Consider the following 57,277-nt stretch of genomic DNA (forward strand, 5'->3'; position numbering starts at 1 on the left):
GTCGCAGGTTCAAATCCTGCTCCCGCAACCAACAAAAACAGCCGCCCCTCTTGGGCGGCTTTTTTGTTGGTAATGGATACAGATTTTAACATGACCGGGGTCCCCGGAAGGAGGACAAAGTCCGACGCAACGGGGCAGAAAACACCAAATCCTGAGCACAAAACCAGTGAAACTTGTAAGCGCACAGAAGAACCTGCACCGTTGTGCTTCCTTCCATGCCCGGGAGAAAACTGCGCCATCAAAACTCGGGATCGAAGGTGTGTTTCACGTAGAAAAGCAGATGTTCTCCATTCAGTGTGTAAGCACCTGCTCGAGAAACAGTTTGGTCCTGGGGTTGGTCGGATTATCGAAGAAGGATTCCGGATCCGCTTCCTCAACAATCTGGCCTGCATCCATGAAAATGACCCTGTCGGCAACGCGTCTTGCAAAACCCATTTCGTGCGTGACGCAGATCATCGTCATGCCTTCCTTTGCAAGCGTTTCCATCACGTCCAGAACCTCGCCGATCATCTCCGGATCGAGCGCGGAGGTCGGCTCATCAAACAAAAGAATATCAGGCTTCATGCAAAGCGCGCGTGCGATTGCAACACGCTGCTGCTGTCCGCCGGACAATTGACCGGGATATTTCAGCGCCTGATCGGCGATCCGGACCTTTTCCAGATATCCCATTGCGCGCTCTTCCGCTTCGCTCTGGCTTTCCTTGCGCGCCAGCATCGGAGCAAGCGTGCAGTTTTCCAAAATGGTCATGTGCGGGAACAAGTTGAAGTGCTGAAACACCATACCGACGTCACGCCGGAGCGTTTCGATATTCGGCGCGTCGGCGTAGATTTCGTCTCCATGGATCAGGATTTCACCCGACTGATGCTCCTCGAGCTGGTTTATGGTTCGGATCATGGTCGACTTACCTGATCCTGAAGGGCCGCAGACGACGATCTTTTCACCCTTGGTAACGGCAAAGTCGATATCCTTGAGCGCGTGGAAGCTTCCGTAATACTTGTTTACCTTGCGGAGTTCGACAGCGGGCATGTCCATCTCAGGTGTCCTCCTTGACGGCAGCGGTCACGATGATTTCCACTTTCAATATGTCGCGGGCGAGGCGTGCTTCGCCGCAGGCGCGCGCCGGGGCATGTCCTTCCGGAACCCAGTGATCCCAGACGGCGTTCATTTCTGCAAAATCGGCCATGTCCGCCAACCAGACGATTGCCTGCAGGATGTGCTCCCGGTCGGACCCCGCTTCGGTGAGAAGGGCGTCGACGCGTGCGAGGCAGTCTCGGGTCTGTTCGGCGACGCTGTCGCCTGCACCAACCTGGCCGCAGAGATAAGCGACCCCGTTGTGCTTGACGATCTTGCTCATGCGCTGACCAGTGTGAATCCGTTCGATCATCCCTGCACCTTTCTGTAACCGTGGTCGACAAGCACGTCTGCAATTTCATCGAGGATCGCGGGGTCGTCGATTGCCGCCGGGATCTTGAATTCCCGGTTGTCGGCGAGTTTTTGCATCGTCCCACGCAGAACCTTGCCGGATCGTGTCTTGGGAAGCCGCTTCACCTCCATGGCTGTCTTGAAGGCTGCGACGGCGCCGATTTTTTCCCGCACCAGGGCAACAAGTTCTTTTTCAAGCTCAACCTCGTCCCGGCCGGCACCATCGTTTTGAACGAAGAAACCGATCGGCATCTGTCCCTTCAGGGCGTCTGCGGCTCCGATGACCGCGCATTCGGCAATGTCCTTGTGCGCCGCGATCACCTCTTCCATGGCGCCTGTCGAGAGACGATGCCCCGCAACATTGATGATGTCGTCCGTGCGCGCCATAATGAAGACATACCCGTCCTCGTCAATGATGCCGGCGTCAGACGTCGTGTAATAGCCGGGGAAGTCTTTCAGATACGCGTTGAAAAAACGCTCCTCGGCGTTCCAGAGCGTGGGCGTTCCGGACGGCGGCAGGGGCAGTTTGCAGACAATGTTGCCCAGTGTTCCGGGCGGAACCGGATTGCCGGCGTCATCCAGGACGTCGATCTTGTATCCCGGCATCGGGACCCCGGGGGATCCCGGTTTGACGGGCAGCACCCCAAGCCCCACGGGATTGCCGGACATCGGCCAACCGGTCTCGGTCTGCCACCAGTGGTCAATCACAGGGCGTTGCAGCTTCTGCTGCGCCCACTCGATGGTTGCCGGATCGGACCTTTCGCCTGCCAGAAACAGGGTCCGGAAGCGGCTCAGATCGTAGTTGTCGATCAGCTTGCCCGACGGATCTTCCTTGCGAATGGCGCGAAAGGCGGTCGGTGCGGTGAAGAGCGCAACAACCTTGTGTTCCGCGATGACGCGCCAGAATGCGCCCGCATCCGGTGTTCCAACCGGCTTGCCCTCGTAAACAATCGTCGCACAGCCGTGGAGAAGAGGGGCATAACAGATGTAGGAATGACCGACCACCCAGCCGACGTCGGACGCCGCCCAGAAGACGTCCCCCGGTTTCACGCCGTAATGATGTTCCATCGACCATTTCATCGCGACCATGTGACCGCCAGTGTCGCGCACGACGCCCTTCGGCTGACCGGTCGTTCCGGATGTGTAGAGAATATAGGCCGGATCGGTGGCCTTGACGGGAACGCAGTCCGGAATGGCTCCACGCGCTGCGCCGACAGTCTCCGCGTAGTCCAGGTCGCGGCCGGAAATCATGTCCGCTGCCAGCGCGTCCCGCTGAAGAACGACGCACTTTTCAGGCTTGTCCTCCGACATCTCGATGGCTGCATCGAGAAGCGGCTTGTAGGCGACGACGCGATTGGGCTCGATGCCGCAGGATGCCGAAATGATGATCTTCGGTTTGGCGTCTTCAATCCGGGTCGCGAGCTCCGCCGCGGCGAAGCCTCCAAAAACGACGGAATGAATGGCCCCAAGGCGAGCACACGCAAGCATTGCGAATATGGCTTCAGGAACCATCGGCATATAGATGATGACGCGGTCACCCTTCTCGACACCACTGTCAAGAAGGACCTGGGCGAGCGCGCCGACCTCTGTTTGCAGTTCTGCGTAGGTGAAGCTTTGTCTGGACGCGGTGACCGGGCTGTCGTGCACGAGTGCGAGACGCTCTCCATGTCCGGCGGCGACGTGGCGGTCTACCGCGTTCCAGCACGTGTTGCAGACCCCATCCGGAAACCAGCGCCCGTAGGCTCCGGCATCCGGGTCGAACGCGATGTCCGGAGCCTTGATCCAGTCGATATCCTTCGCAGCATTCATCCAGAACGCTTCAGGATCGTCCAGCCAGGCTCGATAGGTTTCCGTGTAGCCGCTCATAAGTTCATACCGTGTAGTTCAGACCAAGGCGGCCACCGTCGACATAAATCGTCTCGCCGGTGATGTAGCTGGCCTTTTCCGATGCAAGGAAAGCCACCGTGTTACCGATCTCGCGGGCGGTTCCGACCCGGCCCATCGGGGTCCGCGACATGACCTTTGCAAGGGCTTCCGGATTTGCGTTCACACCGGCCATCATTTCCGTATCGATGGAGCCGGGCCCGACAGCATTTACCCGAATGCCGTGAGGCGCCAGCGACAGGGCCGCGGCCTTGGTCAGCTGCATGACACCGCCCTTTGACGCGCAATAGGCAGGAATTGCGGGAATGGCGACCTGTGCGTTGATCGAGGACATGTTCACGATCGCACCCTTGATGCCGCGGTCGACCATCGTGTTTGCAGCCCGCTGGGTTGCGTGGAAGACGCCGATCAGATTGACGTCGAGCACCCTCTTGAAGTCTTCGAGCGAATATTTGAGAAAGTCTCCCGGCATCGCAATGCCCGCATTGTTGACGAGAGCTGCGACCGGCCCCGCCTCGGCTTCGATCCGGTCGAACGTGGCGTTAATCTGCTCGACATTGCCCATGTCGCAAACATAGCCCGTGCCGCCGAGACGCGTGGCAGCCTGATGAACGCTTTCCTGAATGTCGGACAGGACAACTTTGAAACCGTCTTCGGCCAGTGCTTCGGCGCAGGCATATCCGATGCCCTGAGCAGCGCCCGTCACGAGTGCGACTTTCTCGCTCATTTATCTTCTCCAGAATATCCGTAGTCTTTTGCGGCCTGATCAGCTGTGATCATTCCGGCTTCAATATCTGCAATAAGCCGCGACCGGTCCCGTTGTTTGGGATCGCCATATCCGCCGCCGCCGGGCAGGCTCAGCTTCAGACGCTGTCCGTTGCGCACGCGTTGCCGCCCTTTGGACTTGAGGCGCGTTCCGTCAGTCAGTTCAACACGGCCTGCGGCCCCCGGATGGCCGCCCTCGCGTCCCCGCGCGGGATTTTCGACCCGGTCGAACATTGCATTGAACCAGAAGTCATAGCCGTCGCGCGCTTCGATCTCGATGACCTGGCCAAGGCCACCGCGCAGGGCCCCCGCGCCTCCGGACCCCTCGCGCAGATCCTTGCGCCAGACGGTAATTGGCCCGACATGCTCGGTTGCTTCGACGCTCATGGTCGAAACGCCTGAGGGAAAGGCCGTCGCCGAAAGTCCGTCTACAGAAGGGCGTGCACCCGTTCCACCGGAGTTGAACATCAGAATTTCTGCGTTTTCCAGGCCGGTCTCCGGATCGCTCGGACGGGCGGAAATCTGAATATTCCAGAGCGCGGATGCGCCTTCGGCGGGAACCGTTCCGGGCATGGCCTTGTGCAGTGCGCCGAGAACGACATCTGGCACCAGATGCCCGAGAACGTGGCGCACAGAGACAGGCGCCGGCCGCTTCGCGGCAAGGATGCAGCCTTCGGGCGCGGAAATTTCAAAAGGATCCAGCGACCCGGTGTTGTTCGGGACACTTGCCGCAATCGCGCATTTCAGGCCGTAGCAGGCATAGGCTCTGGTATAGACTTCCGGCACATTCACACCGAAGGCACTCATGCCGCTCGTTCCGCTGAAATCCGCCGACAAGCGGTCACCGTCGATCTTCAGCGTCACCACGATCTCCACCGGACGATCATAGCCATCGACCGTCATGTCATGCCGGTAAGTGCCATCGGGTACTTTTGCAATCGCTTCGCGGGTCGCCTTTCGGCTGGCATCCATGATGAAGTCGGAAAGGCCGTCCAGATCGTCGATCCGGAATTCGTCGAGCATTGCCTGCAGACGGCGATTGCCCGCTTCGTTGCAGGCTGCGAGTGAGTACATGTCCCCGACAGTCTGATCCGGCGTTCTGACATTTGCGCGAATGACGGAGACCAGAAGCTCGTTGACCTCGCCGCGCTCGGCAAACTTGCAGATCGGGATCAGGAGGCCTTCTTCGAAGACCTCACCTGCATCCGGTCCGAAGCCGCGCCCGCCGATGTCGACGACATGCGCCGTGCAGGCGAAAAATCCGATATGCAGGCCGCGGCGGAACACCGGTGTAACAACGGTGATGTCATGCAGGTGCCCCGTCCCGAGCCACGGATCATTGGTGATGAAGACGTCGCCGTCGAAAATATTCTGCGAGCCGATTTCACGCGCGAAATGCGTAACGCTTTCAGCCATGGCATTGACGTGGCCCGGCGTGCCGGTCACTGCCTGCGCCATCATCCGGCCGCTGCGGTCGAAGAGGCCCGCAGAGAGGTCTCCCGCTTCGCGGACGGAGGTTGAAAACGCTGTCCGGATCAGGGTCGTTGCCTGCTCCTCGACGACAGCGACGAGGCGGTTCCACATGATCTGGTAGTCAATGGCGGTCGGCGTCATTTGGCATCCTTCCGGACCAGCAACAGGCAGCCGTCGGATTGACCAACGGCGCGATAAGCGGACGTGACGATGGTGGTGGTTTCCGCCTCGATGATTACGGCCGGACCCGCGATGACACTGTCTGGCGTCATCGCTGAGCGTTCGACTTCCTGCGCTTCGACGATGCTGCGCAGTGCGGCGTCAAATATCGGGCGCGTGCGCAGGACGGCGGCCCTCTTCGAACCTGCCTGCGACTTCGTTGTCTCCGGTTGAGGTCTTTCGGAGGCCACGATGAGAGACCAGTTTGTGATTTCCGGTGCGAGCCCGTCGATCGTCCTGCCGAACAGCATCCTGTAAGCACTTTCGAATTCGGCCAGAACAGCGTCCGTATCCCCGGTGGTGAAAGTCTTGTGCGGCAGCGGGACGGGGATTTCCCAGCCCTGCCCGGCATACCGCATGAACGCCGTGAGGCGGGTTGTTGTGCGGCCGTCTCCGATACCGGCACGAACAAAGGCGCGCGCTTCCGCTTCCATGGCTTCGAGTGCCGCGTTGACCGCATCGGCGTCGAACGACGCGAGGGTCTGAAAAAGGCCTCTGGTTGCTTCATAACTGAACGGCGCGCGCAAAAAGCCGATCGCAGAGCCGACACCGGCACCGGGAGGGATCAGCAGCGCTTTGATGCCGAGCTTCTCGCAGAGCCTGCAGGCGTGCAGCGGTGCGCCACCGCCAAAGCCGATCATCGTGAAATGTTCGATATCCCGGCCGTTTTCTACCGTGTGAACGCGAGCCGCATTGGCCATGTTTTCGTCGACCATTTCGGTGACGCCAAAAGCGGCTTCGGTGACCGGGATCGATTGGGCTTCGGCAATCCGTTCTGAAAGCGCCTGCTGCGCGAGATCAACCGACAACGGGATTTCGCCGCCTGCGAAATTGTCCGGATCGAGCCGCCCGAGCACGAGATTGCTATCGGTGACAGTTGGTTCCGCGCCGCCGCGCTGATAACAGGCAGGCCCCGGTTCGGACGACGCCGAACGTGGGCCGACCTGGATACGCCCCATGGTGTCTATTGACGCGATGGAGCCGCCGCCAGCGCCGATCTCGACCATCTCGACAACTGGCGTGGACACGGTCATACCCGACCCTTTTTTGAAACGGTAGGTCCTGGCGACTTCGAACGTGTTTGCCGTTTTGGGAGCGCCATCCTCAATCAGACAGATTTTTGCGGTGGTTCCGCCCATGTCAAACGACATGACCTTGTCGATCTGGTGGGATCTGGCAAATTCCGCGGCAAAGATTGCGCCTCCCGCAGGTCCGGATTCCAGAAGCCGGACCGGTTGCTCGGACGCTGTTTCCACCGAGATGAGACCACCGCCGGAGTGGAGCATGAACACCGGAGCGGAAATGTCCGCGTTCCGGAGTTTCGCCACAAGCCGGTTGAGATAGGCGGAGACCTGCGGCTGCACATATGCGTTTGCGATCACCGTGTTGAAGCGTGGCAGTTCGCGCATCTGTGGAGAGATCACCGAAGACAGCGAAATCGACAGGTCAGGTGCCAGCTTTCGCAGCGCGTCCGCCATCATGCGCTCATGCGCATCGTTGGCATAGGCGTGCATCAGCCCGATTGCGACGGCCTGATATTCAGCGTCAACGATCCGTTGCGCCAGACGCCGCGTTTCGCCGGCATCAAGATCGAGAAGCACCTGGCCTTGCGGTCCGACGCGTTCGTTGAGCGTGAAACGGTCCTTGCGCGGAACAAGCGGCTTCGGCAATTCGAGGTTGAGGTCATACTGCTCGAAGCGGTTCTCGGACCGCATCTCGATGACATCCCGAAAACCTTCGGTGGTGACAAACGCTGTCCGCGCACCACGCCGTTCGATCAGTGCGTTGGTGACCAGTGTTGTGCCATGGATGACCTGATCGATTGCGTGAAGTTGAATGCCTGCCTTATGTGCGGCTGTCTCAATCCCTTTCAGGATCGCACGTTCGGGTTCGCTATAGTCCGTCAGCACCTTGCACGTGGCCATGCCACCCGGGTAATCCAGTGCCACATCCGTAAACGTGCCGCCGATATCCACGCCAACACGAATGTCCGACATATCCATTCTGTTTAAAAACCCTTGATGAACTGGTTGGCAGTGAAGGCAAGATTGTAGAAGCGGGACATCAGCGGCGCGGACGCAACGGCAGTTACATCTGTGATCGGCAAGGGAAGGTCTTTGGGATCCATGCCTGTCAGAAGTCCCGCCATGCCCTGTCCGAAAATCGTCCCTGTGGTAATGCCGCGGCCGTTGTAGCCGATGGGTGTGTAGAGCCCTTCGTCCAACGTGTGTATGCGCGGCAGATGGTCGGGCGTCATGGCAATCTGGCCATGCCAGGCTTCTTCAAACCGGACCCTGCCAAGATCGGGAAACATCTTCGAAATTCGCTTTTGCGCCCAACGTTGGGAAAGTCCGCTGGACTTCGTGCCTATGACCTTGCCCATCGACCCGATGATCAGCCGGTCGTTGTTGTCCTTGCGGAGTGAGAACATGACCGGTGCCGTATCCCAGAGCCCCTGTCTTTCCGGCAGGATGTGAGCAGCTTTTTCCCCCAGTGGCTCGGTGGCCAGCTGGAAATAGTGGATCATTGTGTAGGTCTTGTTGAGCCCGGGCCACAATGCATCTGTATAGGCGTTTGTGCCGAGAACCACAGCTTTCGACTGCACGTGCCCTCTGTCGGTTTCAACGGCCCAGCCATCGGTCTGCTTCAGGAGATTGGTAACCTTTACGCCCGTGCAGATCTTGGCACCGGCCGCCGTTGCCGCACGCGCAAGGCCGCGGCAATATCCCATCGGATTGACGGTTCCGGCGCGGCGATCAATCAGGCCGCCGTGGAACGTATCCGTGCCGATTTTGTCTGCGATTTCCTCCCGCCCGAGCAGGTCGACCGGCTCGCCCATGGAGTTCCATTCTTTCCATCGTGCCTCCAGGTCGCGAAATCCGGAAGGAGCATGCGCGGCATGGATCGTCCCCTGGCGGGTTGCCTCGCATCTGATCTGGTGCTTTTCGATGAGATCGAAAACCATCTCGGGCCCCTGACCGAACCGCTGCAGGAAGCGCGGGCCATAGGTGGTTCCCAGTTTTTCGCGGACCTGTGTCGGTGGCAGCCAGATCCCCGCATTCACCAAACCGACATTTCGACCGGACCCGCCGAACCCGACATGATTGGCCTCGATGACACAGGTGGAAAGTCCGGCTTCGGAGCAATGCAGCGCAGTGGACAGACCGGTGAAGCCACCGCCGACAATGGCAACGTCAAACGTTTCGCCTTCCGGCAACCGTCCTTCGAAGTCGCGTTCTTCGGCTGAAGCATCCCAAAGGGAAATCGGCATTGTTCGGGTCACCGCAACAGCCTCCTGTCTACCGTTGTTACACAAACGTGCCCATACTGGATTAGTTGCAAAAATAATGGGTGTGTGTCAACATAAGAAATATTCGTTTTATATATCGAAACAGAGAGCGATATGAAAAAACTCAGGAAGAACTCCGCAGGCATGGTCGCCGAAGCACGGGAACGTATTGAAGAAATCGAGATCCAGGACCTGATCCAGCTTCTGGATGATGACAATGTCGTGGTTGTCGACATTCGCGATGTGCGCGAGCGGCAAAGGTCCGGCTTCATACCCGGGAGCGTACATGCACCAAGGGGCATGGTTGAATTCTGGGTCGACCCGGAAAGCCCCTATTTCAAGGAGATATTCGGCGAAGACAAAAAATTCATCTTCCACTGCGCGTCCGGTTGGCGCTCGGCGCTGACGGTTGCGACGCTTCAGGACATGGGCTTTGAGGCCGCGCATTTGAGAGAAGGTTTTTCCAAATGGGCGGAAAAGGGCGGTCCGGTGGACATGCCGGAACCCAAGTCATAATCAGGAAAGACCAGGAGCGGCGAGGCGCGTTCCGCCTGGCGAAAGCGCGTCTCGTGGTGCGTGGGGGTTACACTCTGGAGAGTTTGCGGGAAACCGCTTCGGCCGCATGCGCTGAAAGAGAACCGAAGCGTTCTTCCGCATTGTCGGGCAGGTTGACGTTCGGGACCGAGATGCCGATTGCCGCGACGGCTTCACCATCCGGCAATTTGATCGCAGCTCCAAAGCTCAAAATGCGGTCGCGGAATTCGCCCGTGTCAAATGCATAGCCGCGCATTTGCGTGGCTTCGATGTCCGCATCGAGCTGGCTCAGCGAGGTCAAGGTGCGGTTCGTGAACGACTGCAGAGGTTCAGACAACTTTTCCCGCAAGCTGTTATAATTCGCGGCCAGGATTGCCTTGCCGGTCCCGACACAGTGGATCGGGGCCGATCCTCCGATCGGGTTCCAGGACCGGATCGGCTTCTTGCTTTCGATCTTGTCGATGTAAACGACATTGAATTGTTCGGGGACCGCCAGATAGATCGTCTCGCCCGTCTCGTCGGCGAGATAGGCCATTTCGGGAGCCGCGAGTTCTCTCAGGTTGAGACTGTCGACCGTTGAGCGTCCGACTTGCCACATCTTGAGTGTAACCGCGTAGCTGCCGTCTTCCCGCTGTGCGACATAGCCGAGTCTGGAGAGCGTCTGTAGCAGGCGGAACGTATTCGACTTGGTCAGGTCCAGTGCGCGGGAGATCTCTGTGACACCAAGTGACCGGCGCGCTTCGGCGAGCTTTTCGAGGATTGCCAGGCCTTTGGAGAGTGTGGAGTCTACTTTTGCTTCGGTCGGTTTTTTTTCGGACATAGTCAGTCTTTGCTGGCGGTTTTCGGCAATGTAGCGGACGTATCCGCAAAGGTAAATCGAGGCGGTACATGTGCCTGGACCGGAGGAACGGACCCTTGCGGTAGCCGGATTTCGATGTTTGTCGAATGCGCAGCCGTGCTTTGTGTGAGTGACGACGTCCTGTTGTCATGAGTCAGAACGTTCGGGTTCCCATGTCGGTCGCGCTGATCCGGGCGTGAGAAATCCGGGTCATACCAGGCCCCGGTCCATAGAAACACGCATCCTTCGCGAATATCTTCCGTCACCCTGGCGCCGGCAAGACAGCGGCCGCGGGCGTTGTAAAGCTCGACGACGTCGCCGTCGCAGATGTGCCGTTTCGCTGCATCTCTCGGGTGTATCAGGACAGGCTCGCGCTCCTGGATCTTCGATGCGAGGCTTGTTGCGCCGTTGTCGAGCTGGCTGTGGAGGCGGGTTCCCGGCTGGCCCGAAACAAGCGCGAGCGGATAGGTTTGGTCATTCGCGGCCGCCCTGTCTCTCGGCTCGAACCAGCTCGCATGCCCCGGGCAATCCAGCAGGTTCATATCGGCTATCGCCTGGGAATACAGTTCGATACGTCCGCTGGGTGTCGGCAACGCGAATTTTTCCGGTTCCGCGCGGTAGTCTGCAAGGAAGACCTGGTTCGGCGACGGGTCGGGCAAGGTAATCACGTCACCTGAAATGAATGTGTCCCAGTCCGGCAACTCGATCCCGTGTTCGCTGGCGGCCGTTCTCGTTTCTTCCCAGAGCCTGGTGAGCCAGCCGTGCTCATCGAGGCCTTCTGAGAAATCGTCCACCTTCCCGAGGCGCCTTGAGAGGTCGCAGTAGATGTCGAACTCGGTTCGCGCGTCACCGGGAGGAGCAACAGAGGCAGGCATCGGGATCAACGCGTTGTCGGATTTTCCGGCACCAAAATCGGTTCGTTCCTGCGGTGCTGCGACGGGCAGGACGATGTCAGCGTGACGAGCCGTCGCGGTCCAGTTGATCTCATTGACAACAATCGTGTCCGGTGTTGCAAACGCGCGCCTCAGCCGGTTCAGGTCCTGATGGTGGTGAAACGGATTGCCACCCGCCCACCAGACCATTTTCGTATTCGGTAGTGTCAGATTTTGACCCAGATACGTATAGTCTTGCCCGGGGTGCAGCAGCATTTCGGAAATCATGCTCACCGGAATGAAGTCCGGTATCTGGCGTTGTCCCTGTGGCAGCGCTCCGGGGCGGAACAATCGCTCGATATTGCCGATATTGCCATTGACGCCGTAACCGATCGTGAAGCCGCCTCCCGGAAGTCCGACCTGGCCGAGCATGGCCGCAAGCGAAACGGTCATCCAGAGGGGCTGCTCCCCGTAGTCGGCGCGCTGCAGGCTGGCAGCGCATGAGATCATTGTGCGCTTCGCGGCCATTTCCCGAGCAAGCAGTCTCAGCCTCGCAGCTGGAATGCCGGAACGGTCTGCGGCCCATTCCGGTGTTTTGGCTATGCCGTCCGTTTCTCCGCGAAGACAGGCAGCCAGTTGGCCGAAGCCGACGGTGTAGCGGTCTAGGAAGGTCTGGTCGTGCAGATTTTCTTCCAAAAGCGTATGGGCAATGCCCATCATGACGGCGACGTCGGTGCCTGGTAACGGCGCAATCCATTCAGCGTCTACGCACTCCAGAACATCGCTTCGTAGCGGGCTGAAATTGACGAAACGGACACCCTCGCGGGCACATCTGGCAAGGTTATCGCCGAGCCGGTGTTGCGTGATGCCGCCGTCGCTGACCTGGGCGTTGCGCATGGCGAGGCCGCCAAACAGAACAACAAGCTCGCTATGATCCGCAATGACTGACCAGCGTGTGGCCTGCGCAACGTGCTTCCGGAACGGGCCCACTATGAACGGCATCAGGCCCAAAGCCGCGTTGTAGCTGTAGTTTCCTTCCGAGCGAACGAACCCGCCCTGGGTGTTGAGGAACCGCTTGAGCTGGCTCTGGGCATGATGAAATCGGCCTGCACTCGACCAACCATAGGAACCGGCAAAAATCGCACTGTTGCCGTGCGTCTCCCTCACCCTCTTCAGCTCATCGGCAAGGAGGTCGATCACCGTGTCCCAACTGACTTCGACAAAGGGCTCGTCTCCGCGTGTTGAAGGACCGGGACCATTTTCGAGCCAGCCTTTGCGTACAGCTGGCCGTAGAACGCGGGCCTGGCCATTCAGGCTTGAGGCAATATTGCCGTTGATAGGGGAGGGGTCGGGGTCTGCGGGATACGGGTCGACTGAGACAATCCGGCCGTTTTCGACTTGCACGCAGCCGATACCCCAGTGATTTGAAGTGAGTGGCATTTTGTTTCGCTAATCAGAACAAATTTTCTATATATTGACACACATAAGGACCGGTGTCATCAATTCAACACTACTCGAATTCGGGAGCCCACCAGAATGAAAACGACGACACTGGCCGATGCCCTGGTACACGGCGGCAGGCCTGATGGTCCCGACGGAAGACAGGTGAACTGGCCTGTGGAGCTGGGATCCACCGTCGTCTTCGACACGCTCGAAGCCTTCGAAGCGGCAAGAGAAGCGCGTTACGAAAACGGAACGCCTTACTACGGCCGCTATGGAAATGCGGCGACGTTTTCGCTTGAGGATCTGCTGGCCGCGCTCGATGGTGCGGACGGAGTAACGCTGACGTCTTCAGGCGTGTCGGCCATTACTTCAACGCTGCTGGCCCTGGCGACACCTGGCGCGCATCTGCTCGTTGCCGAAAATCTTTACGGCAACACCAGAAGTTTCTGCGACGGCATTCTCGCAGCAATGAATGTTGCGATCGAACCTTTCGATCCGATGAGCGGCATCGACGGCAGGATACGCGAAAACACATGTGCGGTGATGGCGGAAGCGCCCGGATCCGGCACGTTTGAGGTCTGCGATCTGCCGCAAATCGCGCGCGCGGCAAAAGAAAGGGGCGTACCCGTCGTTTTCGACAACACATGGGCCTCGCCGGTCTTTTGCAAACCCCTGGCGCTCGGTGCGGACGTGGTCGTCTACTCCGGATCAAAGCATCTTTGCGGTCACTCCGACGCGATGATGGGCGTCATCGCTGCAAGCGGGCCATTTCACGCACGCATCCGAAAGACCGTCATGCTGCTCGGTGACAAGCCCGGCGCTCAGGAAGTCCTTTTGACGCTGCGGGGCGTACGCACACTGAAAATGCGGATGGAACATCAGGATCGTGCCGGCAAGGAAATGGCGCTCTGGCTTTCGCAGCAGTCGTGCGTTGACAGGGTGCTTCATCCGGCGCTTGAGAGTTGTCCGGGCCACCAAAACTGGAAACGCGATTTTTCCGGGGCCGCAGGGCTCTTTTCCGTGATTTTCAAACCGACGACCGAACGGAATTTCCGATCCTTCGTCAATGCGTTGCAGTGTTTCGGGATCGGGGTGAGCTGGGGCGGCTACGAAAGCCTGGTCCTGCCCATGACGTCAGACCGTAGCCGACAACTCGGCGAGGGACCCTTGCTGCGCTTCAGCATCGGGTTCGACGATCCGGAAACGCTCAGGACCGATCTGCGCCAAGCCTTCAATCTCCTTCAGGACTAAGTCTGTCATGCAAAACAAGATCGACCATTTCGCCATCGGGTGTTCAGACCTCGAAACAGGTGTTGCCTATCTCCAGGATAAGCTGGGGGTCCATGTTCCTAAAGGCGGCAAACATGCAGCAATGAGCACGCATAACTGCGTCATGCAGGCAGGAAACGAGAGCTTTTTCGAACTCATCGCGATCGATCCGGACGCGCCGGATCCTGGCCGGGCGCGATGGTTTACTCTCGATGATGCGGCGACCCAAAAGAGATTGAGCGAGCGGCCGCGTGCGTTGACATGGGTCGTGAATACAACGGACCTTGACCGAATCATCGCTGACAGCCCTGTCGATCTGGGAGAGGTAGTGGACTTCGCTCGCGGCGACAGGACCTGGAGGCTCACCGTCCCGCGCGACGGAAGCCTTCCTGAAAACGGTCTCTTGCCTGCTTTTATTGAATGGTCACCGGGTCCCCATCCATCGACCGGCCAACAGGATCTTGAGGTGAGACTGCAATCCGTGAAGCTCACGCATCCCGACCCTTCGCGGATCGAGGCAATGCTCACTACGCTGAACGTGAGGCATCTGGCAGAAGTCTCGCAGGGTGAGGCAGGACTGGCCTTTGCTCTGAATTCTCCGTCAGGATCCGTCCTTCTGGACTGATCGAGAACGCCTTTTGGAGAAGGATATAACGGAGCGGAATAGGCTTCTTTTTCGCGAGCCGGCGTCTCAAAGCGCGTTCACAGGCACTTTCAGGAAGGTCTTTCCGCTGTCATCGGCAGGCGGCAGCTTGCCGGCACGCATGTTGACCTGGATGGACGGAATGATGAGCTTGGGCATGGAGAGCTGGGCATCGCGTTCGGTGCGGAACTTCACGAACTCTTCCCGGGTCTTGCCGCCGCCGACATGGATGTTGTGTTCCTTTTCGTCGCCGACTGTGGTCTCCCACTGGATGTCCCGCCCGTTCGGGCCGTAGTCGTGGCACATGAACAGGCGCATGTCCTCCGGCAGGGCGAGCACCTTCTGGATCGAATCGTAAAGCATCGCCGCGTCGCCGCCGGGGAAATCCGCACGCGCCGACCCGCCGTCGGGCATGAACAGCGTGTCGCCGGCAAAGGCGGCGTTGCCCATCACGTGCACCATGCAGGCCGGCGTGTGGCCGGGTGTGGCCATGGCAAAGGCGGTCATCTCTCCGATCCGGTAGGTGTCGCCATCCTGAAACAGCCGGTCGAACTGGCTGCCGTCGCGCTGGAATTCCGTGCCCTCGTTGAAAACCTTGCCGAAGGTTTCCTGGATGACGGTGATCTGGTCGCCGATACCCAGTTTGCCGCCGAGTTTCTGCTGGATGTAGGGCGCTCCGGAGAGATGGTCGGCATGGACATGTGTTTCGATCAGCCATTCGAGCTCAAGCCCGTTTTCCTCGATATAGGCGATGATCTCGTTTGCGTTGTCATAGGTGATGCGGCCGGCTGCGATATCGATATCCATGACGCTGTCGACGACGGCGCAGGCCTTTGAGGACGGATCCCTGACCACGTAGCTGATCGTGTTTGTCGCCGGATCGAAGAACGCCTTCACCTCCGGTACGACCGCCATGTCGACAGGATAATTGGAACGGATAATCATCTTTACTCCTGCTGAAGGCCCTTGGCACTGGAAACCGGGTTTCAGGTGACTCCCAGGGCGTTGCAATCAAACTCCAGGCTTTGGCCCATCGCTCAACGTGCGACTGATTGCATTGCTCGGATCTCGAGCGGACCCGGCATGCCCAAGGAATATGCGCCAGCGCGATAACCTGCCCAATGACCGGTCACACAGGTGAAAATTTGGCTTGTTTGAACCGGGGCACCAGAATTCACTTGACTCATTTTCGAGTGACCGTAACCTATTAAATGGAACACGTGTTCTGATATATAAAACAGGGAACAGCTAAAATGGCAACCAATTTTGCAAAAATCGCCTGCGCGGTTGCATTTGCCGCGGGTGTTGCGGCTCCCGTAACAGCCGCCGCGAAAAGTTCGACGGTCACGGCTATCGAGGAACGGGGAACTCTTTTGTGCAGCGGCCACAACGGCAGCTATTTCGGATTTGTTGAGGTCAACGACAAAAACGAATGGAAAGGCCTGGACATCGACATGTGCCGAGCTCTGACCACCGCGATCCTTGGCGATCCGGACAAGGCGCAGATCGTGCCGCTCAGCTGGGCGCAACGCTTTCCGGCGCTTCAGTCGGGTGATGTCGATGTGATCATCAAGGCAACCGGTTGGACGATGGGGCGCGATACCGAGGTCGGGTTGCAGTTCAGCCTCCCCTACTTCTTTGGCGGGACCCAGTTCATGGCCCATGGCGATCTGGGGATCACCGAAGCCAAGGAACTCGACGGCGGCACCATCTGTGTTGAAGCCGGAACCACAATCGAGCGCCTTGCAGGCAATTATCTCAAGACGATTGGTATCGAACACACCATGGTGTCCTATGAGAAGGCGTCTGAACTGCGCGCCGCCTACCTCGCGAACCGCTGCGATGCCTTCGCGGCGTGGGGACCGTTCCTGGCTGTCCTGCGTGCGACAGAACTTGAAAAGCCCGATGCCCATATCATCCTGTCGGACCAGCTCTCCAACGAACCGATTGCCGCAGCCATGCGCCAGGGGGACGAAGAGTTCGTCGATATGGTGAACTGGATGATTGCAGCTCTCCTGATCGCAGAAGAAGAAGGTGTGACGTCTGCGAACGTGGAAGAAATGGCGTCCAATCCGCCCAATCCGAAAATCGCCCGCCTTCTTGGTGTTGACCCCGGCATGGGCGAGCGGCTCGGCATCCGCGACACATGGGCAAAGGAGATGATCGCGGCTGTTGGCAACTTCGGCGAGATTTATGATCGCAATCTCGGTGAAGGATCTCCTTACAAGCTCGAGCGCGGGTTGAACAATCTGTGGAGCCACGGCGGCGTTCTCTACGCACCGATCCTCGACTAAGACAAGTTCGCAGGGCGGCGGCAGTGTGACCTGCTGCCGCCTTTTGATTGTGTTGCGGCAAGGAGGATCCGGAAATGGATGCTGCGGCTCTCAAGCTAAGGCGCAGTCGTCGGGACATGCTGGTCCAGACGCTTCTCGTCGTCTTTGTGGTTCTCGTAATCTGGGTTGCGATATCGACAGCCCACACGAATCTGACCGAACTCAACATGACGAGCGGCTTCGGATTTCTCGAGCGTGCGACCGGTTGGTCCTATTCTTTCTCGCTGATCGACCGGAGCATTGACGACAGCTACGCCAAAACCCTGCTGATCGGCTTCCTGAACACGTTGTTTTTGGGGCTGATCTGTATTGTTTTGTCGACCATACTCGGTTTCGCCATCGGAACCGCCAGAGATGCGCGGCAGCTTGGCTTAAACTCCCTTGCCACGGTCTACATCCAGCTTTTCCGTAACCTCCCGCTCATTCTTCAGCTTGTTTTCTGGTATGCGGTCCTGATCCACATGCCGGGGCCGCGTCAGGCCTATACGATGGGCGAAGTTGCGTTTCTGTCGAACCGGGGTCTGATGTTGCCCGGATTCAACGTTTCTCCGACTGTCGTGTTGGCAATGATTGCGGCTGTTGCGCTGCTGGCGGTGGTGATTTTCCGCCAGAAGAGCTTGCAACCGGTGCAGAAGCTGCTCCTCTGGCTGGTGTCGGGCATTGGCGCGATGCTCCTGCTTGCCTGGATTTTCGCACCTGCGGACAGCTCAATCTTTTCGATACCTGCCCAGCAGGGTCTGCGGTTTCGAGGCGGGATCGGCGTGCCGATAGAACTTGTCGCGATGATCCTTGCGATCACGCTCTATGGTTCTGCCTATATTGCCGAAGTCGTTCGGGGCGGCCTCAACGAGGTTCCAAGCGGTCTCACCGAGGCCGGCAAGGCTCTTGGTCTTTCCTCGCGCGCCATCTGGTTCTACATCAAGATGCCGATGGCGCTGCGCACCATCATGCCTCCGCTCGGCAACCAGTGGATCTTCATCATGAAGGCAACAACACTTGGTGTCGCGATCGGGTTCAGCGACTTGTTCTACATCGTATCGACGTCGATTACCCAATCCGGCCAGACGCTGGAACTCATGGGTCTGTTGATGCTGTCGTTCCTGCTGATCAACTACTCGTTGGCCCAGTTCGTCAATTTCATGAACGCGCGCCTCGCGCTGAAAGGGCACTGACATGGCTTTGGCGAGTGAACTCCCGGCTCAATCGGATAGGTGGGCAACCTTTGCAAACACGCTCAGGAAGCGGGCGTTCAGGAGCCCGAGCGACAGTTTCACGAGCGTCTTCATCTTCGGGTTGATGCTCTATATGGCCTGGACGATGATCGACTGGGCAATCCTCAGTGCCGTCTGGCGGGCTGAAGACGTCGAGAATTGTGCCAACACCGGCGGCGCGTGCTGGTCTGTCATTGCCGCGCGCCATCGTCTGATCCTGTTCGGACTCTATCCTTTTGAAGAGCATTGGCGCTCGACACTGGCTTGCCTCGCCATCGTTGCGACGGTGGTCCTGTCATGTCTGCCGCGCTTCTGGAGCACCAGCCGCCTGATAACCCTCTGGATCGTCGGGTTTGGCGCCTATGTAGTGCTCATGGATGGTCGCCTGATCGGACAGCCTGTCGTAACGACCGACCAGTGGGGCGGATTGGCGTTGACGCTGTTCATGTTTTCCGCCGTGGTTTTGCTCGGAATGCCTTTGGGGCTGCTTCTGGCCCTGGCACGGAGGTCCAAACTGCCTGTGGTCCGAGGCGCGGCGTCATTGTTGATCGACTTCATCCGATCGCTCCCGCTGCTGACAACGCTGTTTGCGGCTGCTGTGGTTATTCCGCTTCTGCTGCCCGACTGGTTGAACGGCGACAAGATCTGGCGCGTGATCGTGGGCTTTGCGCTCTTCTTCGCCTGTTATCAGGCAGAGGTGTTTCGCGGTGGATTTCAGGCAATACCCAAAGGCCAGTTCGAGGCGGGAAAGGCGTTGGGCCTGACGCCGTTCCAGACGCTGTCGCGCATCGTCATGCCGCAGGTATTCCGTCATGCATTGCCGTCAACGATCAACATGGTCGTCGTGACCTTCAAGGAAACGGCGATCGTGATCATCATCGGCTTCTTTGACGTTCTCGCCTCGGCAAACGCTGCATTCGGCACGGTTGAATGGGCACCCTATTACATCGAGGTATACGCATTTGTCGGCGCGATCTACTGGATCTTCATCTTCTCGCTGAGCCAGTACGGTGAGTACCTGAAGGCACGCATGGCTGTCGCCAAGCGGTAGCTAAACCGGCACTCCGGCATTCTATGTTGGACAAATCCAAAAGCCTTTTTTTCACAAAGGCTCTCACCCGAACATGAGTGGCTTCAGCCGCTCTGACGCTGTGTGTTCCGCTTTGTGCGCATCACGGCTGATTGTCCTATTTGCAGCGAACGACTGCTATGGCGACCTGGGATGAACTGGTGGACGACCGCTGGGGACAGGAAGCGGACTGACCGCACATTCCAACACCAGTCCGGAAGTTATGGAGACGGAAGGAGACTGGCGAGTTTTGAACGCACCTGCTGTAAAATGGGCACTCAAGTGCCGTTGGTATGACCTTCCTCTCGAGCGAATTCGGTCGCTGAAAGGATAGTTTATCGAGATATGCCGTTCTCAGGCACCAGACGTCGTACCGATCAACGCTCGCGTTTGAGCGGATTATTGCCCCGGTCTTCGCAGCTCGAACAATTAAGACAGGAATGACGAATGCCTGAAGCGCTCGGGCAATGCTCTCTAACAGCCGTTACATGCGGGTAGCATCAGCACTTTCGGACGAATTTCCAGCCCGAGCGTCTGCCACTTGAAGCTGACTTTTCCGCCTACGCAGCTGCGACGCTTTGCAAGAACTGCTCAACCTCGGCCCGTAGACTGTCTGTTTTCTGGGTTAGCTCGCCCGAGGCGCCGAGGACGAAGTTGGCGGAGCGGCTGGTCTGGGAAACCGCGTCGGAAAGCCCGGACATGTTCTCCCTGACGGAACTGGTCCCCTGTGCAGCGCGTTGGACGTTGTCGGAGATCTCCGTTGTCGCTGCGCCTTGTTGCGCGACGGCGGTGGCAATCGTTCCGGTGTACTCGTTGACCTCAGCCATGATCGCTGTGATCTCCTCGATCGCGTGAACCGCTTCTTTCGTCGCGTCCTGGATCGCCGTGATCTGGCCGCCAATTTCGTCTGTTGCCTTCGACGTCTGAGTTGCGAGATCCTTGACTTCGGCGGCGACGACCGCAAAGCCCTTTCCGGCCTCACCTGCGCGCGCCGCCTCGATAGTGGCATTGAGGGCCAGCAGATTGGTCTGTTCGGCAATCGCCTGGATGAGACTAACCACCTCGCCGATCTTGCCCGCGGCTTCAGAGAGCCCGTGGACCTTTTCGCTGGTAACCTGGGTGCCTTTTGTAGCGCGGCTCACGACTTCGGCTGTCTGGCCGACCTGGCGGGTGATCTCATCAATCGAGGTGGCGAGTTCCTCCGCAGCGCTCGCAACGGTTTGGACGTTCTGCGACGCCTCGTTTGTCGCGCCAAAGGTGCTGTCTGCAAGCTCTGAACTTTGCTCAGCAACGGCCGTCAATTCTTCCGCCGTCCTGTCAAGCGTACCAGCGGTTTCACCGACGGAGCCAAGCACATTTGTCGCCGTCTCGCGGAAGGCGGCGATCAGGCCCTCGACCCGCTCGCGGCGCTCGTCGCGTTCCAGCGTTTCGGTCTCCTTGTCAGCCTCGAGCTGCTGACGGGCGATCATGCCCGCCTTGAAGCGGTCGATGGTGCGCGCCAGCTGGCCGAGTTCGTCGACCCGTTCCTGGCCGGTCGGTTGAACGGAGAGGTCGCCCTCGGACAGCTCATCCATGATGACAGTCATGGAGCGCAACGGCTTCAGGTAGTGGAAGAAGATGACACCGATCGCGATTGCGACAAAAAAGAAGCCGGCAACAAGTGCGGCGGCGATCTGCAGGACCGCCGTCCCAGCGGTCGAGACACCGGCTGTCTGGGTTGCCTGCACGCTTGATTGGATCGCCGTCGAGATTGAGTTCAACGTTTGACTGACGTTGGTACGTTGGTTGCCGAGGGCCGCCGAGGCTTCCAAAAGGGCGGCGATGTCTGCTGGCACTAGGGCCTCGATCTGTTTCAGCGTTTCGACAACTTTGCCAAGGTCTTCCTGCAAGGTTGGCAAGATCGCCGTTTCGCCGTGCGCCTGCTCCATGCGGATGACCACCTGGTGCAGCGCGCCGGTGACGCTAGCCGCTGTCTCTTCATCGGCGCTTTGGATGAGGCCGCGCAGCGCCAGCTGGGCATCACTTGCCCCGGTCAACGCCTTGCCGACATGGGTGGCGGCAACACCGATGCCGAGAACGACCTTCTGGTGTTTGGCCATCTTCTCGCTGGTTTCCGTAACAGCGTCGAGCGATACGGCCTTCAGCATGTTCATAGCGTTCCGGAGCCGTCTCGTTGCCTCGATTGCCTTTACGGATGCCTTTGGCGCGGCAGTGTCTGCGGAAATCGTGCCGAGATCACCGAAAGCCGTGATGGCCTCAGCGTAGACGGGCTTGGCAGCGGGAGACTTTGCCTTGAAGCGCATACTTTTCAGCTGCTTGTCGATCACTTTCAGCTCCGCTTCGCCGGGGAAGACCGTCGGGGATGCGACTAAGCCTGCCTCGACCACTGAGAGGCCGTCCAGGAAGCCTGTGATGGAAGTGCCAAGCAGCGCTGCCTTGGTGACGGGACCCTCGATCGTGAGCCGCCGATCCTTCAGCTCCTGTTCCATTTGGTCGAAAGAGGTGTTCGCCTCCACAGCCATCCTGGATACATCCGTAACTTCAGCTGTCAGTTTCTCAATCGCGTCGTTTCTCGCCTTGCGCGTTGAGTCATAGGCGCGCATTTCGTCGCCAAGAGCTACCAGCTTGTCGCTTACAGCCGTCAGCTCCTGGCGCACCTTGTCGAGATCGGCAAGGGCGGCGATCTCCTCTACGAAGACCTTCTTTTCATCAATCATCCTGGTCAGGTCTGAAAGTCCCGTACCGTCCGGGGCAGCCATAAAGCTCTCCGAGCGGACAGTGATAATCCGCAGCGCCTCGGAAAGTGCTGTCGAACTGCCCGTGGTGTTGATGTGTCCCTTGAGGGTGGTCGTCGAATAGATGCCCGCACCGCCGACAAGAATGGTGGCAAGCAGGATCAAACCGAAGGAAACTCCAACGAGGACTGAAGAATTCAAACGGGAGAGGAAGAGGCGCATTGAGGGTAGTTCCAGTTTTTTGGCCACTCATGCTTACGTGCACCTCATAAATTAAGAGTTAAATCAAAATGTTCGATAGTTTTTGGTTTTCTCGCAGGAGTTGCGAAATTTACTTGTAGATGAATTGCTCTTTTGATTGAGCCAATCCGCGTGAGGAATAGCCCTTCAGTGTGATTGAGCGCAGTGCGCACAAGGCCTGCCTGGGATATTGCTAAATGTGAATGCGACCGGTCACGATGGCAGTCGCCAGTGCCTGCTCGCGCGTGCGTGCACCAGGTTTTGCCCGCGCGTTGCGCAAATGCAGGTCAACCGTGACTGCCTGGATCGACATATGTTCATCGATCCGGGCAGTTCTGAAACCCTTGGCCAGCAACGAAAGGCATTCGCGTTTCCGGCTGGTCAGGCTGGCTTGCGACAGGTTCTCAAGACGGCCGATCTTGTGATGCGCTATCGCCGCACAGATATGCAGCAACATGCCGAACTCTTTGTTGACCGCTTCAATGTCCGTCCGTGACAAGGCGCTGACAAGGTTCCAACTTTTGACGACCGGATCGTCCTCTCGCGCCAGAAAAACCATCCCTGTCACTGCGCTCCTTCGGAGGCCGGGCGAGTGGGATGCACTGTTCCGTCACCCACTGGAAAGAGACCCATGAGCGCTTATGTGGTTATGACTACGCTCTAAGATCCCGCAAGAAAGTACCCAACTCATTCCGCAGAATATCCGACTGTGATGTAAGTTCATCGACAACCTTGACGACATGTCCGGCTGCATCGCTAGATTGTTGGGCTGCCGAATTCACATCAATAATGTTCTCTGAGACATCGCGCGTTCCAGAGGCGGTCTGCTGGATGTTTTGAGCAATATGCTGTGTTGCCGTGTTCTGTTCGGCGACCGAAGCGGAAACAGCCGTAGTCATGTCGCTGATCCTCGACATGGCCGCGACCACGGTTTCGATTTCGCCAACGGTCTGTCGGGTTGAGTCCTGCATTGAGCTGATTTGCAGCCTGATTTCCTCGGTTGCCTTCGCGGTCTGCGATGCCAGCTCCTTCACCTCGGAAGCCACGACCGCAAAGCCGCGGCCGGATTCCCCGGCGCGGGCCGCTTCGATCGTTGCGTTGAGGGCGAGCAGATTGGTTTGTTCTGCGATGTCGTTGATCAGATCGACGACGTCGCCGATTTTCTGAGCGCCGGCGGCAAGTCCCTGGACCGTGGAGTTGGTGGAAATCGCCTGCTGTTCACCATTCGATGCGACCGATTTGGCGTCCTCCACCTGCCGGGAGATTTCCTGGATCGACTGGGACAACTGCTCAGCCGCCGAAGCAACGGTCTGGGCGGTTACGGTTGCCTCCTCAGATGCACTGGCAACCGTTGTTGCCTTCGAGCGGGTGCGCGCGGACGACTCGGACATGGTTTTCGCCGTCGCGGTCATTTCGTGGGTCGCGTTGGAAACGTGCTCGACTACACCCATCACACTCGATTCCAGGTCGTCGGCCATGCGAAGGGTCGCTGCGCGTTTTTCCTCTTCGATACGCCGTTCGCTTTCCGCCTGTTCCTGCCGCAACGCTTCTGTTTCGGCTGCATTGTCGCGGAACACCTCGACGGCTGACGCCATCGCGCCGACCTCGTCCTTCTTGCCAAGGGCTGGAATATGTATGTCCAGTTTGCCGCTTGCCAGCGATTGCATGGCTTGTGTCATGTTCACGATCGGATGGACGACCGTGTTGCGAACAATCAACATGAGAACGGCGGATACAACGATGAGCAGGACAACCGCCGTTGAAATGGCTATCTGCGCATTTGCGACCGTGATGGCACTTGCCTCATCCGCGCCATCGCTGATCGCGTCCGCCGCGGAGGCAACCTTTTCCAGGGCGCTTGCGACGGCATCGGCATCGGTTTCCAGTTCCTCCGTCGCAAGATCGGCATCGGCTTCCATTTTCAGCATGTCCCGGTGCGTGTCGAAAAGCTGCTCGTCCATTGCGGCGGTGGAGAACCAGGTTTCGAAGGCTGCCTGCAACCTGGCGGCATCGTCTGTATCTTCCTGGGATTCGGCAAGATTGGCGAGGATGGCCAGGAAAGGCCTTGCCTTTTGCGAAAGCTCCTGGAATTCCCCAAAGGGAATGCCGAGCTTTGCAGGATCCTCCACCGCCAGATATTCGCCGGCCGTGTCCTGCATCTCGATGACGATACGTTGCAGCTTCAACGCAGCCTCGACAACAGGATAGTCCTTTTCGAAAAGCTCTTTCAGGATGGCGTTCACTTCAGCGCCAGTCGCGGTTCCTGAGGTCGCCAGCCTGTTTCCGTCCGCCTGGGCCTTGGCCATTTCGGCTTCGTTTTCCTGAGCGAATTCATCCAGCATCTGAATCAGAAGCGCACCGCTGTCGTCAAAGGCTGTCAGTAGGCGAGCGGCGGCTGTTTCCTCGTTCAGCTCCTCGGTATGCGCGAAGATCATTTCGTTGGTATGTTTGATAAATTCTTGGTGTTCACGACGTGCTTCTTCAATATGTGCAAGCAGTGTCTCGTCATGAACCAGTGCTTCCAGTTCACTCATGTAGGTGTAGAACATCTGCGACTTTTCAGCGAACTCTGCTGCGAGTTGCTCAACGTCGGAGAGTTCCTCGTCGGCAATGATCTCTTCGGCGATCTTGTTGGTTTCCCAGATATTGGCAATCATATCGTCCGCGGTCTCAACCGAAGGCGCGGTGATATCGGTTATCTGGTTCAGTGTGCGCTCGACGGATGCGAGGTAGGACAGTCCAGTGGCACCAATGCCGACGCCGAGGACAACAATCAGGCCAAGGCCAATGAGAAGACGCCCGGAAATGCCCCGGAACACCGGCCTGTGCTGCGCTCCTGACTGGGTCGGCCTTTGCCCTTTGCTTGGATTGCGGTGGTCTTGCGAGCTTGTGCCAACGTGCATCCTGCTGTCCTTGGGTGCTGATTCCGGGTAAGGACAAGAATGGCGGAGGCTTGCAAACAAGCACTGAATGCGGGGTGCCTGACAACTATGGGTCAAATTCCGCGAGGTGGTTGTTAACCCTGTCTTTACGCGTGTTGGAACGCTCAAGGGTTGCGTGCTACTACCTACGGTATATTTTTTGGTTGCTCTAGCGACGATAAACGTCATCATCTGAAAAGGTGCTGATTCCTGGGCAGAGGAGCGAGCGCTGCACTTGTTGGAATACTATCAACTGTTTCGGGGGTACTCGTGTCTCTCCGGAGCAGATGTTGTTCTCTGATTGATTGCATCTATGGGACGTGGGGGCGGGCCACTGTTGAGTGGGCTGAATGGGTAAAACACTATTTGTCGGAGAGTGCTATCGGGAACTCTCGAACGTTCGAACAAACTACGATGTCTTCAAGTTTCTAAAAAAGCTCAGCGACGAGTTCGGCTTTGAAAGGTTTGCGGTTCTATTTCTGCCGGACCGGAATTCGACGCAAATATCGTCACACATGATTGTCAGCAATTGGCCGCCGGAGCTCATTCGCGCGTATGACGACATGAAGCTTGTGGTAAACAGCCCGATCATTGAGCAGTTGCGCTGTTCGATCGGTCCGTTGGAATGGGAGCTAGAGGCGGTCAACAAGAAGCGCTCACACGAAGAAACGCAGAATTCAGTCAACCTGTTCAGAGAATTCGACATGGTGGGTGGCGTTTACTTTCCAACCTATGATGCGACAGGCCGCCGTGGTGCGGTTTCCTTTGCCGGCAACCGGCAAAAGCTCGATCCAGACGAGTTGGCAACGCTCCATCTGCTGGCACTTTTTACCTATAACCAGATCTCGGAAGTCGCCGATCGGCTGGCGGACAAGTCTGATAACCTGTCTCCTCGCGAGCGCGAATGCGTCTACTGGTCTTCGGAAGGCAAGACAAACAGTGAAATTGGTGTCATTTTGTCTATCTCAGAAAACACCGTTTCAAGTTACATGATATCTGCGTCAAGAAAACTGGGTGCGGTCAATCGATCACAGACCATCGCAATTGCGATACGCGCCGGCATTATTTCTTAAGCGCAAAATCAACCTCGAGACTTTGCAAAAAAAACGTCCCGAACGCTTGGCTCGTCCCGCGTGTTACACGTGTGTCACATAGCTGTTACATTTGCGCGCTAATCGAAACGCGTACAAAAGAGAAAACATAGGAGGCTCCGATGACCTCTCTGAATACTCAGCTATGGGAGCTGATTAAGACGCACAAGATGCCTGATGATGCTGCAGGCACGCCATTCATTAAACAACTGATGGCCGAAAACCGCATCTCTCCCGATACCGCAACCGTTGCGATCGCCGAATATCAAAAGTTCATGTATCTTTGCGCCACACGATCAGAGCGCAACGTCCCCTCGAAAGCAGTCGATTTGGTTTGGCATTTGCACATGCAGCACAGCCGCGACTATTGGGACATTTTCTGCAAGAAACTGGGCAAACCGGTGCACCACAGCCCCGGCGCCAAAGGCCCGGATCATTTGGACGACTACAAAGCCACCATCGATGCGTACAAAGATCTGTTTGGAACTCCCCCAAAAGGAATTTGGAAGCTCAACGATAGAGTTGGAGTTTTCGTGGCTCTGATCTTCTCGGCGGTGTTCATTTGCATCGGCGTCGTTTCGATCGCTCATGGTGGCAATCTCTTGTTCTGGGTGTTTTGGCTTGGCGTCTCGCTCTTGATTTTTGGGACCACGCTCAACTACCTGACCACCAAAGGCGAGTTCACGTTGATTTTTGAATCAAATGACCCTTTCTCCGACAAGGATGCAGGCGACTGTGGCTCGGGAGATGGTGGTGGCTGCGGAGATTGAAACGTCACACGCCCTAACGGATCACAGTTGTTCTGGAACATACCGCAGCCGAGCAACGCACGCTTTGTCGGCAACTCGGTCACAGGGATCTGAATCGCATCAATCGTCATCATCTGGATCAATCAGCGTGTCCTGACCCTGGATATTCGAATTCTTTCAAATGTAGACATTGCGGTGCTGGAACTCAGCAGGTCACGATCATTTGCAACAAAAATTCCGTGCGAACATTTCCAGGCGATCCGATTCGGCAGCAGCGAGGCACTAGCCAATCGCATTTGCGCACTGAACCAGTCAGAACCTTGTCATTGCCGTTGCCGTCTCAGAAGCGCGGAAAGTGCGCCCACAACGCACGAAAGTCATGCAGGTACGCACCTTAATTGCTAAATGTGAATGCGACCGGTCACGATGGCAGTCGCCAGTGCCTGCTCGCGCGTGCGTGCACCAAGTTTTGCCCGCGCGTTGCGCAAATGCAGGTCAACCGTGACTGCCTGGATCGACATATGTTCAGCGATCCGGGCAGTTCTGAAACCCTTGGCCAGCAACAAAAGGCATTCGCGTTCCCGGCTGGTCAGGCTGGCTTGCGACAGGTTCTCAAGACGGCCGATCTTGTGATGCGCTATCGCCGCACAGATATGCAGCAACATGCCGAACTCTTTGTTGACCGATTCAATGTCCGCCCGTGACAAGGCGCTGACAAGGTTCCAACCTTTGACGACCGGATCGTCCTCTCGCGACATTCTGAGCGCGATACCGGACGTCAGCCCATGTTCCTCGGCCCGGCGAATGACGGCAATGTCTTCCTCGGTCAGATACGCGTGATCCGGCAGGAAGTGTATTCCGGTCATGAACTGGCTGGGCAGATTGGGCGCGTAAATGAACAGCGGGTCGCGCTCGTAGTCTTTTTGCTTGAAGTAGGCAGCCTTCCATTCGGTCAACTGATCGGAAAACCAGATATCGTTGACGGTCGGCACGACGTTTCGTCTGCGCTGGCCATAGACGGCCCCCTTAAAACCGAAGCTTTCGAAAAAACCGATCGTTTTTTCCCAAGCGTCCTGCGGGCTATTGGCCGACAGGACTTTGTCAGCAAACTGCTCCAGTTTCTTCATTTCGCGTCTCTTTGCTCCCGGACCCACAAAGTGTTTTAGGCGCTCAGCTAATGAAATCCATAGCTTGAGGGTTTTTTGCGCAGCGTTAGTGTCGATGCAGAGAGAAGGATTTTCTGTTATCGCACAAGTCAAGAACCGTCCAAAAGTCGAGCGTCATTTAAACACCCAAGTGTTTTCCCCGATCCAAAGAAGCCTCATGCCGCGCCTGTTTTCTGGCATTTTCGGGGCTTTTGCCTTGGCGTTTCTGCCCGCGTCCTCCACTGCACAGGCGACTGAATGCGAAATCATTTCCGACGCCGGTCTTTACTATGAGCGTCTGGAACAGGCGCATGTGCTGATGGAATACAAAGACATCGTGGTGCGTGCGACGGACGGCAAGATTCGTTGCGAAGAAGACGCCGGCAACGCGCGGCAAGTGTGTTCTGTCGATGGCCCCGGCGAAATGCTGGTCGATTCTGAACGAGGCACTTTCGTTGTGCGCCTGCCCGCAGACACCGCGAGTGAGGTTCAGATCTATCAGACGGGTGATCTTTCCTGCGGCTCGAAATCGAATTGACGTCTTGCAAGCTTCCATTTCATTCAAGGAAACTCGATCATGAAGATGGTGTGCCTCGCAGTGCTGGCCCTGTCACTGTCTGCAGCGGCCGCAAAATCGAACGGAACGGACACCAAACCAAACTGCGAAAAGCTGGTCGCGCTCTACATCGAATTGGGAAAGAGCTCAGGTCAGGCCGTCAGCAAAGCAGCTGCGCGCGCAGCAGTGATGTCCGAAACCCCAAGCGACGCAGACTGTGCGGCAATGCTGGCTCTCTTTTCCAAACAGAACTGATGGAAACACACGTGTTCGAAAGCATCTGCGATGCGGCAAAGTCGGCAAATACGATCAAGGCCGCCGTCACCGTCGAGCCGTTTAGTGGTTCCATGTGAGTCACGGTTTAAGTTCAGACAGCGGCGGCGGGAAGGACGAACAACCGCTTCGAGCTCAATCCCAGAAATGCCGCGCAGTCGATGTTTGTCGGTCTTGGCGAGTCGTGGAGACTGCTATCGCGATTTCCTGAACAGCGCGAGACCGTTTCCGTCAGTGGTTTACCCGTTCGGCCAAATCAGAAACAGATACAGCCTTGAGCTCTTGTTCAAATAGACGCCTTGCTGAGTCCATCGCTTCTCTTGTTGCGTCGGCCGCCGCGTGTTCGAGCAAGCAAGGCGAGGATGGTTCGGGTGCGCCAATTGCAAAGACGTTCGGTGAACCAAGGGCGACATAAACGTCCATCAGGCTGATCTCGGATGTCGGACGTTGCAAGCGCCAGCCGCCCCCGTGCCCTTTGATGGATTCAACCAGCCCATGTTTGCGAAGTCCGCCCATCATTCGCCTTACAAGAGAAGCGTCCATACCAAACATTTCGCCCATGCGTTCCGATGTGACCGGGTCCTCGATCTCATCGAGGTGAAGCAGGATATGCAATACCCTTGGTAGCCGTGTGTCGGTTCTCATGGGCGCATACTACAGCAGGAATATTCACGTGACAATTGTAAGCACGAGAGATTGACGGATGTTTATTGTGACTTTATATGTCACGTAAGTTTTCAATTTAGGAGCTTCAGCAATGGCTGACCAAGCTGTTGACCTTTCTTCCGACCCGGCACGGCCTTGGTCGGCCGTATCGGCCCTTTTGTTAGGCGCCTTTGTTTCTCTCCTGGATGTGACGGTTGTGAACCTCGCTATCCCTGAGATTGCCCGCGACCTCAAGACGACGGGGACGCAAGCCCAATGGGTATTGCTGGCGTATGTTCTGCCACTCGCAGCCTTGTTGTTGCCAATGGGCCGGTTTGGTGATGCACTTGGACGCCGCCGTTTGTTTTTGACAGGCATCGTTGTCTTCACGCTTGGGGCTTGTTTCGCTGGCTTTGCGCAAAGTATCTCAACCCTGATCATCGCTAGAACCATACAAGGTATCGGCGCGGCTACGATGATGCCGCAGGTCCTTGCCCTGATCCAAGTTATCCTGCCATCTGATCAGCGCCGACGCGCAATGGGGTATTTTGCCATGGTCAGCGCATTGGGAGCGATTGCTGGCCCCATAATTGGCGGTGTCGTGCTGGAGGTGAACTTCTACGATCTTGGATGGCGCATTGTCTTTCTAATGGTCTTGCCGCCGTGCGCCGTGTCTGTGCTCATTGCAGCATGGTGCCTGGACAAAGACGTATCGCTTTCACGCAGGTCGATCGACCTCTGGCATGGCTTGATGATTGCTATGGCGATTGCGTTCCTTGTGTTCGCCGCCACACAGGGACGCGTTCTCGGATGGCCGTTCTGGCTGATGGCTTTGTTCACGACAAGCCTGCTTCTGCTGCGCCATGTGTTTCGGGCTCAATTGAAGGGTCGGCCTCAAACCCTTGAACCGCTTTTGCCGCAAGACCTGCTGCATTCGCGGGAATTTGTTCGAGGAACGTCGATTATCCTCATCCTCTTTTGCGGCATCGCGGGCATTCCCTTCCTTTTGGCGCTGGCATTGCAGGCTGGACCTCAGATGTCGCCCGGCACGGTCGCTCTCACAGTTGTCGTCCATCCAGTGTTAGCAACCCTCGGCGCCTTCCTGGCCGGACGTGTTGCGCCAGGTAATCATTGGGTACTTCCCATGCTGGGCTCGATGACGACTTTCGGCGGCACTGCACTGCTCGCCTTGATCTTTTGGTGGTTGGGCAACGAAGTCAGCGCAACGCATCTGCTGGTCCCCCTCGCGATGGTCGGATTTGGCATGGGATTGAGCAATGTCGCCTTGATGTCATTCACGCTCGCGGCAGCGCCGAAAGAGTGTTCCGGTGCAGCCTCAGGTGTCCTCCAGACTGCGCAGCAGATCGGTATCGCGCTCAGTATCGCAATCGTTGGCGGGCTGTACTTCGGACACACTCACGGCGACAGCATGCAGGCAGCAACGGTCGCTCTCCTGTTTTCTGCGGGCGTGTTCGCTGTGGTCTGCATACTCTGCATTGCGGCCGTTCAATCTCATAGGAGAGGAATTCCCTCATGAAACCACTGCCAGGACAAACGCCGCGCGCATTTTGGGAAGATCGCTACCGCGATGCCAGCGCAGAGACGACCGGGCGACCTTCCGCCATTCTCGAACATTATGCGAAAGAGTTGGTCCCAGGCCGGGCGTTGGACCTGGGCTGCGCCAAGGGCGATGACGCCATCTGGCTCGCGCAGCACGGCTGGGATGTCTGCGGGGTCGATATATCTGAGGAAGCCTTGTCGATCGCGCGGAGCAACGCTCTGAGAAGAGGTGTCGCCGACCGCATAATGTTCGCGTGCCACGACCTCACGGTTTCGTTCCCCAAGGGTGAGTTCGATTTGATCTCAGCTATGTTTTTGCAAACTCCGTTCGAATTCCCACGGCGTGAGGTCATTGCGCGGGCCTATTCGCAGCTCCAACCAAAGGGGCTGTTGTTATCCGTCACGCATGGCTCTGCGGCACCGTGGTCATGGAGCAGGGAAGGCCACGTCTTTCCAACCGCAGAACAGGAACTGGGAGAGCTAGGCTATGATGAGAGTGATGTCCTGGTCGCCTTCGTTGGGTCTGTTTCTAGAATAGCGACAGGACCGGATAGTCAAACTGCGAGTGTCTTGGACAATGTGATTGTTCTCCAAAAGAAATAGCGGACATTGCTTTCGCCAACCAGGATGTCGGCTTTGTCCGAGCGGGGTGGCAGCCGTCTGCCGATATCTGGAAATCGTGGCATATCATGGCCCATTGAAAGCAGCCGAAACTTTGACCCAATCGTTGGTCCGGAAATTGACCCAATTCGACAGTTTCCCCTGAAGGCGAAAACCGTTTTAGTGTCTCAGTGTAATCTCAGGCTCCCGCGACCAACAAAACAACCGCCTAACCTGGGCGGTTGTTTTGTTGGAAGCCGTCGTTTCCTCAAACACCTGGTTTCTCTTCCCTGGTCGCGCCGGGGCCAGACGGTTCACTCAGCCAGTCCTTCAGGCGGGCGGTGGCGAAGGGCATGGCGCCGTAGACCAGCGCGGGAACCATGATCAGGGACAGAACAAGAGTTCGCAGTGGCATGGCTGCATTGCTCAGGACCGGTTCAAGCACGGCAAGCAGCACCGTGATCATCGGGTAGACGACCAGCCATGTGAGCAAGGCCATCTTGTGTCTATTGGGTTTTGTCATCTCTTTCTCTCCTGACCGGCTTGTTCTGCGATGTCCCAGGCGCGCCAGTTGTCTTCAAGGTGCGTGATGGAGGTCGTTCCGGGAATGACGATGATGTTCGGTGCGTGGGCGAGCAGCCACGCGATCGCCTGTCGCGGCTCAAGCCTTGCGCCCGTCTTCATGGGATTTGCGCCAAGCGGGCCATAGGGAATGAACGCAATGCCGCGCTCCGCCGTGAATGCAACGAGATCCTGTTCACCGGTTTCGGCCATGTTGAAGCGGTTCTGCACGCTCGCAACCGGGGAGACGGTGAGCGCGCGCTCAAGATCAGTCCTGGTCACGTTCGATAGGCCGATGTGGCCTATGCGCCCGTCCGCCTGCGCTTCAGCAAGGGCTGCGACCGAGACCTCGATCGGTGTTTCGGGATCGACCCGGTGAAGCTGGAACAGATCGATCCGGTCGCGGCGCAAATTGACCAGTGCCTTGTCGATCTGGCGCAGAAGCGTATCCCGTGACCCGTCCGTGACAATGTTGCCGGGCGCAGGCTTGTCGACGCCGCCCTTGGTCGCGATGACCGCGGACCGGCCTTCCAGGGCCTCTCCGATGATCCGGTCTGCCGTTTCCGGCCCATAAGCCCAGGCGCTGTCGAAGAAGCCAACGCCCAGATCATTGGCGCGGCGCAGCAGTTCAAGTCCCCGCTGCCAGTCGGGATAGGGACCGAAATTGCCCGGTTGTCCGGTCAGGCGCATAGCGCCATAGCCGAGGCGGTTGACGGTAAGTTCGCCGCCGATCGTGAAGGTTCGATTGATCATTGCTCATCTCCTGATGCCGTGTTGATGAGGACAAGATGATCGTTTGCTGCTTACTCGTGTAGCCAATTAATGAGAGTATCTGTTATACGTAATGCGTATGAGTAAGACTCTCGACCGCCTGTCGCTGCTGGAAACCTTCGTTCGCATCGCCGAGCGCGGATCAATCAGCAGTGCGGCGCGGGACCTTGGACTCTCGCAGGCATCGGCAAGCCGGCATCTGCAGGAGCTGGAAAGCCGGTTTGGGCAGCAGCTGATGCGGCGGACGACCCATTCACTCGCGCTGACTCAGGCGGGGCTGGACCTTTTGCGCGACGCCCGAAGCCTCCTGTCCGGCTGGGATGCGATCCAGGAAAAGCACGCGGATGCCGACAGCGCCGTCCGTGGTCCGCTGAAGGTGGTTGCTCCTGTGGCGCTCGGTCAGCTTTATCTCGCCGACATTGCCGCAAACTTTCAGATGGCGCATCCGGAGGTCTCGCTGACCTGGAACCTCAATGACCTGCCGATCCGTTTTGCGGAAGAGGGATGCGACTGCTGGATCCGGATCGGGGGCGTGCCGGACGAGACCTTGGTCGTGCGGGAAGTCGGGCGGGTCGAGAGGCTGGTCGTGGCAAGTCCCGGTCTCGTTGACGAGTACGGCCCAGTGACGCAGAGCTCGGTTTCCAACCTGCCGTTCGTCGCCTTATCGCCATTCGAGGGTGGCCGCATAAGCCTTCAGGACACACAAGGTCAGGGCCTTGCCTTCGAACCGCGCATCAGTGTCGCGACCAACAATATCTTCGCCGTTCACAGAGCCGTTCTGAAAGGGGCAGGGGCCGCCATTCTGCCGCGCTGGTTCGTGCAGAGGGATCTCGACGCCGGCCGGCTGACCGACATTCTGCCCGCCTGGCGTGCGGAAGAACTCCGGATCAATGCGGCCTATCTTCCGGCCGGACGACAGCCAAAACGGCTCTCATCCTTTCTGCAATGTGTGACGGAACAGGTCGCCCTGGTGCCGGGCATCGGTGCACCCGAACCACGTTGATTTTCTGGTGCAGTGTGCGACCATTCGCTGACGTGCAACCGGCTGACGGTGCGGAAAAGGCAGGCGACCCGACATGGCAGACACCGTTTCCGAATTGACGCCGTCACCCATGCCGTCGATCCTGCCCATTCTCTCGGTCAACTTCGTCGGAACGCTGGGATTTTCAATCGTCGTTCCGTTCATGGTTTTCCTCGTGACCGATTGGGGCGGCAATGCGCTGGTTTACGGCGTGCTTGCCTCGACCTATTCGGCATTTCAGCTCATCGGCGCGCCAATCCTCGGCAGATGGTCGGACCAGATCGGCAGGCGCAAGGTGCTGCTGGTGAGCCAGTTGGGAACCTTGGCGTCCTGGGTCGTTTTCCTCATCGCCTTTTACCTGCCCACCGATGCAATCATCCAGATTGATTCTGGCCTCCTGGGGCAGTTCTCGCTGACCTTGCCGCTGATCGTCCTGTTTTTTGCGCGCGCGGCAGACGGTCTCACGGGAGGGAATGTGTCGGTCGCAAACGCCTACCTTGCCGACATCACCGATGATGCCCACCGCACGGAAAACTTCGGCCGGATGGCCATGTCGACAAACGCGGGGTTCATCCTTGGACCGGCGCTTGCCGGGCTTCTCGGCGCAAGCGTCCTGGGGGAAATGCTGCCTGTGATCGCTGCACTGCTGATTTCCGTTGTCGCGAGCGTCCTGACGTTTTTCGGACTTTCGGATACACATGCGGCGATGCTGCGGACCAAGCCGGGCCTCTCCAACGCCTGCAAGGTGTTCGGACAGGATACCAAGGAGGTTTACAGCCTGAAGGGATGCCGTGAAACGCCGAAGACGGATCTCATGCGCCTGCCGCGGATCCCGCAACTGATGCTCGTCAATTTTCTGGTCATGCTGGGGTTCAGTTTTTTCTACATCGCCTTTCCGGTCCACGCGGCCACGCGTCTAGACTGGACCGTGACGGATACCGGCATCTTCTTCGCCGTCCTGAGCCTGTTCATGATGCTCGTCCAGGGACCGCTGCTTGCCCGTGCTGCCAAGGTGGTCTCGCAACGCCTGCTGGTCACCGGCGGCGGACTGGTGCTCGGCCTCGGCTTCGTCGCTCTCTACTGGAACACGACGCCCAGCATCTATCTTGCAGCGCTCCTGATCGCTGTGGGCAACGGGCTCATGTGGCCGACCTTCACCGCCGTGCTGTCAGAATTCGCCGGCAAGGAACACCAGGGCGCCATTCAGGGAATGGCGAGCAGTCTCAGCGCCGCAGCAAGCATCATCGGCCTGATTGGCGGCGGTCTTCTTTATGACTGGATGACCGCCTGGGTTTTCCTGCTGTCAGCGGCAACGATCACGTTAGCTGCTCTCGTAGCCTTCCGGTTCTCGGAAAAGGACGTGTCTGTTTAACGCGCGATAGCGATATTCCTGGCCCCTCACGAATTGCTTCGCAGAACCACTGTCTTCCGCCTGTGCCCGGTCGGCAAACAGAGTGTGGATCAGCGAAACGACGTCTGTTGGGATTCCGGAAATTCGTTGCCGGCAGGGGAATGCAGACAACCGAAATCAGGGGCAAGGCATGCCAGCGGCGGTCCAAAGGGCCATATCTTGCAAGTGAGCGCGCAATCCGCCGGGAGCGGGTTCCCGGTTCCCGCCGGGATTAAATGCCCATGTGATAAAGCCTGTTTCCTTCATGTCGTCCAGGATGTGTTCGACAAGTCCGTCTGCGTCTCTTCCGCCATTGCGATCAGGATCGCGCAGCTGCTTGCAGATCTCTGTGGAGCTTTTCCCAGTCCATTGCATTTCCTTGGGTGCCAGTTGCCAGTGCATTCCGGTATGGGGGGCGGCATTGGACACCTGATTTGGCCGCTTTGAAGTTTGATGGCAGGTTCTGCAGGAGAGTCCTTCCGCTCCGATGCGGCTCTCCCCCGCATTTACAGCCATTCCATGCGCGCGCGGCGGATCGCCGGGGTTTCTGGTCCATAATGGAACATTGTCTGCCCCGACATGACAGTTTGTACAGCGCGGGTGGCTGGCGACCGCATGGATCTTGGCCCAGGCGGTTAGGCCCATTTCTTGCGTGACACGTTCCGTTGGAAAGGCAGTGTCTGACCCGGTGTTGCCTTTCTCTTCCGCGGACGTTGAAGCAACGGCACAAGCAAGAACAGCAATACAGACGCTTGAAACTTTTTTTGGTTTCATCGTTCTCTCTTAAGCAAAATCAACATGTTTGTTGAATGGCATTTCCCTCATCCGAATGCCTGTCGCGGCGAAAATCGCATTCGCAAGGGCAGGTGCGGCAGGCGCGGTTGCGGGCTCGCCCAGGCCACAAATCTTTTCGGATTTCTCCAAGAGCGACGTGTGAAATCGAGGAGTTTGGTGAAGACGCATTCCTTCGAAAGCATGAAAGTTGGTTTGAACCGGTGCGTAGTTTTCATAGGTCAGTTCGCAGTTCATGGCATGTCCCAGTCCCCAAACAGCCGCGCCGGTGAGTTGCGCTTCTGCGTTGACGGGGTCAAAAACGAGACCACAATCCGCAGCAATCCACACCTCGTCGATCCGAATTCCGTTTTCAGTTAGTGTCACATCAATAACTTCGGCGACAGGGACGTGGTGAGAATGGCAGAAGGCAACACCTCGTCCCCGCCCCGGACCGATATCCGTCCCTGACCAGTTCGACATCTCGGCAATGGCCTCAAGAACACCGCGAGAAATCGGATCTTTGGTCAAACGCAGCCGCTCTTCCAACTGGTCCGCCCCTGCAACGTTGATGAGTTCCGAAAGGAAACTTTCGTGAAAGAAGGCGTTGGAACACGCTCCTGGAGAGCGCCAAGATCCAATCGGCACGAGTTTTGGCGCCTTGTATCCAGACACCCGATAATTGGGGATCTCGTACGGTTGATCATAAGCCCCCCAAACCAAGAACGTATCCGGACCGGGCGGAACGACAAACACGCGCGAAAACCAGCTGTCTCCGAGAGACGGGCTGATCGTGTCCAAGTCGAAGGCCACAACCTTGCCGTCCGCAACCGATCCGCGTGCCCTGCAAAGGTGGAGCGGTCGCGGAAAGTCATGGGTGAAATCTTCTTCTCGGCTCCAAATCGTCTTGATCGGCCGACCCGGAAACCGCTTTGCGATTTCGATTGCTTGAATGACGTAGTCATGATCAAGCCGACGCCCGAAACTGCCACCAGCGGGCAGTGCGTGCACGGTAACTGCGTCACCGGCAACACCGGTAATCTCTACTGCTGCGTCTTTGATGGACACGGGAACTTGCGTCGCGGTCCAGATCGCAACGTCTTGGTTGGTTACAAGAACAGTCGCGTTCAGCGGTTCAAGCGGCGCATGTGCCAAGTAGGGAACCCGATACTCCGCGGCAAAGATGTCCGCCTCAGACATGACCTGGTCAACGTCGCCGTCGTCTCGCAAACGGGAGTCACGATTTTCACTCACGTGCGCCGCCTCGAGAACCTTCCACATTTCCGCGCTCGTTGCGGGATAGTCAGGAGCAGGCCAATCGACTTCCAGCGCTTCGGCTGCCTGAAATGCGCGCCAGGTATTATCCGCGATCACTGCCAGGCCGTCGTTCACCTCGACAATTCCCTTGACGCCTCGCATTGTCTTGGCCACCGACGCGTCATACGGTCCCAATCCGCCGCCACGGCCCGGATTTGCCCGAACCGTGGCGAACAGCATGTCCGGAAGAGTGACATCAATCCCGTAGGTTTGCGTCCCGGTTGATTTTGGCACGATATCCGTGCGCAAGAACGGTTTCCCGAGACGCCGCCACTCAGCTGGCGGACGAAGCTTGACGTCGGTGACCGGATCCATTCGAGCTGCTTGCGTGGCCAGGTTGGTGTAGGGAATACTTGTACCGTCCGGAAGAACGACTGATCCGTCTTCCGTTTTCAGTTGTTTGACCGGAACCCCTGTTTGGCTCGAAGCGGCAAGTTTCAGAGTTTCTCTCGCGACGGCCCCAGCATATCTCAACTTTTCCTGGAGATCTGCAACCGATGACGACCCTCCGGTGAACTGCGCACCGGAAAGTCGTGCGACGGTTGCCATCATTTCCCGCACTGTTTTCGGTACAATTCCGTCATCGAGCGGGTGAAATGGAAGCCCGTTGGCGGCAATCAATGTGTTGACATAGGCCGCGTGCGGTTGGCCAGGATCGAGTTTCACCTTCTGCGGGTCCACATCCAGTTCCTCTGCGATCAGATGCGCCTGCATCGACATAATGCCCTGTCCGGAGTCTGCTCTGGGAACAATGAGGGTTATTCCGCCGGAAGCCACTTTCACGAAGGGCGTTATGGCAGCCTCGTCTTCGGCCAAACCTTCAAGCAGCGGATTGGCTGCCGGTCGGGCGATCGCATAAATTCCAAACGCAACTCCGCCGGCAACCGCGGCGGACCCGACGAGAAATGACCGCCGTGTAGTGGTACTCTTTTTGCTCATGGCATTGTCCTCAGTGCAGTCGTGGTCGCTTTCAGTTGGCTGGTTCAACCAGTTTGTTGCCGCGCCTGGTTTGCAATGCGCTGATACGCGAGAACCAGTTCATTTCTGACAGGCCAGACGATTGAACGCGTCCAGCTCGTCGATGAACTGCGAAGTGGTGGTCCGGCATTCGCGAACCGGACAATCGGTCAGATTCGCCGGGTCTCCGGCCATGAGCCGCTGAACATCAAATGTTGCATCGGAGACCAGCGTGAGAGCGAGACCGAGTTCTTGAAAGTCTCTTGCGATTTTCTGCGCATGCTCGGTGGCGCAAAATCCTGCCAGCACGACATGTATCCGGTTGTTGTTCCATAGTGTTGACAGCAAACCGGTCTCGGAAAGACACCCGTATTCCCACCGGTCTTCGAGGAGAATGTCTCCCCTGCGTGGAGAAATCGACGCGTGATAGTTTACAAGCAGCCTTTCGATCAAAACGGAATTTGTCGGATTTAACGGATCCGAATTTGGAATCTCCGGGGAGCCGAACAAGGGCGCAGCTTGAGGAAGATCCTGAGGAACGGTGTAACAAATCAGGACATCTGAAGATCGGGCGCTCTGGACAAGCAATGAGAGCGTCTCCAGCGCAGCAAGATAGCGTCGCCACACATCGGGGTTTGCCGGTGTCGCCGCATTGAAAGTGTCGCGCTCGTTTAGCGGATCCATAAGGAGGAGAGCTGTGGCTCCTGGAGAAAAGTTCGGCATGTTTCTGGCCTCACTGGATTTCCGAGCTTGCCGAGGCTGTTTCAAAATGCTGATGCGTTTCGCGCAGAACCATGACGATCGGCGATCACCCGGCAAGACGGTGCTGAACGTTTGGAATGCGCTGGTTTCGTTCCGGTCTAGCTTTCACGAAGCGAGCGCGCAGCATCATGGATTGCGGCACGGATGCGCGGATAAGTGCCGCAGCGGCACAAGTTGGAAGACATGGCTGCATCAATTGCCGAGTCGGTCGGTGAAGTGTCTTTTTCCAACAAAGCCGCAGCTTGCAAGATCTGGCCAGACTGACAATAGCCGCATTGTGCGACCTGATGTTTTATCCAGGCAGTCTGCAAAGGGTGGTCGGCCCCGTCCAGACCCAAAGCTGCGATCGTGGTCACTGGACCCCAGACATCGCCGGCAGCAACTTGGCAGGACCTCACCGCGTCACCATCAATGAGCACCGTGCAAGCTCCGCATTGTGCAATGCCGCATCCGTATTTCGGACCAAGGATACCCAGTTCATCCCTCAAAACCCATAGCAAGGGCATTTCTGCTTCAAGAGAAACTTCAAATGAAGCGCCATCTACTATGAGACTGATTGTTTCTTCTTCGTTGACTGACATATCGGGTAGTCCTTGCTGGTGCCCTGACGCGACAGAGGCTAGACTCGCCGAAAAGACGTCGCCATATGCAAATCGGGTCAATGCACTGCAATGCGGGTCAACCTGTTGGTGGGCGTTGTCATCAGGTCTATTTGATCGAAAAGCGCCAGACCAAGCAAAAGAAAATACTGTGTGATGGAAGAGAAGTACTCATTGGCTATCGGCACCGATGTTGTTTGCCGGGTCCTTCAAGTCGAGCCGGCCGCCATGTTGAAACGGGCGGGAATAGTGGACCATCAGAGACCGGGCCACGAGATGCGTGTGACGGCTGCGCAGTTCTTTCGGGCATGGGACGCTGCTGTCGCGCTGTATGGTCAACCAGATTATCTGCGCCGGCTCTGCAACAGGATGGCGAATGGACCCATCATACCGGTGTTCTTTGCGTTGACATGTGCCCCTGATCTCGCAATCGGCAGCCGCCGCCTTGCACAATTCAAAACACTGCTCGGACCGACATCAATGCAGGCGGTCTGGGCCAGCAACATGCTTCGGATTTCCTACCGATCAGCTGATCAGAGGATTGAAATTCCTTCTGACCTTGCGGCTTTGCATCTGATGTTTTCAGTTCAGATGGTTCGCAATGCGACAGGGGAACCAGTCATACCGTTGAGCGCCAGTCTGAGTGCAACCGAAGCTCAGAGGCGAACTGTCGGGGAGCATTTGGGCATCGTTCCTGACTATTCGACTGAAACAAGCCTGTGTTACGCGTCAGAAGATGCCCGCCGGCCCTTCATTTCCGAAAATCCGGCGCTTTGGCAGAAGTTCGAGCGTGACTTTGAGCTCCAGATGCGCGCGCAAAAGGCCGATTTGTCGTTTACAGATCGCGTCAAGGCAGCCCTCGTCGAATTGATTGCAATGGGTCGAGCCAACGCGGAAGATGTTGGCATTGCGCTGAACATGAGCCGAAGCACCTTGCAGCGCCGGTTGCGCGCAGAGGGCAGTACTTTTCAGGACATCCTGGACAAGATGCGCGAAGAACTTGCGATCAGGTATCTCACGGACAGTGAGTTGTCGTCGCAGGAAATTGGCGTCCTGCTGGGATATCGGGATGCGAACAGTTTTGCGCGAAGTTTCAGGCGCTGGAAAGGGACCTCTCCCGGAGAATATCGAACAGACATGTCGCTTGGAAAACGCTAGCGCGCAACGTGATCTTGGTACTGCTCCGGATGAAGACATGTTGCCTGTCGCAGCTGAAGACCAGGAGGCAACCCGCAGGGCCTTAGGTGGAATCGCAAGATGTGATGACTTCGCTCTTCATTTTTCGAGCAGATAAACAGTGTCGCCGGTTTAGACGCTGTGATCATCGTTCATGTCAGCAGCAACGCTTGCCGCGACTGAAAACGTGGTGATTGAGCTTTGTTTCATCGGGTTTCTCCATTCGGACAGGCCATGCCTTCCGTGAATGTCGGCTTCGGCCTTCAAGTCGGAAGCACTCTTTTTGATGGACCCATAGATCATGCAGGCGCCGCGAAACCCGAGGAGGGGCTCGAAAGTTGCCGCAGGTGTCGCGGCGCCGAGGCGGCGAGCTCGGCCAAGGCAGCGAAGTCTGCTTCTCAAGTCGCGCTCGCCACGGGTGTTGTCCCGTCCTCCTTTCTGTCTGGTCTTGGGCCCGCGGCACCTAGTTTTGGGCAGGATCGTTTGCTGGTCTTTCAGCCAGTTTTGCGATTCCAGAAGTTGGTTTTTCCGCCGCCCAGCCTGAGCGGTTTGGCGCGTCCGCGCTCTCGAATACGCCGAATTGCGAAGCTGTTCCGGCGCTGCGCAAATCTGAAAGACAGCCGCCTGAGTCGCCGCTAGGATCCTTCCTCGGCCATGCATTTCCGTGGTTTGTGGTGCGAGGGCATCTGCGGATGCGTGGATTGCAATTTGACCGTCGTCCTGGGAGACAATTGGATGGAGAGCTTTGCAGCGAACCTTCGTGAAATGACCCGAACACCCCTTCATGAAAGCCACGTGCAAGAGCTTTTGGCGCTGGGACGGGAAGTGCGTTTTCAAGCTGGCGAGACCATCGCGGATGTCGGGGATCCGATGGACCACTTCTATTACATCCTGAAAGGGCGGGTCGAGTTGATGGATCCCTATACCCGCGAGGCCTATTTCCCGACGAGTCTCGGGCCCACGCAGTTCATCGGTGACATCGCGTTCCTGAACAATGGTGCGCACAACTTGCCCCTGCGCGCAAAGGAGGAGACCGTGGTTCTTGCGGTTCCGCGTGGTGAGATGCTGCAGGCAATGGCGCGCATTCCCGAGATGTCGGATATCGTGATCTCGGTGTTTGCGGCCCGCAGGAGACGGCAGATCGAGGAGAACGACTCCTCACTGGTGCTGATCGGGGCCGATTACGATCGCAATGTTCGCCGCGTTGCCGAGTTTGCGACGCGCAACAAGATACCGTACCGGATGATCGATCTCGGATCGAGCGACGCTCAGGAAATCGCGATGAGTTGCCGTCTGAGCCAACGTCAGCCCGCGGTGGTGTTTGGACACAATCGTGTCCTGGATCCGCCGACGCCTGCTCAGCTCGCGGCAGTGCTCGGTCTGGAACAGAGCTTCAAGTGTGACGAAACCGTCGATGTCCTGATTGTCGGGGGAGGACCGGCCGGTGTGTCTGCGGCGGTCTATGCAGGCGCCGAGGGCCTGTCCGCGCTCCTGGTCGAGGACATTGCCGTCGGAGGACAGGCGGGAACATCCAGCAGGATCGAAAACTACATGGGGTTTCCGACCGGAATATCCGGTTCGGATCTTGTCTGGCGCGGGGAAGTGCAAGCCTTGAAATTCGGGACACGCTTCATGCGTCCGCGACGCGCTGAATCCCTGCGAAGGCAGGCCGACGGCACGTTTTGCGCCACACTGGATACCGGTCAGGAGCTTTGTGCACGCGCGGTTGTCGTGGCAACGGGCGTCCAGTACCGCAGGCTGCCTCTGCAGCGCCTCAAGGATTTCGAGGGACTGGGTGTCTACTACGCGGCGACCGATATGGAGGCGCGCTACTGCATCGGGAACGACGTGATCGTGGTTGGCGGTGGCAATTCGGCCGGACAGGCTGCGATGTATCTTTCCCGGAAGGCAAGGCATGTGCATGTTCTGGTGCGCGGGCCGAGTCTGGCGATGTCAATGTCGGACTATCTGCTGTCGAGGCTTCAAACAGATCCGGCCATCACCATCCATTACAACGCACAGATCAAGTCGCTCGAAGGTGATTGCAAGCTGGAAGCTGTGGTTGTTGAGCGTGAGGGAGAAGACTGGCGCGTCGCGTGTCCGGCCGCGTTCCTCATGGTCGGCGCCGAACCAAATACCAAGTGGCTTGCTGCAACGTGCAACCTCGATCAGAAGGGATTTGTCCAAACAGGTCTCTTGGCGGAGCAAGGGTCGCCATTTGCAACATCTTGTCCAGGCCTCTTTGCTGTCGGTGATGTTCGTGCCGGCTCCGTAAAACGCGTTGCCTCCGCTGTCGGGGAAGGGTCGGTCGTCATTTCACATGTCTGGGACTATCTGAACGCCTGATGGAGAGCCCGGCACAGGTCCGCTCTCCCAAATCTTGGGGGTTTCAGTGCCTGAACAAAAGAGTGCGCGGTGGTAGAAGGATCGCGGCTATTTGCGTTTCAGGTCCCTGATTGAACATCCCGCAATTATTGCTGCGGTTGCTTCGCTTATGCGCTTCTGTTCCGTTTTCGGTGTCTTAGCGGATGAAACGTGAACCGAGAACATTCGTTTCTTGCCGGCAGTCAGTTCACCCCAAAGCTCCTTCAGTTCGGGATCAGAGTCGACCGCCAGCTTGAGCGCGTCCGGGACGTCGACATGGTTCTGGTCATCGACCCTGAAACGCATTTCAACGACATCTCCGACATCAACACCCGAATTGGCCGTGACCTTCGGAGACACAATGAAATACCTGCGTCCGTCTCCGACCGGGATCCAGGCCCCTCGCACCGGGACGTCTGCAATCTCGCCCTCCACACGCAGGCGCGGATATTCGCCAAAGGGAAGACCGGCTTCCAGCTCGGGTGGCAGAAACAGGACCTTGTACATGACGACGCGCGACTTTCCGACACCGTGGCGCGAGATCTCCGCTTCGAACACATGCGTGAAGTAACTCATGCCTGTAGCCCGGACCTCCGGGTTTGCTCACTGCAAGGCCCGGATGCGATGTCATCCAGATCGGCTGGTCCCGCACTTGCCTGGCCGCGAAGGGTCAACCGTCCGTTTCCCTGCGGTAGCGGGCCGGAGAGACACCCAGCTTGCTGGTGAAGGTATTTGTCATGTGCTGCTGGCTCGAAAAGCCGCACGCATATGCAATCTGCGCAATCGGTTCGTTTGAATTCAGGAGTTTGTCCCGAGCGCGCTCTATACGCGCGTCAAGCACCAACTGGTAAAGCGTCTTTCCGGTCTTGGAAACGATTGCGTGTTTCAGTTTGAGTTGCGGCCAACCAAGTTCGGATGCAATGGATGCAAGGGTTGGCGGCTCATACTCGTAGTCGCCTATCAGTTTAGTGATTCGCTGAAGCTCACTGTCAGAAAGACGTGGAGATGCTTGTGTATTTACGGCATCCGCAAGACTGAGCAAACGTTCAATGACGAGGAGTTGCAGCGCCTCGGAGCGCAAAATGGATGTTGGTGCTGTCGTTCCGGCGGTCTTCCAAAGTGCAAGCAGGTCCCGCCGCAGACGCACATCTGAAAAGAGCGGTCCGCAAAGGCTGTTAAGTTGAGCAAGGTCCAGACCGGTGTCCGCGGTTGCCGACTGCAAGTGGTCTATCGGCAGGCTCAGCATCAGCAAATCGTGTGGACCAGCGCAAGAATATGCGATCGCCGTCTCTGGCGGCGTGAGACAAAAGACGCCGGTTTTCGCGCGCTGACTGCGTGACCAGTACTTTCCTTCCAGGTCCCACTTGAATTCCATGTCCGCTTTCAATGCGAACTGCAGCACAAACTCCGGAACCGCGGCATCTTTCATCTGGTGCGGTGTTTGACGGATCTCGATCATGTCGAGACGGTCGAAACCGGCTGTTCTGTGACTTCTGGGGAACGCGGCGTAGTCCGATGTCTCGATGAATTCGCGAAAACTGCTCGCTGTCTGTGGGCTGCTCACGGGCCAAACTCCTTGCGATATCGCGCTGGCGTTGCACCAACTTTCGCCGTGAAAGAGTTGGTCATATGCTGCTGACTGGAAAACCCGCAGGTATAGGCAATGGCGGCAATCGTATCGTTGCCTTCGGCCAGAAGGGTCCTCGCTTTGTCGAGGCGCCGCTCCAGCAGGTAACTTGACAGGGAGACGCCAAAGCTCCGTTTGAAGCTCCGGGTCAGGACGTGAACAGGCACTTCGGCCACTTTCGCGATAGCACCCAGATCCAGAGTGCTTGCCAGATTTGCATCGATGAAATCGACAAGCCGGGATTTGCAGGCATCGGAGAGGCCACTCTTGCGGGTCTGTCTTTCACGGCTTTCTCGCGCCATCAGAGATGCAAGCCGGATGAAAATGGATGATGTGAGCATCTCCATGAAAATGGCACCCTCGACCTCACCGGTGAGCAGATGACGCTGCAGCTCGCGTGCCATGTTGCCGATGACGATGTCCTGTGTTGGCGGCAACACCTCCAGCCCGGCCCCCGAAAGACTGAACCCTCCAAGCAGCGTTTCTGCGCTCTCCGGTTCGTAGGTCAGGTAGAAGTGGCTCTTGTGTCCGCCGTCGTCGGTCTCGAATGCGTCCGTGCCACTCGGTCCAAAGATGATTGTGTTGGTTTCGTTTGAAAGTTGTTTTTGCACGTCGGAATTGAGAGCGAGCAGCGTCTTGTTCGGCCTGAGATTGATGGCCAGCAAATGCCCGTCCAGAACCGTTCGTGCCGAGTGGCCTTTGTAGACGCCGGTCGTCAATCCTACGTGCACACTTGGAGCAGTGCGTTGAACGGGGCTTGTCAGAGATATCTGGTTTCTAACATGCACGATCGTGTCTCTCGTGACTGCAGTCAGGCTTCATTTGCAAACCTCGTTCCGGTATCGCCGTGGCGTGATACCCAGCTTTGAGGTGAATGAGTTGGTCATGTGCTGCTGGCTCGAGAAGCCGCACGCATATGCGATGCTCGCGATCGGTTCGTCTGTTTCGGCCAACATGCTGCTGGCCCGCGCGATGCGCCTGCCCAGGACAAATGCGTGCGGCGGCTCGTTGAAACAGCTTTTGAAGGCGCGAAAAAAGTCGGCGACAGGTCTGTTCACGACCATTGCAAGTGTCTCGGCCGATAGATCGGTGTCGAGGAGATCATCAATTGTTTCCGCGAGGATCGCTTTCTCTTTGTCGGAGAAGTTCTTTCTGGACCGAGGCGATTTCGTTTGGCTTGCGAGACGCAGGAGCCGCGCTGCGATCAAACACAGCGCCCCCTCGGTGAACAGGGTTCCCGGGTCGTCCTTGCGGCCCATTTCATCGAACAGGTTACGCAAGATCGCGGCCAGCATCGGATCGCGGGCGCCGCGTGCGAACAGCGGTTCCAGATGATCCAGCAGATGCCTTTGCTCCAGGCCGCTGAGTGCTGCAAGACGCGCCGGGTCTATCGCGGTAAACAGACCGGCATGGTCCCGGTCGACGGTGACCTCCAGAGAAGCCTCAGGCACCTTGAAGTCGAAGCCGTCGGGTATCCATGTTGCGCGGTAGCGCGCCGCAGTGTTGTCGAAGTCTGCCGGAATGGCCGTCGAGCCGACATTTTGGATGATAACCAGTTCAGGTGTCGGCGGGTCCGGATAGTCACCAGCCGGCTGTCGCGCCATTGTTGATGAAACGCCGCGGGCTTTGTCATATGTCCGACTGACGACGAATTCGCGGTAAGGTCCTTCGCGATACCAGTCGTAATAGTTCTGTGTGTGCAGATGGTGCGACACGTCTCCGGGCTTCCCTCCTCATCGACGCTATAATGATAGGGCCAGCGGCCATTCTTTCAATGACGCTGCGTCAATTTCAAGAAGGTGCGGGTGAAGGAAAAAAGAAGCGCGCAGCACTTGGAAGGGAGGTAGCGACGCTGGTGCTGCGCGCGGCTCCAAAGCAGGCGGATTGGAGCTCTCCGGAGCTTAGTTCCGCAGCTCGCTGTCTTCTTTCACAAAAATCCTGTTTTCAGCCAATTGACCACCTTCGTAAAGTAACTGTAAGCGGCATATTTTTGAAAGCGGATGATGCTCGTGTTGTTTATGCTGTTCTCCTGAACTTCGTTGGAAGAAGAGATGGTCGACACGGTCATTGTGCGCGGGCTTTTGCGGTTTTTCGCCGGAACGGTAGTGCTTGCGCACAACATCACTTTTTCGGCTTGGCGAAGAGCCTCCGTTGACCAAGACCATCTTGCCGAGATCCTGAAGGACGATCGCGCATTTCTGGAGGGCGCAACGACCGATATCCTGGGGCTCTGCAAGGAAATCGGATGCTCCCTCCCAGGGGATTTCATGGGACTGTCAAAATTCTCGTCCATCCCGGTGGGGTCCTGCGTCGAAACGCAGGCTTTGCGAACCAGGTTCAGGAAAGACCATACACAAATGGCAGATGACGCAGCATTTCTGCTGAAGGTTGTGCCGTTCGAAACGCTGCCGATCTCGAAACCGATCCTCTCCCAGCATTCGGCCGCGCACGACATCTGGTCCAGGCGCTGGGGCTGAACATCGCAAAGACGCGTGCCGTGAGTATTCCCTGAAAGAGCGTCGCGCCGGTCACATACGATCCTCTGGGTGCCTTACCCCTCCTTGGCGGTTTTGGTTCTTTCGGCGGTAAAACTGTCCCGGTACCGTCCCGGCGTCACGCCCAGCACCTCCTTGAAGCTCGAGGTCAGGTGGGCTTGAGACGAGAAGCCGAGCGCATAGGCGATTTCGGAAATCGGCAGGTCGCTGTCTTTCAGCAATTCCCGAGCGCGACCGATGCGCCGCTCAATCACGTAGCGCTGTGGTGTGCAGCCGATACTCGCGCGAAACTTTCGCGAAAACGCGCTCGGCGTCATGTCGAAGCGTTTTGCCAGTGCTGCGACGCGGACCCCATCTTCTATCTGAGCATCGATCTCCGACAGAACGCTTCTGAGTGTCCCATTCGTGAAAACGGTCATTTGATCGTTTGCCGACATGTTGGTCGACGCTCCGATGGCATGAGATAGCAAGAGATCGGTTGCCGCACCCAGGAACGTGGTGTTCGGGCAGGATGGTTCGAAGAGGTGCCTGCGGATGGTCTGCGCAATCAAGGCGATGTCGCCGTGCCGGTGTTCGACAACGAGATCGGGAAGCCGCCATTTTTTTGAGCCGCATTGCGCAAGAAGCTTTGCGGCCCTGTTTGCGGTGACGGAGATGTAGATATGCTCGATGGCAGCCGACTGCCGGGCGTTGCGGGTTCTGCCGGAGGGCAGGTAACTCAGGCAAAATGCGCGCCGCACCCGTCCGACAGCGCCTTGCCCTCTCTCAACAATTGTCATGTCGCCCGAGGCCAGAGGGATCAGCAGCACACATCTGACCGGATCGATCCGTGCTTCAAACGCGGTGGCTTTGGTCACCGCCGCGTAAATGTCCCCGGTCGATGCGTGCGCAATTGGCTCCGGCAAGCCATGATCGGGAGACGGAACGATCATCGGTTGGCCTCCAACGCGTGAAGCAAGTGCCTGTCGGTTTGGTCTTTCATGCCTCCTACATGGCTCAAGTCTCACCGTCTTTCTTACAAGCAACGCGTTTTTACAGATTTCTGCACGAACGGGGCCTCAAGCGCGATCGAGAAGCCTGGCATGCCGCGGCACGTCACGCGTTTTTTGAGGGGAGAAGAGGCGAGCGCTCGCGGTTCAAGTGATTGCGTGCACACGTCGGCAGCCTCCCGTTTGTCTTCCGGTATGCAAGATTTTGTAAGCCGCTCAAATCTGGAAGAACGCAGATGACCGTTAGCGCAGACTGTCCGCGGGCCGATGGGAGCGTGGTTTCCAACTGGCGTGTCACTCAGGATCAATCCGCGCGAGGGCAAGGGTAATGAGCACCACAGAAGGCTTGGGCAGTGACCTACCGTCAGAACCCGGTGATCGCGGCTTCGGTGGTCCGTCCCCGCGGGGTAACATTTCTCCTCTGGTTTCGTTTCGCGGCGCGGTCTCTCTGAAACCGCAAGCTGTTTGCGACACTGAAACCAACTGCATCCTTGAAGACTGGAACGCACGCCGGAGCGCGACGCATGCCTCGCTGAAGCTCTTTCACAGGCTCGGCGATGCCTGCATGCTGGTTGATGCCGATTGTCGGCCCGCCGGTTACCTTCCGGATGCACAATCCAACACGCTTACGGAGACGCTGATCCGGGAGTTTCTTTTTCCCGATGGGCTCCGGTTGCTCAGTCCCGGTCCGGCCTTCGTTCTTCGCGCGCAATACAGTCTGATCGCGTTGGAAGGATTCTGGCACTTGCTGGTCTGTCCCATTCCAGATCCAGGCACCGACATCCCGGCTGGCGCAATTGTCGTCCACATAGACCGTCACCTGACAGATCGAACGGGTGGGCGGCGTTTGCATCAGGCTCCTGGCGTCTCAGATGGTCCCGGACCCGAGGACCCGCTCACGAAAATTTCGAAAATTGCCGCGCAGCAGCCGCAGTCAGGACGGAGGACGAATTCATGACACTGAATGGAGTGGGAAAGTCGGGAATGGTCCGGTCCGCGCTGCGTTTCCTGTTGGCGGTGTTGCTTCTTTTTTCGTTGCAGGACCCGGCGCGCGCGCAGCAATCACAACCGCCTGCGGTTGTCGTTTCCAAACCCATCGCTGAAATGGTCGTTGACTGGGACGAATACACGGGGCGCTTTCAGGCGGTTCAGACCGTCGACTTGCAAGCCCGCGTGACCGGATATCTCGCGGCCATCCACTTTGAAGACGGACAGCTGGTCGAAGAAAACCAGCTTCTTTACACGATCGATCAGCGTCCTTTTGAACTGGCCGTCAAACAGGCGAACGCGCGCCTGCAGGCGGCTGAAGCGACGCGCGATCTTGCCCTGCTCGAATTCGAGCGAGCGAGAGAATTGTTCAATCGGAATGTCGGCCCGCAGAGCGCGGAGCAACGCACGTCTGCCGCCTATCAGGAAGCCCTGGCAAACGTCGCCCTCTCCGAAGCGGAGCTCGAAATCGCGGAACTGGACCTGCAGTTCACGCAGATCCGGTCACCGATCAACGGTCGCATCGCGGAAACGCAAATCGATATCGGCGATCTTGTCATCGGTGGCCCCTCAGGGGCGACTGCTCTGACAACAATCGTCAGTGTCGATCCGATCGAGTTCGTCTTTACCGCGTCAGAAGCCGATTTCCTCAAATACGCGCGTCTCAACGTGACCGGCGAACGCGGAACGTCGCGAACGACACCCAATCCGATTTTTGTCCGGTTGCAGGACGAAGCGGCCTTTGACAGGGGAGGCGCAATGGACTTCGTCGACAACCGGCTCGATCCGAACTCCGGAACCATTCTTGGCCGTGCCGTGTTCGAAAACCGGGAAGGTTTTCTGCAGCCCGGTCTGTTCGGCCGCGCCCGTTTGTTGGGCTCGGGAGAATTCGAGGCTTTGCTGATACCAGATTCCGCGATCGTCGCCGATCAGGCGCGCTCGATCATCTACGTCGTCAACGAAAGCAATGTGGTCGAAACGCGTCAGGTCGTCAGGGGCGAAATCTGGTCGGGACTGCGGATCATCCGGTCCGGACTGAGTGCCGAGGACAACGTTGTCATTTCTGGACTGCAGCGGGTGCGTCCAGGCGGTCAGGTCTCGCCGGTGCTTGAGCAGATCAAGCTTCCGGCGGCGGAGTAGTTCTTATGGAGAAGAAGAACTTTTTCGTTGATCGCCCGATTTTCGCAACGGTCATTTCCATCCTCATCGCACTGATCGGTTTCGTTTCCTATCTGCGGTTGCCGGTTGCTGCCTATCCCGATGTCGTTCCTCCGACGATCCAGGTCACGGCGCTGTATCCCGGGGCATCGTCCGAAGTCATCGCAGACACGGTCGCAACCCCGCTGGAACAGGAAATCAACGGTGTTGAGAACATGCTCTACATGCTCAGCCAGTCGACCAGTGATGGCCGGATGGTGCTGACGATCACCTTTGAACTGGGAACGGACATCGATCAGGCACAGGTGCTGGTGCAAAATCGTGTTGCGATTGCCGAACCGCGGTTGCCCGAGGATGTCCGGCGCCTCGGCATCCAGACACAGCAGAACTCCCCCAGCCTGATGATGGTGGTCCATCTGCTCTCGCCGGATGGAAGCCGGGACCAGCTTTACATCTCAAACTACGCCCGCACCCAGATTGTCGATCGTCTGCTCAGGATTGACGGTGTCGGCCAGGCTACTGTGTTCGGCGAACGGGCATATTCGATGCGCATCTGGCTTGACCCGGACCAGATCGCCGCCCGGAATCTCACGGTTGGCGAGGTTGTGAACGCGTTGCGAACCAACAACATTCAGGTCGCCTCGGGGGCATTGAACCAGCTGCCGGTCGACGATCCCGGGGCCTTTCAGCTGAACATTGAGACCCTTGGACGTCTGGTCGATCCTGAGCAGTTCGAGGATATTGTCATCAGCGCTGACGCGAACGGGCGGAAGATCCGCGTGCGTGATGTCGCCCGGGTCGAACTCGGCGCCCAAGATTACAGCACCAACGGGTATCTCGACGAATTCACGGCATTGCCGATCGGTATATTTCAAAGGCCCGGATCCAATGCGCTTGAGACGGCTGAGGAAGTGATCCGGCTGATCGAGGCACTGTCCGAGGAGTTCCCGCCGGGCATAGAGTTCGACATCATCTACAACCCGACGGAGTATATCGAGGAGTCCGTCGAACAGGTTTATGTGACGATCGAAGAAGCGGTCATTCTGGTCGTCCTGGTGATTGTTGTCTTCCTTCAGTCTCTTCGCGCGTCGATCATCCCGATCCTGGCAATACCCGTATCCTTGATCGGCACCTTTTTCGTTATGCAGGTCTTCGGGTTTTCTCTCAACAATCTGACCCTGTTCGGATTGGTTCTGGCCATCGGTATCGTCGTGGATGACGCGATCGTGGTCGTTGAAAATGTCGAGCGGTACATCGAAGAGGGGTTCACTGCCCGCGAGGCCGCCCACAAGACAATGTCGGAAGTGAGCGGTGCCCTGATTTCCATCGGCCTTGTGCTCTCCGCCGTGTTCATTCCGGCTGCCTTCATCGAAGGTATCACCGGCCAGTTCATGCGCCAGTTCGCCATCACCATTGCTGCTGCCACGGCGATTTCGGTAACCGTCGCATTGACCTTGTCGCCGGCACTGTCGGCACTCCTTTTGAAAGACAAGACCACCCGGGCACCGTCGGGTGTGTTAGCCCGGATCTGGTCGGTCGCCGGGATCCCGTTCCGGGCCTTCGGCCGGGGCTTCAACTGGGTTTTTGACAGGCTTGCAGCTGCTTACGCGTGGCTTGTGTGCCGTCTGGTGAAGGTCACGATCCTGATGCTGCTGATCTATGCCGGTCTGATGTATGCAGCCTATTTCCAGTTCAACAGGGCACCGGCCGGGTTCATTCCCGATCAGGACCAGGGCTACCTCATCACCGTTGTGCAATTGCCTGCAGGGGCATCGCTGACGCGCACGGATGCCGTCATACGCGAGGCCAGCGATTTGTTGCGCAGCATGGATGGGTTTTCGCATACAGTCGCCTTTGCCGGTCTTGATGGCGCGACATTCACGAACGCGCCGAATGCGGGCGCGATTTTCGTTGTGACTGATCCGTTTGAAGAGCGTCTGCCGAAGGGGCTGACCAATGATGTGCTGATTGGCCGGGCGTTTGCCGAACTCTCCAGCATCACCGATGCGGTCCTTTTTGTCATCGCGCCGCCACCCATCCAGGGGATTGGCAATGCCGGCGGATGGACGCTTTACCTTCAAGACGAGCGCGGCCGCGGCCTGCGCGCGCTGGAAACAGTGACGCTGGACGTGGTGCAGACGGCAAACCAGACTCCAGGCCTTTCGCAGGTTTTCTCGCTCTTCAACACGGCGACACCGAAGCTGTTTGCAGATATCGATCGCGTCAAGGCGGAGGAACTGGGCGTGCCGCCTGATCGCTTGTTCGAAACGCTGCAGGTCTATCTTGGATCGGCGTTTGTGAACGACTTCAATTTCCTTGGCAGGACCTACAGGGTGACGGCGCAGGCGGAGGGGCATTTCCGGGATGATCCGCAGGACGTCCTCGATCTGCGGACCCGGTCCGACAATGGCAGCATGGTGCCGATCGGTTCGGTTTCAGTTCTCGAACAGCAGACGGGCCCTTACCGTGTCGCGCGCTACAATCTCTTTCCCGCAGCCTCCGTGCAGGGGGCGACGCTTCCCGGTGTGTCAACGGGGCAGGCGATCGCCACACTGGAAGCACTATTGGACGAGCGCCTGCCGGACGGCTTCGGATATGAGTGGACCGGTCTCACGCTGCAGGAAAAACTGGCGGGCAACACGGCAATCATCGCCTTTGCCCTTGCCGTTGTCTTCGTCTATCTGCTTCTGGCTGCGCTGTACGAAAGCCTCTTCCTGCCGCTCGCAGTCATTTTCATTGTCCCGATGTGTCTTTTGGCCGGGATCACAGGTGTCATGCTCAGAGGCTTCGACAACGACATTCTGGTGCAGATCGGCTTTGTCGTGCTGGTTGGACTTGCGTCTAAAAACGCGATCCTGATTGTGGAGTTCGCGCGGCAGGCCGAAGAACGCGGTCTGTCGCGGATTGATGCCGCAGTCGAGGCTGCACGTCTTCGCTTCCGTCCGATCCTGATGACGTCGTTCGCGTTCATTCTCGGCGTCGTGCCCCTGCTTCTTGCACAGGGCGCAGGCTCTGAAATGCGCCAGGCGCTCGGAACCGTCGTCTTCTTCGGAATGCTCGGCGTCACGTTTTTCGGTCTTTTGTTCACACCGGTCTTTTACGTTGCGTTTCGATGGCTCGAGATCAAACTGGTAACTCCGCCAGTCAAAAGCCAGGCGGTATAGTGCTCTGTTGTGGCGTTGAAATTGCGTTATGCTTTGGAGAGGAGGGAGGTGCTGGAAATTATTTCCGGACAGGCCGTTGAGGTTATGCCCAGGAACCCCGTTTCCGTCGATGCGGATGCTTTGAAAGCCCCAGCGCCAGGTACAAAACAAAAAGCCGCCCTCTCGGGCGGCTTTTTTTGCGCTTCACGACAAGGGCGAAGCCTGAAGGCGCAAAGGCAAATTGACATCGATCCATCGCATGTCGGCCGCTTTCGCGGCTTCGATGCCTTGCGGACTGTCTTCAAAAACAAGACAGGCCTGGGGGTCGACTTCAAGGCGTGCTGCCGCTGTGAGGAACAGGTCGGGCGCGGGCTTTGCGCTGCTGACGTCATCGATGGTGACAACTGTTTCGAACAGGTGCAGCAGGCCGGAGGCCTGAAGGGAGGCCTGCACGATTTGGCGTGAACCGCCGGAGGCAACGGCCATGGGCTTCAGGCCGTTGTTGGCCCTGGCGATCGCGGCGATCCGGGGTATTTCCTCAACCGTATCCATATGCGCCAGAATGTATTGCCGCAAATCCCGGACCGCGCGTGAGCGGTCGATGGCAACGCCCGTTTCGGCTTCAAACGCGGCCAGCAGCACGTGCTCGGACATGCCTGCCCGGGCATGATACCAATCGATTTTCATCTCAAGACCGGCGTTTGCAAAGGCCGATTGCCAGGCGGCCGCGTAAAGATCAGGCGTTTTCAGGAGGGTGCCGTCACAATCGAAAATCAGCGCCCCGGCCTCGCAAACACGTCGCTCCACGTCCTTCTGCTGCGCAGGAGCCGGCACGCAGCCGGTGCGGCCTGTCCCGGATATCGGGTGCGGTGCCTCGGTCATCCATCGAACCCGATGCTCGACTGGCGCTCTATCAGCCTGACGTCGTAATGTCTGACGTCGGGGGGGCGTGTGCCGTCCACGATCCAGGCCAGCATCGACTGCGCAGAACTCTGGCCGAAGTGCTTGGTGTCGCACCGGATCGAACTCAGACGCGGATAGACAAGTGAACTTTCCTCGATGTCGTCAAAGCCGATCAGACGTATGTCCTTGCCGACCTCCACGCCTGCCTCCGCAAATCCCGAGATCATCCCGAGTGCAACAAGATCGCTGAAGCAGATGGCGGCCTCGATTTCAGGATGTTCTCTTGCGATCTCAAGCGCCAGATCCCGACCGAAGGCGCGCGAGGGCCGCCCGTGGAATGCTCTCGGCGGCAAGCCGTTTGCCTCCATGAAGGATCTGTAGCCCGACATGCGTTCTTCGGTGATGGGCCTGTCCTCCAGGCCGCCGACAAAGGCGATGTTCCGGCATCCCAGGTCAAAGAGATGCCGTGTGGCGAGATCTCCCCCTGCTGCGTAATTGTGTGAGGCAAAGGGAAAGATATCTGTACGGCCGTCAAGCTGACGGAGCACCTGCATCGTCGGAATTCCAGCGCGCTCGATCCGCGCAAAGGCGTCTTCGTCACCGCCATAGGCCGGTGAAATCACGAATGCGGAGACGTCATGTTCAATCATGGATGCAATCACCTGTGCCTGGATGACGGGATCTTCATCCGTGTTGGCGACCACCGTCGAATAGCCCTTCCTGGCGAATTCCATCTGGGCGCTGGCCGCGAACTCGGTGAAGAACGGGTTGCGCAGATCGTTGATGATCAGACCGATCAGGCCGGACGCTGCTCCCCTGAGGCCGGCGGCGGACCGGTTGTAGACATAACCGAGTTTCTTGATGGCCGCGCCGACAGCATTGCGTGTGGCCGGTTTGACAAGCGGAGAGTTCTGAAGCACCAGCGAAACGGTCGATTTCGACACACCGGCCTCTTGCGCAACATCCAGAATGGTCGGTCTTTTCTTCATGCGCGCCCCGTCTTCCCTGTCTAGTCGACGCCGTGAAGCCTCAACAGGAGCTTCATGCGTTCGACCGCCTTGTCCGGCTTTGACAGCAAACGGGCCTGATCTGCAAGCCTGAACACCTCCGCGTAGTGGGTTATTTCACGCGAGGACTGGAAACCGCCGGGCATGATGAAGTGGCTCTGCGCGTCGTTCAACCAGGCAAGAAAGGCGATCCCGGCCTTGTAGAACTGGGTCGGGGCCTTGAAGATCTCCCGGCTGAGCGGAACCGTCGGCTCCAAAAGGCCGTGATAGGTCCGCAGGTCATTCCGGGCAAGGGCTTCGAGCGCCTGGCTCGCCGCAGGAGCGATAGCGGCAAAGGCACCAAGCAAGGCGTGCGAATGGCGCGTGCCGTCTCCCTCGATCAGCTCCGCATAGTTGAAATCGTCACCGGTATACAGAAGCACGCCTTCCGGCAAACGGGACCTGAGGTCCTCCTCGTAGGACTTTTCAAGAAGCGAGATCTTGATGCCGTCGACCTTGTCCCTGTGTGCTTCGATGATGTCCAGAACGGTCTGCATCGCCGTTGCTACGTCGCTTGATCCCCAATAGCCCGTGAGCTTCGGATCGAACATGTCGCCGAGCCAGTGGAGGATGACGGGTGACGCGGATTGCCGAAGCAGTGTCCCGTAGACCGCCTTGTAATCGTCTGCTCCGGCGTTTATCGCCGGAAAGGCCTGGGAGGCCATCAGGATGACCTGGCCGCCGGCGGCCTCGATCGCTTCCATCTGTTCCGTGTAGGCTGCGATGATGTCGTCCGTCGTGCGATACGCTTCGCGCGGCTTTTGATCCGTACCGGCCCCGCAGGCGACGCGCGGTTTCATGGGGTGGACCTTTGCCTCACGCATGGTTCGTTCGACAAGTTCCTTTGCTGTCGGCCAGTCGACACCCATGCCGCGCTGCGCAGTGTCCATTGCCTCGGCGAGGCCAAGGCCCTGATCCCAGAGCCAGTGCCGGAACCTGAGGGTGTTGTCCCAGTCGACGGCGGGCGATCCGATCCACGGATCGCGTTCGGCAAGCGGCGAGGAGACGACATGGGCGGCCGCGAACGCAATTCGGGTCAGCGGCGATTCCGGTGCGCGCGGGATCAGCGGATCGCCCGTGAGCGCATAGGCTTGCAGACGGTTGTCGAGCGTGGGGAGGGTCAGCATCGGCTACTCCTGAAACGTGTGCCGCCGGTGATCAGGCCGCAGTGGGGATGTCGAGAACGAGGATGCCGTCCAGACCGCCGATTGCATTTGCAACCAGCTTGCCGCCAAGCGCCTTGTGATCCGGATGCGTCTGATAACGTTCCAGCGCATCCCAATCCTCGAAGTCGACGACGAAGCCATGCATGTAGCCGCGCTCGATCTGTTCCGGGCTTTCGCTCCGGCCCGACGTGATGTCGAGAATGCCGGACACCTGCTCCCGGATTTCACGCAGTTCCTGGAAAAAGCCGCGAATGATGTCTTCGCCGACTTCCGGCTTAAACCTGATAAGGACGAT

General features: G+C 57.8%; 49 protein-coding genes and 1 pseudogene (1 of these 50 cut by a window edge). 19 read left to right on the forward strand and 31 right to left on the reverse strand.

Going from position 1 to position 57,277, the window contains the following annotated elements:
- Positions 1-291: 291 nt before the first annotated feature.
- From RBB49_RS20100 to RBB49_RS20130, 7 genes are read right to left on the reverse strand one after another with little or no spacing between them, the layout of a single operon-like run.
- Positions 292-1,032, reverse strand: coding sequence for an amino acid ABC transporter ATP-binding protein (locus tag RBB49_RS20100; RefSeq protein ID WP_306144677.1), 741 nt, complete (start codon positions 1,030-1,032; stop codon positions 292-294).
- Position 1,033: 1 nt separating this feature from the next.
- Complete coding sequence (locus RBB49_RS20105) at positions 1,034-1,384, reverse strand: RidA family protein (protein WP_306144678.1); 351 nt, start codon at positions 1,382-1,384, stop codon at positions 1,034-1,036.
- On the reverse strand, positions 1,381-3,288 hold the full coding sequence (locus tag RBB49_RS20110) for a propionyl-CoA synthetase (RefSeq protein WP_306144679.1): 1,908 nt from the start codon (positions 3,286-3,288) through the stop codon (positions 1,381-1,383). The genes RBB49_RS20105 and RBB49_RS20110 overlap by 4 nt, the downstream gene beginning before the upstream one ends.
- A 4-nt stretch (positions 3,289-3,292) precedes the next feature.
- Entirely contained in the window at positions 3,293-4,033 is a 741-nt protein-coding gene (locus RBB49_RS20115; protein ID WP_306144680.1) for an SDR family NAD(P)-dependent oxidoreductase, read from the reverse strand.
- Positions 4,030-5,685, reverse strand: coding sequence for a hydantoinase B/oxoprolinase family protein (locus RBB49_RS20120; protein ID WP_306144681.1), 1,656 nt, complete (start codon positions 5,683-5,685; stop codon positions 4,030-4,032). Before RBB49_RS20120 ends, RBB49_RS20115 begins: the two co-directional genes overlap by 4 nt.
- Positions 5,682-7,766 (reverse strand): hydantoinase/oxoprolinase family protein, encoded by a 2,085-nt coding sequence (locus RBB49_RS20125; protein WP_306144682.1) that lies wholly within the window; start codon positions 7,764-7,766, stop codon positions 5,682-5,684. The genes RBB49_RS20120 and RBB49_RS20125 overlap by 4 nt, the downstream gene beginning before the upstream one ends.
- Before the next feature lie 5 nt (positions 7,767-7,771).
- Positions 7,772-9,046, reverse strand: coding sequence for an FAD-binding oxidoreductase (locus tag RBB49_RS20130; protein ID WP_306144683.1), 1,275 nt, complete (start codon positions 9,044-9,046; stop codon positions 7,772-7,774).
- A gap of 120 nt (positions 9,047-9,166) precedes the next feature.
- On the opposite strand from RBB49_RS20130, the gene RBB49_RS20135 reads away from it, so the two are divergent.
- Positions 9,167-9,568, forward strand: a complete 402-nt coding sequence (locus RBB49_RS20135; protein ID WP_306144684.1) for a rhodanese-like domain-containing protein — start codon at positions 9,167-9,169, stop codon at positions 9,566-9,568.
- 67 nt (positions 9,569-9,635) lie between these two features.
- On the opposite strand, the gene RBB49_RS20140 is transcribed toward RBB49_RS20135, so the two are convergent.
- Together RBB49_RS20140 and RBB49_RS20145 are read right to left on the reverse strand one after the other, a co-directional pair.
- A complete protein-coding gene (locus RBB49_RS20140) occupies positions 9,636-10,406 on the reverse strand; it encodes an IclR family transcriptional regulator (protein ID WP_306144685.1) in 771 nt (256 codons plus the stop codon).
- Positions 10,407-10,408: 2 nt separating this feature from the next.
- Entirely contained in the window at positions 10,409-12,736 is a 2,328-nt protein-coding gene (locus RBB49_RS20145; RefSeq protein WP_306144686.1) for a molybdopterin-dependent oxidoreductase, read from the reverse strand.
- Positions 12,737-12,832: 96 nt separating this feature from the next.
- Between RBB49_RS20145 and RBB49_RS20150 the strand changes: the two genes are divergently transcribed.
- Entirely contained in the window at positions 12,833-13,990 is a 1,158-nt protein-coding gene (locus RBB49_RS20150; RefSeq protein WP_306144687.1) for a PLP-dependent aspartate aminotransferase family protein, read from the forward strand.
- Between the two features lie 7 nt (positions 13,991-13,997).
- Positions 13,998-14,633 (forward strand): VOC family protein, encoded by a 636-nt coding sequence (locus RBB49_RS20155; protein WP_306144688.1) that lies wholly within the window; start codon positions 13,998-14,000, stop codon positions 14,631-14,633.
- Positions 14,634-14,699: 66 nt separating this feature from the next.
- Here the strand turns inward: RBB49_RS20155 and RBB49_RS20160 are convergent, their stop codons facing one another.
- Positions 14,700-15,596, reverse strand: coding sequence for an MBL fold metallo-hydrolase (locus RBB49_RS20160; RefSeq protein WP_306144689.1), 897 nt, complete (start codon positions 15,594-15,596; stop codon positions 14,700-14,702).
- A gap of 308 nt (positions 15,597-15,904) precedes the next feature.
- Between RBB49_RS20160 and RBB49_RS20165 the strand changes: the two genes are divergently transcribed.
- The 3 genes from RBB49_RS20165 (at position 15,905) to RBB49_RS20175 (ending at position 19,246) form a co-directional block, all read left to right on the forward strand.
- Positions 15,905-16,945, forward strand: a complete 1,041-nt coding sequence (locus RBB49_RS20165) for an amino acid ABC transporter substrate-binding protein (protein WP_306144690.1) — start codon at positions 15,905-15,907, stop codon at positions 16,943-16,945.
- A gap of 74 nt (positions 16,946-17,019) precedes the next feature.
- A complete protein-coding gene (locus tag RBB49_RS20170; protein WP_306144691.1) occupies positions 17,020-18,156 on the forward strand; it encodes an ABC transporter permease subunit in 1,137 nt (378 codons plus the stop codon).
- 1 nt (position 18,157) lies between these two features.
- On the forward strand, positions 18,158-19,246 hold the full coding sequence (locus tag RBB49_RS20175) for an amino acid ABC transporter permease (RefSeq protein WP_306144692.1): 1,089 nt from the start codon (positions 18,158-18,160) through the stop codon (positions 19,244-19,246).
- Positions 19,247-19,824: 578 nt separating this feature from the next.
- On the opposite strand, the gene RBB49_RS20180 is transcribed toward RBB49_RS20175, so the two are convergent.
- The 3 genes from RBB49_RS20180 to RBB49_RS20190 all read right to left on the reverse strand — a co-directional run bounded on the left by RBB49_RS20180 (position 19,825) and on the right by RBB49_RS20190 (position 25,142).
- A complete protein-coding gene (locus RBB49_RS20180) occupies positions 19,825-22,164 on the reverse strand; it encodes a methyl-accepting chemotaxis protein (protein ID WP_306144693.1) in 2,340 nt (779 codons plus the stop codon).
- A 268-nt stretch (positions 22,165-22,432) separates the two neighbouring features.
- Positions 22,433-22,798: a LuxR C-terminal-related transcriptional regulator gene (locus tag RBB49_RS20185; protein WP_306144815.1), complete on the reverse strand. Its 366-nt coding sequence runs from the start codon at positions 22,796-22,798 to the stop codon at positions 22,433-22,435.
- Positions 22,799-22,892: 94 nt separating this feature from the next.
- Complete coding sequence (locus tag RBB49_RS20190) at positions 22,893-25,142, reverse strand: methyl-accepting chemotaxis protein (RefSeq protein ID WP_306144694.1); 2,250 nt, start codon at positions 25,140-25,142, stop codon at positions 22,893-22,895.
- 368 nt (positions 25,143-25,510) lie between these two features.
- Between RBB49_RS20190 and RBB49_RS20195 the strand changes: the two genes are divergently transcribed.
- Positions 25,511-26,233: a LuxR family transcriptional regulator gene (locus RBB49_RS20195; RefSeq protein ID WP_306144695.1), complete on the forward strand. Its 723-nt coding sequence runs from the start codon at positions 25,511-25,513 to the stop codon at positions 26,231-26,233.
- Between the two features lie 140 nt (positions 26,234-26,373).
- Positions 26,374-27,021: a hypothetical protein gene (locus tag RBB49_RS20200; RefSeq protein ID WP_306144696.1), complete on the forward strand. Its 648-nt coding sequence runs from the start codon at positions 26,374-26,376 to the stop codon at positions 27,019-27,021.
- A gap of 380 nt (positions 27,022-27,401) precedes the next feature.
- Here RBB49_RS20200 and RBB49_RS20205 read toward each other — a convergent pair whose 3' ends face one another.
- A complete protein-coding gene (locus RBB49_RS20205) occupies positions 27,402-28,259 on the reverse strand; it encodes a LuxR family transcriptional regulator (protein ID WP_306144697.1) in 858 nt (285 codons plus the stop codon).
- Between RBB49_RS20205 and RBB49_RS20210 the strand changes: the two genes are divergently transcribed.
- Together RBB49_RS20210 and RBB49_RS20215 are read left to right on the forward strand one after the other, a co-directional pair.
- On the forward strand, positions 28,222-28,683 hold the full coding sequence (locus RBB49_RS20210) for a hypothetical protein (protein WP_306144698.1): 462 nt from the start codon (positions 28,222-28,224) through the stop codon (positions 28,681-28,683). The two genes, RBB49_RS20205 and RBB49_RS20210, sit on opposite strands and share 38 nt — an antisense overlap.
- Before the next feature lie 39 nt (positions 28,684-28,722).
- The gene (locus tag RBB49_RS20215) at positions 28,723-28,956 is read left to right on the forward strand and encodes a hypothetical protein (RefSeq protein WP_306144699.1); all 234 of its coding nucleotides are present in this window, start codon (positions 28,723-28,725) and stop codon (positions 28,954-28,956) included.
- A 249-nt stretch (positions 28,957-29,205) separates the two neighbouring features.
- Here the strand turns inward: RBB49_RS20215 and RBB49_RS20220 are convergent, their stop codons facing one another.
- A complete protein-coding gene (locus RBB49_RS20220; RefSeq protein WP_306144700.1) occupies positions 29,206-29,619 on the reverse strand; it encodes an Rrf2 family transcriptional regulator in 414 nt (137 codons plus the stop codon).
- 112 nt (positions 29,620-29,731) lie between these two features.
- Between RBB49_RS20220 and RBB49_RS20225 the strand changes: the two genes are divergently transcribed.
- Positions 29,732-31,156, forward strand: a complete 1,425-nt coding sequence (locus tag RBB49_RS20225; protein WP_306144701.1) for an MFS transporter — start codon at positions 29,732-29,734, stop codon at positions 31,154-31,156.
- A complete protein-coding gene (locus tag RBB49_RS20230) occupies positions 31,153-31,782 on the forward strand; it encodes a bifunctional 2-polyprenyl-6-hydroxyphenol methylase/3-demethylubiquinol 3-O-methyltransferase UbiG (protein ID WP_306144702.1) in 630 nt (209 codons plus the stop codon). The genes RBB49_RS20225 and RBB49_RS20230 overlap by 4 nt, the downstream gene beginning before the upstream one ends.
- Positions 31,783-32,047: 265 nt before the next feature.
- Here RBB49_RS20230 and RBB49_RS20235 read toward each other — a convergent pair whose 3' ends face one another.
- Both RBB49_RS20235 and RBB49_RS20240 read right to left on the reverse strand, forming a co-directional pair.
- On the reverse strand, positions 32,048-32,302 hold the full coding sequence (locus RBB49_RS20235) for a hypothetical protein (protein ID WP_306144703.1): 255 nt from the start codon (positions 32,300-32,302) through the stop codon (positions 32,048-32,050).
- Positions 32,299-33,093: an aldo/keto reductase gene (locus RBB49_RS20240; RefSeq protein ID WP_306144704.1), complete on the reverse strand. Its 795-nt coding sequence runs from the start codon at positions 33,091-33,093 to the stop codon at positions 32,299-32,301. Before RBB49_RS20240 ends, RBB49_RS20235 begins: the two co-directional genes overlap by 4 nt.
- Before the next feature lie 97 nt (positions 33,094-33,190).
- On the opposite strand from RBB49_RS20240, the gene RBB49_RS20245 reads away from it, so the two are divergent.
- Both RBB49_RS20245 and RBB49_RS20250 read left to right on the forward strand, forming a co-directional pair.
- Positions 33,191-34,114 carry a LysR family transcriptional regulator gene (locus tag RBB49_RS20245; protein ID WP_306144705.1) on the forward strand — a complete coding sequence of 308 codons (924 nt, stop codon included), beginning with the start codon at positions 33,191-33,193 and terminating at the stop codon, positions 34,112-34,114.
- Positions 34,115-34,187: 73 nt separating this feature from the next.
- Complete coding sequence (locus RBB49_RS20250) at positions 34,188-35,504, forward strand: MFS transporter (protein ID WP_306144706.1); 1,317 nt, start codon at positions 34,188-34,190, stop codon at positions 35,502-35,504.
- Positions 35,505-35,660: 156 nt separating this feature from the next.
- On the opposite strand, the gene RBB49_RS20255 is transcribed toward RBB49_RS20250, so the two are convergent.
- The 5 genes and pseudogenes from RBB49_RS20255 to RBB49_RS20275 all read right to left on the reverse strand — a co-directional run bounded on the left by RBB49_RS20255 (position 35,661) and on the right by RBB49_RS20275 (position 39,886).
- Positions 35,661-36,296 (reverse strand): hypothetical protein, encoded by a 636-nt coding sequence (locus tag RBB49_RS20255; RefSeq protein WP_306144707.1) that lies wholly within the window; start codon positions 36,294-36,296, stop codon positions 35,661-35,663.
- Between the two features lie 9 nt (positions 36,297-36,305).
- A complete protein-coding gene (locus tag RBB49_RS20260) occupies positions 36,306-37,859 on the reverse strand; it encodes a xanthine dehydrogenase family protein molybdopterin-binding subunit (protein WP_306144816.1) in 1,554 nt (517 codons plus the stop codon).
- Between the two features lie 609 nt (positions 37,860-38,468).
- Positions 38,469-38,549 (reverse strand): annotated as a pseudogene (locus tag RBB49_RS20265) (twin-arginine translocation signal domain-containing protein); the annotation flags it as partial.
- A gap of 99 nt (positions 38,550-38,648) precedes the next feature.
- The gene (locus tag RBB49_RS20270) at positions 38,649-39,386 is read right to left on the reverse strand and encodes an isochorismatase family protein (RefSeq protein WP_306144708.1); all 738 of its coding nucleotides are present in this window, start codon (positions 39,384-39,386) and stop codon (positions 38,649-38,651) included.
- Between the two features lie 41 nt (positions 39,387-39,427).
- Positions 39,428-39,886 carry a (2Fe-2S)-binding protein gene (locus RBB49_RS20275; RefSeq protein WP_306144817.1) on the reverse strand — a complete coding sequence of 153 codons (459 nt, stop codon included), beginning with the start codon at positions 39,884-39,886 and terminating at the stop codon, positions 39,428-39,430.
- 198 nt (positions 39,887-40,084) lie between these two features.
- On the opposite strand from RBB49_RS20275, the gene RBB49_RS20280 reads away from it, so the two are divergent.
- A complete protein-coding gene (locus RBB49_RS20280) occupies positions 40,085-41,086 on the forward strand; it encodes an AraC family transcriptional regulator (RefSeq protein ID WP_306144818.1) in 1,002 nt (333 codons plus the stop codon).
- 753 nt (positions 41,087-41,839) lie between these two features.
- Positions 41,840-43,450, forward strand: coding sequence for a cyclic nucleotide-binding domain-containing thioredoxin-disulfide reductase (locus RBB49_RS20285; protein WP_306144709.1), 1,611 nt, complete (start codon positions 41,840-41,842; stop codon positions 43,448-43,450).
- An 87-nt stretch (positions 43,451-43,537) separates the two neighbouring features.
- Here the strand turns inward: RBB49_RS20285 and RBB49_RS20290 are convergent, their stop codons facing one another.
- The 4 genes from RBB49_RS20290 to RBB49_RS20305 all read right to left on the reverse strand — a co-directional run bounded on the left by RBB49_RS20290 (position 43,538) and on the right by RBB49_RS20305 (position 46,810).
- Entirely contained in the window at positions 43,538-44,044 is a 507-nt protein-coding gene (locus tag RBB49_RS20290) for a YdeI/OmpD-associated family protein (protein ID WP_306144710.1), read from the reverse strand.
- A gap of 94 nt (positions 44,045-44,138) precedes the next feature.
- On the reverse strand, positions 44,139-45,032 hold the full coding sequence (locus RBB49_RS20295; protein WP_306144711.1) for an AraC family transcriptional regulator: 894 nt from the start codon (positions 45,030-45,032) through the stop codon (positions 44,139-44,141).
- Positions 45,029-45,814: an AraC family transcriptional regulator gene (locus tag RBB49_RS20300; protein ID WP_306144712.1), complete on the reverse strand. Its 786-nt coding sequence runs from the start codon at positions 45,812-45,814 to the stop codon at positions 45,029-45,031. The genes RBB49_RS20295 and RBB49_RS20300 overlap by 4 nt, the downstream gene beginning before the upstream one ends.
- 99 nt (positions 45,815-45,913) lie before the next feature.
- Positions 45,914-46,810, reverse strand: a complete 897-nt coding sequence (locus tag RBB49_RS20305; protein WP_306144713.1) for an AraC family transcriptional regulator — start codon at positions 46,808-46,810, stop codon at positions 45,914-45,916.
- Positions 46,811-47,146: 336 nt separating this feature from the next.
- Between RBB49_RS20305 and RBB49_RS20310 the strand changes: the two genes are divergently transcribed.
- Positions 47,147-47,572, forward strand: a complete 426-nt coding sequence (locus tag RBB49_RS20310) for a hypothetical protein (RefSeq protein ID WP_306144714.1) — start codon at positions 47,147-47,149, stop codon at positions 47,570-47,572.
- A 74-nt stretch (positions 47,573-47,646) separates the two neighbouring features.
- On the opposite strand, the gene RBB49_RS20315 is transcribed toward RBB49_RS20310, so the two are convergent.
- Positions 47,647-48,522: an AraC family transcriptional regulator gene (locus tag RBB49_RS20315; protein WP_306144715.1), complete on the reverse strand. Its 876-nt coding sequence runs from the start codon at positions 48,520-48,522 to the stop codon at positions 47,647-47,649.
- Between the two features lie 1,011 nt (positions 48,523-49,533).
- On the opposite strand from RBB49_RS20315, the gene RBB49_RS20320 reads away from it, so the two are divergent.
- Positions 49,534-50,706, forward strand: a complete 1,173-nt coding sequence (locus tag RBB49_RS20320; RefSeq protein WP_306144716.1) for an efflux RND transporter periplasmic adaptor subunit — start codon at positions 49,534-49,536, stop codon at positions 50,704-50,706.
- A 5-nt stretch (positions 50,707-50,711) separates the two neighbouring features.
- Positions 50,712-53,888 carry an efflux RND transporter permease subunit gene (locus RBB49_RS20325; RefSeq protein WP_306144717.1) on the forward strand — a complete coding sequence of 1,059 codons (3,177 nt, stop codon included), beginning with the start codon at positions 50,712-50,714 and terminating at the stop codon, positions 53,886-53,888.
- 183 nt (positions 53,889-54,071) lie between these two features.
- Here RBB49_RS20325 and RBB49_RS20330 read toward each other — a convergent pair whose 3' ends face one another.
- The 4 genes in view from RBB49_RS20330 to RBB49_RS20345 are tightly spaced (at most 31 nt apart) and all read right to left on the reverse strand, a layout consistent with a single transcriptional unit that may run on beyond the window.
- On the reverse strand, positions 54,072-54,749 hold the full coding sequence (locus RBB49_RS20330; protein ID WP_306144718.1) for an HAD family phosphatase: 678 nt from the start codon (positions 54,747-54,749) through the stop codon (positions 54,072-54,074).
- On the reverse strand, positions 54,746-55,759 hold the full coding sequence (locus RBB49_RS20335; protein ID WP_306144719.1) for a LacI family DNA-binding transcriptional regulator: 1,014 nt from the start codon (positions 55,757-55,759) through the stop codon (positions 54,746-54,748). The genes RBB49_RS20330 and RBB49_RS20335 overlap by 4 nt, the downstream gene beginning before the upstream one ends.
- Before the next feature lie 20 nt (positions 55,760-55,779).
- Entirely contained in the window at positions 55,780-56,943 is a 1,164-nt protein-coding gene (locus RBB49_RS20340) for a dihydrodipicolinate synthase family protein (protein ID WP_306144720.1), read from the reverse strand.
- Positions 56,944-56,974: 31 nt separating this feature from the next.
- On the reverse strand, positions 56,975-57,277 hold the 3' portion of the coding sequence (locus RBB49_RS20345) for a Dabb family protein (RefSeq protein WP_306144721.1). It continues 12 nt past the right edge of the window; only the last 303 of its 315 coding nucleotides appear in the window; the start codon falls outside the window, past its right edge — the gene reads right to left on this strand; the stop codon is at positions 56,975-56,977.

It is taken from the genome of Roseibium sp. MMSF_3412 (assembly GCF_030733265.1).
Taxonomy (GTDB): Bacteria; Pseudomonadota; Alphaproteobacteria; order Rhizobiales; family Stappiaceae; genus Roseibium.

What these genes read in the sequence shown, in the direction of transcription:
- RBB49_RS20100 (WP_306144677.1), bottom strand. Translation starts at nt 1,032, where the DNA reads ATGGACATGCCCGCTGTCGAACTCCGCAAGGTAAACAAGTATTACGGA.
- RBB49_RS20105 (WP_306144678.1), bottom strand. Translation starts at nt 1,384, where the DNA reads ATGATCGAACGGATTCACACTGGTCAGCGCATGAGCAAGATCGTCAAG.
- RBB49_RS20110 (WP_306144679.1), bottom strand. Translation starts at nt 3,288, where the DNA reads ATGAGCGGCTACACGGAAACCTATCGAGCCTGGCTGGACGATCCTGAA.
- RBB49_RS20115 (WP_306144680.1), bottom strand. Translation starts at nt 4,033, where the DNA reads ATGAGCGAGAAAGTCGCACTCGTGACGGGCGCTGCTCAGGGCATCGGA.
- RBB49_RS20120 (WP_306144681.1), bottom strand. Translation starts at nt 5,685, where the DNA reads ATGACGCCGACCGCCATTGACTACCAGATCATGTGGAACCGCCTCGTC.
- RBB49_RS20125 (WP_306144682.1), bottom strand. Translation starts at nt 7,766, where the DNA reads ATGGATATGTCGGACATTCGTGTTGGCGTGGATATCGGCGGCACGTTT.
- RBB49_RS20135 (WP_306144684.1), top strand. Translation starts at nt 9,167, where the DNA reads ATGAAAAAACTCAGGAAGAACTCCGCAGGCATGGTCGCCGAAGCACGG.
- RBB49_RS20140 (WP_306144685.1), bottom strand. Translation starts at nt 10,406, where the DNA reads ATGTCCGAAAAAAAACCGACCGAAGCAAAAGTAGACTCCACACTCTCC.
- RBB49_RS20145 (WP_306144686.1), bottom strand. Translation starts at nt 12,736, where the DNA reads ATGCCACTCACTTCAAATCACTGGGGTATCGGCTGCGTGCAAGTCGAA.
- RBB49_RS20150 (WP_306144687.1), top strand. Translation starts at nt 12,833, where the DNA reads ATGAAAACGACGACACTGGCCGATGCCCTGGTACACGGCGGCAGGCCT.
- RBB49_RS20155 (WP_306144688.1), top strand. Translation starts at nt 13,998, where the DNA reads ATGCAAAACAAGATCGACCATTTCGCCATCGGGTGTTCAGACCTCGAA.
- RBB49_RS20160 (WP_306144689.1), bottom strand. Translation starts at nt 15,596, where the DNA reads ATGATTATCCGTTCCAATTATCCTGTCGACATGGCGGTCGTACCGGAG.
- RBB49_RS20165 (WP_306144690.1), top strand. Translation starts at nt 15,905, where the DNA reads ATGGCAACCAATTTTGCAAAAATCGCCTGCGCGGTTGCATTTGCCGCG.
- RBB49_RS20170 (WP_306144691.1), top strand. Translation starts at nt 17,020, where the DNA reads ATGGATGCTGCGGCTCTCAAGCTAAGGCGCAGTCGTCGGGACATGCTG.
- RBB49_RS20175 (WP_306144692.1), top strand. Translation starts at nt 18,158, where the DNA reads ATGGCTTTGGCGAGTGAACTCCCGGCTCAATCGGATAGGTGGGCAACC.
- RBB49_RS20185 (WP_306144815.1), bottom strand. Translation starts at nt 22,798, where the DNA reads ATGGTTTTTCTGGCGCGAGAGGACGATCCGGTCGTCAAAAGTTGGAAC.
- RBB49_RS20190 (WP_306144694.1), bottom strand. Translation starts at nt 25,142, where the DNA reads ATGCACGTTGGCACAAGCTCGCAAGACCACCGCAATCCAAGCAAAGGG.
- RBB49_RS20195 (WP_306144695.1), top strand. Translation starts at nt 25,511, where the DNA reads ATGGGTAAAACACTATTTGTCGGAGAGTGCTATCGGGAACTCTCGAAC.
- RBB49_RS20200 (WP_306144696.1), top strand. Translation starts at nt 26,374, where the DNA reads ATGACCTCTCTGAATACTCAGCTATGGGAGCTGATTAAGACGCACAAG.
- RBB49_RS20210 (WP_306144698.1), top strand. Translation starts at nt 28,222, where the DNA reads ATGCAGAGAGAAGGATTTTCTGTTATCGCACAAGTCAAGAACCGTCCA.
- RBB49_RS20215 (WP_306144699.1), top strand. Translation starts at nt 28,723, where the DNA reads ATGAAGATGGTGTGCCTCGCAGTGCTGGCCCTGTCACTGTCTGCAGCG.
- RBB49_RS20220 (WP_306144700.1), bottom strand. Translation starts at nt 29,619, where the DNA reads ATGAGAACCGACACACGGCTACCAAGGGTATTGCATATCCTGCTTCAC.
- RBB49_RS20225 (WP_306144701.1), top strand. Translation starts at nt 29,732, where the DNA reads ATGGCTGACCAAGCTGTTGACCTTTCTTCCGACCCGGCACGGCCTTGG.
- RBB49_RS20230 (WP_306144702.1), top strand. Translation starts at nt 31,153, where the DNA reads ATGAAACCACTGCCAGGACAAACGCCGCGCGCATTTTGGGAAGATCGC.
- RBB49_RS20235 (WP_306144703.1), bottom strand. Translation starts at nt 32,302, where the DNA reads ATGACAAAACCCAATAGACACAAGATGGCCTTGCTCACATGGCTGGTC.
- RBB49_RS20240 (WP_306144704.1), bottom strand. Translation starts at nt 33,093, where the DNA reads ATGATCAATCGAACCTTCACGATCGGCGGCGAACTTACCGTCAACCGC.
- RBB49_RS20245 (WP_306144705.1), top strand. Translation starts at nt 33,191, where the DNA reads ATGAGTAAGACTCTCGACCGCCTGTCGCTGCTGGAAACCTTCGTTCGC.
- RBB49_RS20250 (WP_306144706.1), top strand. Translation starts at nt 34,188, where the DNA reads ATGGCAGACACCGTTTCCGAATTGACGCCGTCACCCATGCCGTCGATC.
- RBB49_RS20255 (WP_306144707.1), bottom strand. Translation starts at nt 36,296, where the DNA reads ATGAAACCAAAAAAAGTTTCAAGCGTCTGTATTGCTGTTCTTGCTTGT.
- RBB49_RS20280 (WP_306144818.1), top strand. Translation starts at nt 40,085, where the DNA reads ATGGAAGAGAAGTACTCATTGGCTATCGGCACCGATGTTGTTTGCCGG.
- RBB49_RS20285 (WP_306144709.1), top strand. Translation starts at nt 41,840, where the DNA reads ATGGAGAGCTTTGCAGCGAACCTTCGTGAAATGACCCGAACACCCCTT.
- RBB49_RS20290 (WP_306144710.1), bottom strand. Translation starts at nt 44,044, where the DNA reads ATGAGTTACTTCACGCATGTGTTCGAAGCGGAGATCTCGCGCCACGGT.
- RBB49_RS20310 (WP_306144714.1), top strand. Translation starts at nt 47,147, where the DNA reads ATGGTCGACACGGTCATTGTGCGCGGGCTTTTGCGGTTTTTCGCCGGA.
- RBB49_RS20315 (WP_306144715.1), bottom strand. Translation starts at nt 48,522, where the DNA reads ATGATCGTTCCGTCTCCCGATCATGGCTTGCCGGAGCCAATTGCGCAC.
- RBB49_RS20320 (WP_306144716.1), top strand. Translation starts at nt 49,534, where the DNA reads ATGACACTGAATGGAGTGGGAAAGTCGGGAATGGTCCGGTCCGCGCTG.
- RBB49_RS20325 (WP_306144717.1), top strand. Translation starts at nt 50,712, where the DNA reads ATGGAGAAGAAGAACTTTTTCGTTGATCGCCCGATTTTCGCAACGGTC.
- RBB49_RS20330 (WP_306144718.1), bottom strand. Translation starts at nt 54,749, where the DNA reads ATGACCGAGGCACCGCACCCGATATCCGGGACAGGCCGCACCGGCTGC.
- RBB49_RS20335 (WP_306144719.1), bottom strand. Translation starts at nt 55,759, where the DNA reads ATGAAGAAAAGACCGACCATTCTGGATGTTGCGCAAGAGGCCGGTGTG.
- RBB49_RS20340 (WP_306144720.1), bottom strand. Translation starts at nt 56,943, where the DNA reads ATGCTGACCCTCCCCACGCTCGACAACCGTCTGCAAGCCTATGCGCTC.